We start from the raw sequence: 57,671 nt of genomic DNA on the forward strand, positions 1-57,671 counted from the left end.
GTCGTCATATAGATGTAATACTGCGTAAAAAGATACGTAATGAGCAGCGATTTGCGTCGCTTGATGAACTAAAGGCGCAAATTGCCTGCGATGAGTTAACGGCCCGCGAGTTCTTTGGGCTAACCGGGCAGGCCTGACCCTGACGGTGTTTATCAAACCGAAATAACGGAACCGAGAATCTGATGAGTGACTATAAATCGACCCTGAATTTGCCGGAAACAGGGTTCCCGATGCGCGGCGACCTCGCCAGGCGTGAACCGGGAATGCTGGCGCGTTGGACCGATGATGACCTGTACGGCATCATCCGTGCAGCCAAAAAAGGCAAAAAAACCTTCATTCTGCATGATGGCCCTCCTTATGCGAATGGCAGCATTCATATTGGTCACTCGGTTAATAAAATTCTGAAAGACATTATCGTTAAGTCCAAAGGGCTGGCGGGCTATGACTCTCCGTATGTGCCGGGCTGGGATTGCCACGGTCTGCCGATTGAGCTGAAAGTGGAGCAGGAGTACGGTAAGCCGGGGGAAAAATTCACCGCGGCTGAATTCCGCGCTAAATGCCGCGAATATGCGGCTACCCAGGTCGACGGCCAGCGTAAAGACTTTATCCGTCTGGGCGTGCTCGGCGACTGGTCGCATCCGTATCTGACCATGGACTTCAAAACTGAAGCCAACATCATCCGCGCGCTGGCTAAAATCATCGGCAACGGCCACCTGCATAAAGGCGCTAAACCAGTACACTGGTGTGCAGACTGCCGCTCCGCGCTGGCGGAAGCGGAAGTGGAGTATTATGACAAAACGTCTCCGTCCATCGATGTGGCATTCCACGCGGTGGATAAAGCGGCGGCGCTGGCCAAATTTGGCGTGGCCGATGTGAATGGCCCGGTTTCTCTGGTTATCTGGACCACCACCCCATGGACGCTGCCAGCCAACCGCGCAATCTCTTTGTCACCAGAGTTTGATTATGCGCTGGTGCAGGTTGAGGGGCAGGCGCTGATCGTCGCTAAAGACCTGGTCGACAGCGTGATGAAGCGCGCCGGCATCGCTGACTACACCATTCTGGCGGTGGCTAACGGCGGCGAACTGGAGATGTTACGCTTTAAGCATCCGTTCCTCGATTTTGACGTACCGGCGATCCTTGGCGATCACGTCACGCTGGATGCGGGTACCGGGGCGGTGCATACCGCGCCAGGCCACGGTCCGGACGACTATGTCATTGGGCAAAAATATGGGCTGGAAGTCGCTAACCCGGTTGGCCCGGACGGCGCTTATCTGCCGGGAACTTATCCGACTCTGGACGGCGTCAACGTCTTTAAAGCCAACGACATCGTCGTAGCGCTGTTGCGGGAAAAAGGCGCGCTGCTGCACGTAGAAAAGCTACAGCATAGCTATCCGTGCTGCTGGCGTCACAAAACGCCAATCATCTTCCGCGCCACGCCGCAGTGGTTTGTCAGCATGGATCAGAAAGGTCTGCGCGCGCAGTCGCTGAAAGAGATCAAAGGTGTCCAGTGGATCCCTGACTGGGGGCAGGCGCGTATCGAATCGATGGTCGCCAATCGTCCCGACTGGTGTATCTCCCGTCAGCGCACTTGGGGTGTCCCGATGTCGCTGTTCGTGCATAAAGAGACGCAAGAATTGCATCCGCGTACGCTGGAGCTGATGGAAGAAGTGGCTAAACGCGTGGAAGTCGATGGCATTCAGGCGTGGTGGGATCTCGACTCCCGCGACATCCTCGGCGCCGATGCTGATAACTACGAAAAGGTGCCGGATACCCTCGACGTGTGGTTTGACTCCGGGTCGACTCACTCCTCCGTCGTTGACGTGCGTCCTGAATTTGCCGGTCATGCCGCCGATATGTATCTGGAAGGTTCCGACCAGCATCGCGGCTGGTTTATGTCCTCGCTGATGATTTCCACCGCGATGAAAGGCAAAGCGCCGTACCGTCAGGTACTGACCCACGGGTTTACCGTCGATGGCCAGGGCCGCAAGATGTCCAAATCCATCGGTAACACCGTTTCTCCGCAGGATGTAATGAACAAACTGGGGGCCGATATTCTGCGTCTGTGGGTGGCTTCTACCGACTATACCGGTGAAATGGCGGTTTCTGACGAGATCCTCAAACGTGCCGCCGACAGCTATCGCCGTATCCGTAATACCGCGCGCTTCCTGCTGGCGAACCTGAATGGTTTCGATCCGGCAAAAGACATGATGAAACCGGAAGAGATGGTGGTGCTGGACCGCTGGGCGGTTGGCTGTGCGCAAGCGGCGCAGGATGATATCGTCAAATCCTATGAGTCTTATGATTTCCACGAAGTAGTGCAGCGCCTGATGCGCTTTTGCTCTGTCGAAATGGGGTCATTCTGGCTTGATATCATCAAAGACCGCCAGTACACCACCAAAGCGGACAGCGTCGCGCGCCGTAGCTGCCAGACTGCGTTGTACCATATTGCCGAGGCGCTGGTGCGCTGGATGGCGCCAATTATGTCCTTCACCGCCGACGAAATCTGGGGTTATCTGCCGGGCGAGCGTGAAAAATATGTCTTTACCGGTGAATGGTACACCGGTCTGTTCGGCCTGACTGCCGACGAAGCAATGAATGACGCTTTCTGGGACGCGCTGCTGAAAGTGCGCGGCGAAGTCAATAAGGTAATCGAACAGGCGCGTGCGGATAAGCAGGTGGGCGGCTCTCTGGAAGCGGCGGTCACGCTGTATGCCGATGCCGATCTTGCGGCGAAGCTGAACGCGCTGGGCGATGAATTGCGATTTGTCCTGTTGACCTCCGGGGCGAAAGTTGTCGATTATGCGCAGGCTCCGGCTGACGCCTGGCAGAGTGAACTGCTGAAGGGGTTGAAAGTTGTGCTGAGCAAAGCCGAAGGTGACAAATGCCCGCGTTGCTGGCATTACACCACGGATATCGGCAAGGTGGCGGAACACGCGGATATCTGCGGACGCTGTGTCAGCAACATCGCCGGTGACGGTGAAAAACGTAAATTTGCCTGATGAGTAAACCGATTGGTTCAACGGGGCTACGCTGGTTGTGGATCGTCGTAGCCGTGCTGATTATCGATTTAGGCAGTAAATACCTGATCCTCCAGAATTTTGCACTGGGGGATACGGTCTCGCTGTTTCCATCGCTTAATCTGCATTATGCGCGTAACTATGGCGCGGCTTTTAGCTTTCTCGCCGACAGCGGCGGCTGGCAGCGCTGGTTCTTTGCCGGTATCGCTATCGGTATCTGCGTGATCCTCGCGGTGCTGATGTATCGCGCTAAGGCGACGCAAAAGCTGAATAACATTGCCTATGCGCTGATTATTGGCGGAGCGCTGGGGAATTTATTCGACAGGCTCTGGCACGGTTTTGTCGTCGATATGATCGATTTCTACGTCGGGGAGTGGCATTTTGCCACCTTCAATCTTGCCGATACCGCCATTTGCATCGGCGCGGCGCTGATTGTGCTGGAAGGGTTCCTGCCGAAAAAGCAGGCGTAATAAAATGCCGGATGGCGGCGAAATGCCTTATCCGGCCGACAAAGTAGCGCGATCTTTGTTTGTCCGGTAACGTTAGCGCTACCGGGCAAACAGGCGGTAAAACAAGTGAGCAACCTGCATGTCTAAATCAGTACAGAGCAACAGTGCGGTGCTGGTGCACTTCACCTTAAAACTCGACGATGGCTCCACCGCAGAGTCAACCCGTAATAATGGTAAACCCGCGCTCTTCCGCCTGGGCGATACTTCGCTTTCTGAAGGTCTTGAGCAACACTTGCTGGGGCTGAAAGAGGGGGATAAAACCACCTTTTCGCTGGAGCCGGATGCGGCTTTTGGCGTACCGAGCCCGGATTTGATTCAATATTTCTCCCGCCGGGAATTTATCGACGCGGGTGAACCTGAGACTGGCGCGATTATGCTCTTTACCGCAATGGATGGCAGCGAAATGCCTGGTGTGATCCGTGAAGTGAACGGTGATTCGATCACCGTGGATTTCAACCATCCGCTGGCCGGGCGTACCGTTCATTTTGATGTTGAAGTGCTGGAGATCGATCCGGCGCTGGAGGAGTAAAATGCAGATTCTGTTGGCTAACCCGCGCGGATTTTGCGCAGGCGTTGACCGCGCTATCAGCATTGTCGAAAACGCGCTGACGCTTTACGGTGCGCCGATCTATGTGCGTCATGAAGTCGTCCACAACCGCTATGTGGTGGATAGTCTGCGTCAACGCGGCGCTGTTTTTATCGAGCAGATTAGCGAAGTACCGGACGGCGCAATCCTGATTTTTTCCGCCCACGGCGTCTCTCAGGCCGTGCGCAATGAGGCGAAAAACCGCGATCTGACGGTTTTTGACGCCACCTGCCCGCTGGTGACCAAAGTGCATATGGAGGTCGCCCGCGCCAGCCGCCGCGGTGAAGAGTCGATTCTGATTGGCCACGCCGGTCACCCGGAGGTCGAAGGCACCATGGGTCAGTACAGTAACCCGAAAGGGGGGATGTATCTGGTGGAATCACCGGATGATGTCTGGACGCTGGATGTGAAAAACGACGCGAAGCTGTCGTTTATGACCCAGACAACGCTCTCCGTTGATGATACTTCTGACGTGATTGACGCCCTGCGCGAACGCTTCCCGAAAATCGTCGGACCGCGTAAAGATGATATCTGTTATGCGACCACTAACCGTCAGGAAGCGGTCCGCGCGCTGGCTGAACAGGCCGACGTGGTGCTGGTCGTAGGGTCGAAAAACTCCTCTAACTCCAACCGTCTGGCCGAGCTGGCTCAGAGAATGGGTAAAGCGGCGTATCTGATTGATGATGCGGCCGATATTCAGGAGGCGTGGGTGAAAGAGGCGCAATGCGTGGGCGTAACCGCGGGCGCATCGGCGCCGGATATTCTGGTGCAGAACGTCATTTCGCGTTTGCAGGAACTGGGCGGCGGCGAAGCCGTGCCGCTGGAAGGCCGCGAAGAGAACATTGTTTTCGAAGTGCCGAAAGAGCTGCGGGTCGATGTCCGTGAAGTCGAATAGATTCTTTTTCGCCATAGTATGAGAAGATGCCAGACTGAATGTCTGGCATTTTTTTATGGAGAAACGATGCGCTTACCGATCATTCTGGATACCGATCCCGGCATTGACGATGCGGCGGCGATTGCCGCGGCGCTGTTTGCCCCAGAGCTGGATCTACAGCTGATGACCACCGTGGCGGGGAATGTCTCCGTGGAGAAAACGACCCGCAATGCCCTGCAGTTGCTGCATTTCTGGAACGCTGATATCCCGCTGGCCCAGGGGGCATCAATGCCGCTGGTTCGCCCGCTGCGCGATGCTGCTTCCGTTCACGGCGAGTCCGGGATGGAAGGCTATGCTTTCGTTGAGCATAATCGCCAGCCGCTGGCCAAACCGGCGTTTCAGGCCATGCGCGATACGCTGATGCATGCATCGGAGCCGATAACGCTGGTGGCGATTGGTCCGTTAACCAATATTGCGCTACTGCTGACTCAGTATCCCGAATGCCGTTTTAATATCCGCCGCCTGGTCATTATGGGCGGTTCCGCCGGGCGCGGTAACTTTACGCCGAGTGCGGAATTTAATATCGCTATCGACCCGGAAGCGGCGGCGAAAGTCTTTAACAGCGGGCTGGAAATCGTCATGTGTGGGCTGGATGTAACCAATCAGGCTGTGCTGGCTCCGGATTATCTCGCGACGCTGCCCGCGCTTAATCAGACCGGGAAAATGCTTCATGCGTTGTTTAGCCACTATCGTAGCGGCAGCATGCGCAGCGGCTTGCGTATGCATGATTTGTGCGCGATTGCCTGGCTGGTTCGCCCGCAGTTCTTTACCCTCAAACCGTGCTTTGTGGCGGTGGAAACTCAGGGAACATGGACATCCGGCATGACGGTTGTCGATATTGAAGGTAAGCTGGGGCAGCCAGCAAATGCGCGGGTAGCATTGGGGCTGGATGTCGCCGGGTTTCAGCGCTGGGCGGCAGAGGTGATTGCGCTGGCGCCTTAATATGGCGATGAAGCGGCTTTTCGGGAACTCAGGTATTCTGATTTGAGTCGACGACATTGCGCCATAGCGTGCCCGCTTCATTTGTCCACATAAGAAGTAATAGTGACGCGAATCGTTCCGATGCTTCGGACAGCGGACGGTTTTTTGCGCGGATCATACCAAGCGTGCGTCTGATAACCGGTTCGACAAGGGGAATGCTCACGACCTTGTTATTCGCGTTATGAGACATCGCCAGGCACGGTAGCGCCGATACGCCCAGGCCAGCCTCGACAAGACCGAGCGAGGTTGACAAATGTCTCACTTCATAAAACCAATCCAGCCTCCAGGGTTTATCCGCCAGGCATTTTTCTATTAGCTGTCTATTGACACTTGATCTTCTTACACCGATTAAGGTCTGGTTGACGAGTTCCTGCCATTCGACCAGTTTCCTGGTTGCCAGGGGATGATTTTGTCGACAGACCAGAACAAAAGGCTCATTCAGCAGCGGGATAAAATCGACGTCAGGGTATGTGACGAAGTTCATATTTATTCCAAAATCAACATTGCCTTTTCGTACTGAGTTCAGACATGTTTCTACACCTTGCTCATAAATTCGTACTTTGATGTTGGGATAGCGTTGATTGAATTGAATGATAGCACGCGGTAAAAAGTAAAACACGGCAGTAGGAATGCAGGATAGCGTGACGGTATCATGTAATTGAGATGTTAAATTGCTGAGGTTAAATATTGCCGCATCAAGGTTGGAAATCAAAGACTTTGCCTTTGGGAGAAGAGCTTTTCCGGCCTGAGTCAGCGCAATTTTTCGCGTCGTTCGTTCGAATAGCGCAATATTCAGATTACTCTCTATTTTTTTTATCTTTTTGGTTAATGCTGGTTGCGTGAGATTGAGTGACTCGGCAGCTTTACTAAATGAGCCTAGCTCTGCAATTGTGACAAAGGCTTTCATTCCAGATAGTTCATTTTTCATTTTTTCTCCATAAGGGGTAATAAATTTTCTCTAACCCGATGAAAAATGGTGATTAATCGGCAAAGTTTTTTTAATTAATGCTCAGCAGGAATAACTCCTATGGCAAAATTTTATCAACCAATAAATTTCTTGCAAGTAGAATGAATTTGTAAAATGCCTGAGATGATTTACATGTGGCGTTGATTAAGGAAATAAAAACTTAAAGAGCATAAAACTAATTAAATTCACAAGGCTGTTTTATTCAATTCTTCTATTTCTTATGGTGTGAGGAACATGCTATGAAGCGCATTCCCTGTGTATTAATGTGCGGAGAGACATCCACAGATGCCTTTCTTTTGGACGATGATTTACCTAAGGATCTTCAACAACGAGATGAGTTCTTGTTAGCCATAATGGGATCGGGTTATGCGCTGGAGATGAATGGCATTGGTGAAAGGAGTCCACAAAGCAGTAAAGTCACTATTATCAGTCAATCTCTTAGCGATAAAGCAGATATCGATTATCTGTCTGTTCAGGTTTCGGTTAACCAACTGCAAATCGACACCTTGCCAAACGACGGAAATATGCTGTGTGCTGCGGGGGATGTGAATGCGTTCCACAAGCATCCTTTAATCCTGAGTGCAGGTAAGGAATAAAAATGCAAAAGAATACGTTATGGAAATTACTTGTTATAATAGCAATACCGTTGCTCATAAGTTTATTTCCGGCACCCGCAGAGTTATCACAACTTGCCTGGATATTATCCGGTATATATCTGGCAGCCATTGTTGGTTTAGTTATTAAACCTTTTTCTGAACCTGTCGTGTTACTGATAGCTGTTGCTGCATCAATGGCGATTGTCGGTAATTTAGGGGACGGAACTGTAAAAGCCGTTAGCGTATTAAGTGGATATTCATCCGGTACAACCTGGTTAGTTTTTTCCGCATTTACACTAAGTGCGGCATTTGTCATTACCGGATTAGGTAAAAGAATTGCTTATATTCTTATTGGCAAGATTGGCAGTACGACTTTGGGGCTTGGCTATGTTACTGCTTTTCTTGACCTGATTCTGGCTCCAGCCACGCCTTCGAATACTGCTCGTGCTGGCGGTATAGTATTACCCATTATCAATAGTGTCGCCGTCGCTCTTGGATCAGAGCCTGAGCAGAGCGCAAAGCGAGTTGGCCATTATCTCATGTTGAATGTCTATATGGTTACTAAAACAACCAGTTATATGTTTTTCACCGCCATGGCCGGAAATATACTTGCGCTGAAAATGATCGAGGATATTTGCCACATAAAATTGAGCTGGGGAGGATGGGCGCTGGCTGCGGGATTACCTGGCGTCATCATGTTACTATTAACGCCACTGATTACCTACAAGCTTTATCCACCTGAACTGAAGATCGTAGATAATAAAAAGATCGCTAAAACAGGTATCGAATTGTTGGGGCCAATGACGTTACGCGAAAAGATGCTGTCTTGTATTTTTGTTCTCGCCCTGGCTGGCTGGGTATTTAGTAAGCCACTGGGGATCAACGCGTCAACCGTTGCAATCTGTGTCATGGCGTTGATGCTGGTGTTGAGAATCGTTACCTGGGATGACGTGATTAAAAATAAGGGAGGATGGAATACGCTCATATGGTACGGTGGCATCATTGGCTTAAGTTCACTGCTATCCAGGGTCGGTTTTTTCTTATGGCTGGCTGATTTATTAAAAAATAATATATCATTTAACGGTCACGGTAATTTAGCCTTTATTGTTATTATTGCATTAAGTATTTTGGTGCGTTATTTCTTTGCATCGGGAAGTGCTTATGTTGTAGCGATGATTCCAGTATTTGCTATGCTGGCGAATGTTTCAGGCGCACCGGTGATGCTAACAGCACTCGCCTTACTCTTCAGCAACTCTTATGGCGGTATGGTAACCCACTATGGCGGTGCGGCAGGGCCGGTTATTTTTGGCGCTGGCTACAATGATATCAAATCATGGTGGATTATCGGCGGAATATTAACGTTTCTTACCTTTCTTCTTCAAATTACATTTGGGGTATGGTGGTGGAGAATATTAATGAACTGGGGGATGATTTGAATGGTCATTGAAAAAATAGATACCCGTCATATTTCAAGTTGTCGGACAAAACGCTTGACCATGTTGAACAGCATTCGCGCTGGTGACGAAAAAGGGAGGTCAAAGGCCGATTCCTGCCCAGGCGTGAGGCGCTGCGGCTAATTGCTGAAGGCCGTCGGGCGTGTTTGGCGCGCAACGGCAGGAACGTTGCTCCGTTCGATAATCTGCACGAACAGGACCAGAGGAGGAAGTAAGCTCAGATTCATTTGTACTTCCAGAACAAATGAATCTGAGCTCAGGCCGAGATGCGAATCAGCAACATCAAGCTTTCGCCAAAACCGGCCAAAAACGAATGCCACGCAGATAAACGAGACAGCATAAAACCTCAGGCGTGTACTTAACTCACTGCCATAGCCCAATAAACAGGGGCTCGCCTGATGTTTAAGTGGGGTCAGAATGTTTACCATGATATATCCGTTCCGGTCTGCCGACTTTACCGTAGCTGATTTCAGCCTCAAGAAAATCGTTTTTAACCCCTTGTTCCAGGTAACGGCGGGCGGTGGTTTTACTGCTGCCGAGAATACGGGCCAGTGAGTCGGCGGTGTGGACTGTCTCCGGGTCAGCAAACAGCTGCAGAACTCGGTTGAAAGTGCTTTCGTCAATGCCGCGTAGCGGGGAACCGGCGGCTTCGGTATGTTCTTTGGCCTGAATATTGAAAAGAGCGTCAACGTGGGTCTGGCTGGCCTGTTCGCTGGAACGCAGGGAACTGCGGTAACGGGCAAAACGCTCAAGCGTATGCTGCAAGCGCTGATAGTGAACCGGCTTAATCAGATAATCAAAAACCCCCATCCGCAATGCTTCGCTGATGGTATCCATGTGGTTATCGGCGGTGATGAAAATGATACGCCCTTTATAATTAATCGAGACGGCGTGGCGGATCAAATCGAGGCCTTTGCCATCGGGTAAGAAATTATCCAGCAGGATCAACTGCGGTTGATAGAGACGGAGCTGTTTTTTTGCGCTTTCAAGTTTATCCGCGATACCAATGACTTCGAACTGAGGGAATTGTTTGATGGTATCCACCAGAATTTCCGCCAGCATAGGTTCGTCTTCAACGATGAGGGTTGTTATGCTATCCATGATGTTCATCTCGGGTCAGGGGGATATAGAGGGAAAAAATTGTGCCAAAGGGGATATTGTCATCAATGACGATATGGCCGCCAGCCTGCGCAACGTAGCTACGCACCAGCCATAATCCGATGCCGTGATCGCTGCTGTCGCTGCTGGTGACGCCGCGCTCAAAAATGCGATCGCGCAGCGCCTCGTCAATACCGCACCCTTGATCGGCGATTTCGATGATGACTTCACTGCCTTCACTGTTGATCAGGCACTCAATCTGTCTTGAACCTTCCGGCTGACGTAACGTGGCATTGTAAGCATTGTCCAGCAGATTCCCGACAATCGAGATCCACTCATTGTGCGAAAGTGATGGGGGTAACGTATCGACATAGCAGCCGGGGTCGAACACCAGTTCTAAGCCAAGTTCCTTAGCACGGTAGTATTTGCCAATCAGCAGCCCGGCAAGATGATTAACTTTAAAATTACGCGCAATAAAATCGAGGACTTTCTGGTGTCTCTCCGACTGTTGTTGAATCAGATCCAGCGCGTTATCGTAGCGTTTCAAAAACAGCAAACCGGCAATGGTGGATATCAGGTTGCGATGTTCATGCTGCACGGCGCGCAGGTTATCCGCATATTGCTGGACCTGACTAAGCTGTAGACTCAGGGTATTAATATCATCTTTGCTGCGAAAGCTAATCACCCAACCCTGAGGTTCATTATTGAGGGTCACGGCCATCCGGCTGGCGATGACTTTAATTTGATTAAAAGTAACGATTTCGTCTTTCTTATTTGTTTGCGGCGCATCATAGAAAAAGTTTTCCTGGGAAATCACGCTGCTGATGCATTTACCTATCAGACTTGTTTCCGCCTGGCTCAGGTTTAATAGCCGTCGTGCGGTTTGATTGATGGCGGTAATGTTGTAATGTGAGTCGATTGCAATCAGCCCTTCAAATACTGATTCAAACAGCACGCTCTGCTGGATAAGCAGTTGTGAAAGCTGTTGCGGCTCCATATTCAGCATCTGTTTTTTTATATGCAGGGAGAAGCGTCGGGCGCAATAAAGCAGCAGGAGAAGCATGATCGCCATGGGGATCATCAATGAACCGATCTGCAGACTCAACCAGTTTTCCAGCTGTTCAATGGTGTATCCCACAGAGACGATGCCAATCACTTTTCCGGTGCTGTCCTGGATCGGCGACTTACCGCGTAATGAAGAACCCAGCGAGCCTTTACGTACCGAAACATAGCTTTTGGCGTTAGACAGCGCTTCGTCGTTGTCGCCGCCTTTCATATATCTGCCGATTTCATCAGGATTAACGTGATAGAGACGCAGGCCGTTTACATCGCCGACGGTGATATAGGTGGCATCAGAAAAGGAGCGCATTGGGTCGATAAGTTTTTTAATTCGCGCCAGATCGTGCTTTTCCACCGCTTCAACCAGCTCAGGCATGGCGGATATTTGCATTGCCTGAATCAGCGCGCGCTGTCCGACCTGATAATGCAGGCGCTCTTTTGTAATACTGGTGAGATACCATGACATGGCCAGCATCACGATGGTTGAGGTAAACAGGATCAACAGAAAGATGCGGTTCTGGAATGAACGGCGGGCAAACCAGTGCGTGATTTTTCGGCTAATCATTGGGCGAATGGACATCAAATGGTCATGTTCTCCTTTTTAGTGGCTGACAACGCCGAATCGGCCCACAGTTTTGCTGATTTCGGAAGATATTTAGCTTGCAATACGATATTTTCGTATCCCCGGGATGCGGCACCGGCGTCAGACCCGGATCATCCGAACGCACGGAGCCGCACCCCGGACAGGTGCGCAGCACCGCCGCCTGGATACGTACCGAACTACATTGCCATCACGTACTTGAGCATCACGCCAGCGGCAATAGCCGAGCCAATCACTCCGGCCACATTCGGCCCCATTGCGTGCATCAGCAGAAAATTCTGCGCATCCGCTTCCAGCCCCACCTTGTTCGATACTCTCGCCGCCATTGGTACTGCGGAGACGCCGGCCGAGCCTATCAGTGGATTTATCGGATGCTTGCTGAACTTATTGAGTAATTTCGCCATCAAGACCCCAGCCGCGGTTCCGACGCAGAAGGCCATCACCCCCAGAACCAGAATACCCAGCGTCTGCGGTTGCAGGAACTTGTCCGCCACCAGCTTGGCGCCAACGGATAATCCGAGAAAAATAGTGACGATATTAATCAGTGCGTTCTGCACCGTATCGCTCAGACGTTCCACCACGCCGCTTTCGCGCATCAGATTGCCGAAGCAGAACATCCCCAGCAGCGGGGCGGCGTCCGGTAACAGCAGCGCCACCAGCAGTAACAGCACCACCGGGAAGAGGATCTTTTCCCGCTTGCTTACTGTGCGCAATTGCATCATGCGGATTTTCCGTTCCTTTGTCGTGGTCAGCGCCTTCATAATTGGCGGTTGGATCAGCGGCACCAGCGCCATATACGAATACGCTGCTACCGCGATAGCCCCGAGCAACTCCGGCGCCAGCTTGCTGGCGAGATAAATTGCGGTCGGGCCATCCGCGCCGCCGATAATGCCTATCGCCGCCGCCTGCGGCAGCGTGAAGTTGATAAAGCCAAGATAATTCAGCGTCAGCGCGCCGAGTACGGTGGCAAAGATACCGAACTGCGCCGCCGCCCCCAGCAGTAGGGTGCGCGGATTGGCCAGCAGCGGACCGAAATCGGTCATCGCCCCCACGCCCATAAAAATGACCAGCGGGGCGACGCCAGAGCCTATCGCCACCTGATAAAACAGCGCCAGCACGCCCGGCGTGTAGCCCATATCGGTCGCCAACGCTTCTGTTTGTTGTTGCACTGATGGTATGGCCAGTGCGAATGCCTCCTTAATGGCGTGGACATCCGGTATGCAGTTGAGCTTTGCGGCAATCACTGCTAGCTGTCCGGCATCGTGGTGCGCCAGCAGGTTTTCCAGGGCGGTTAGCGCCAGCCCGGCCTCCGGGATGTTGGACAACAGGCCGCCGAAGCCAATCGGCAGCAGCAGTAACGGCTCGAACTTTTTCGCGATGGCCAGCCACAGCAGCAGCAGACTCACCAGCAGCATGATGGCCTGCCCGAAGCCGAGGTGCATCAGCCCCATGCCCTGAATCAGGGCGTTCAGACTTTCCATGGTTCCTGTTCCTTACGCCAGCATCATCAGGGTGTCGCCCACGGAGACCGCATCGCCGGCTTTCACCGTAATACCGCGAACGATCCCGGCCTGCGGCGCGCGGATTTCGGTTTCCATTTTCATGGCTTCCAGAATCAGCAGTACGTCACCTTCCGCGACCGTCTGGCCTTCGTTGGCGATGACTTTCCAGATATTGCCCGCCAGCGGTGCCGTGACCGGTGCGCCGGTTCCTGTCGGCGCTGGCGCGTTGGTTGTCGGTACCGGCGCAGAAGGGGGACTGAGCTGGCTGATGTCGCCGCCGTCGCTGACCTTCACCACAAAGGCTTTCCCCTCTACTTCTACGGTATAGATGCCGGACGCTGCGGGCTTGTCGGCTTTCGCGGCAGGCTGCGCGGTTTCCGCCTGCGGTTCCGGCTCAAAGGCCGATGGATTGTTACGGTTCTCAAGGAACTTCAGGCCGATCTGCGGAAACAGGGCCACGGTGAGCACGTCGTCGATAGCATTCTCCGCCAGCACGATGCCCTGCATTTGCGCCTGTTGCTTCACATCCATTTCCAGCTGTACCAGCTCCGGTTTGAGCAGATCCGCCGGGCGACAGGTGATAGCCTCTGCGCCATCCAGTACCCTTGCCTGTAATGCGGCGTTAACCGGTACCGGGGTGTGGCCGTATTCCCCTTTCAGAATCCCCGCAGTCTCTTTGGCGATGGTTTTATAGCGCTCCCCGGTCAATACGTTGAGCACCGCCTGGGTACCGACAATCTGTGAGGTGGGGGTGACCAGCGGAATAAAACCGAGATCCTCGCGCACGCGGGGGATTTCCGCCAGCACGTCGTCCAGCCGGTCGGCGGCATTTTGTTGCTTTAGCTGGCTTTCCAGATTGGTGAGCATCCCGCCCGGCACCTGAGCGACCAGAATACGGCTGTCATAGCCTTTCAACTGGCCTTCAAAGGCGTGATATTTTTTGCGCACTTCGCGGAAGTATGCCGCAATGCTTTCCAGCTTGTTGATATCCAGTCCGGTGTCATACTGCGTTCCGGCAAGGGTGGCGACCAGGGCTTCAGTGGCCGGATGACCGTAGGTGGCGCTCATGGAGGAGATCGCCGTATCCACGCCGTCAACACCGGCTTCAATGGCCTTCAGCAGGGTCATTTCCGCTATTCCGGTGGTGGCGTGGCAGTGTAAATGCAGGCGCACATCGTGGCGTTTTTTGATTTCACTCACCAGTTCAAAGGCGGCGGACGGCGTCAGGATACCGGACATATCCTTGATGGCGATGGAGTCAACCCCGGCTTCCAGCAGCTGTTCGGTCAGATCCAGCCAGGTTTGCAGCGTGTGCACCGGGCTGGTGGTATAGGAAAGCGTTCCCTGAGCATGCGCGCCGTGGTTGTGCACCGCCTGCAGCGCCGTTTTCATATTGCGCGGATCGTTCATGGCGTCGAATACGCGGAACACATCCATGCCGTTTTTGACGGCACGTTCGACAAAACGCTCCACCACGTCATCAGCATAGTGGCGGTAGCCGAGCAGATTTTGCCCGCGCAGCAGCATCTGCAGCGGCGTTTTCGGCATGGCTTTTTTTAGCTCACGCAGGCGAACCCAGGGGTCTTCGCCCAGAAAGCGGATACAGGCGTCATAGGTGGCGCCGCCCCAGCATTCGAGTGAGCCGTAGCCCACATCATCAAGCTGAGCAGCGATAGGCAGCATATCGTCAAGACGCAGGCGGGTGGCGAAAAGGGACTGGTGGGCGTCGCGCAGGACGACATCGGTAATGGCAACGGTCATGGATTCCTCTGTGAATTAGGGGTTAAGGCGACGATGGTGGTGAATAGCGGCGACAATCACCGGCTTGAGGCGGGTGAAGTCGTCAGTGTCTGGCGCGGCAGATGTCGGGGCCGTTCCCTGGGCGTGAACCGGTTCGGGAAAGAAACGGTTCACGGCGATGGACATGCCCTGGATGGCGAAAATCAGCAGCAACAGAAACGTCAGCACAAAACCCATACCAAGAAACATCAGGGTGAAACCTTCACCCAGCAGAACTGCATTACTCATGAAATAGTCCAAAAATAAGGGCACGATGGCGTGTCTGAAGATGAATCCGTTGGTGCTTCTGGCTAAGGAGCAGGGTGGATTTCCCGGAGCCGCCCCTGGCTCAGGGCCCTGATTTGCACCACCGTGATTTATGCCCAGATAGCGCCATCGTGCGTATTGGTTACATCATCATGCCGAACACGATGCTGGCGATGACCAGTACAATACCGCCGCCCAAACGGGAGGATATTTGGGCATAAGAGATAAGATTCATACGGTTGCAGGCAGAGAGAACTTCCAGGTCGCCGGAACCGCCGCGGTTAGCCATACACAAACCGGCGGTAATTGCTGATTCAATCGGGAAGAAGCCAATCAGCCAGCCGCCGACAGCGGCCCCAACGACGGCACCGACGACAATCACCGCGGCAATGATGACGTTGGCGAAAGTAATGGCGTCAATAATTTCTTGCAGGTCGGTGTAGCATACGCCCACGCCAACCATCAGCACCCATAGCAGCTGTTTAGAGAAGAAGTCAGACAGACGTTTAGCGCCGGCTTTGATTTCCGGCGAGCAGAGGCCGGAGGCGTTCAGCGCGGCGACAATCAGTACCATCCAGGCGAAATAGTGGATGGACACGCCGCCAATACTCGGCAGAATTTTTTTGGCGAGAACGTAAGCCAGCAGGAAGCAGGTCGTGGAGAGCACCAGGCCGACAGCCGTTTCACGATGGGTGATTTCACCGGCTTTTTCGTCATCTTCCACTTTGAATGAGGCTTTACGCACCAGTTCGCCTTCACCGCTCATTGCCGGATATTTTTTGCCAATAATATTGAGCAGCGCGGCAAACACGATGGCAAAGATATTGGCGATAGTCAGAATGGCAATTGCCGTTGAGTAGTACTCTTCACGGGAACGACCGGTAATAGAGTGATAAATTTCAGACAGTGGAACCGCGCCTGCGCCGTTGCCGCCGCCCATGATCGGCAGCACGTACAGCATCATGATACGATCCACAGGAATGCCGAAGCACAGACCAATAAGCATACCGAATATTGATGCGCCGAGGATCCCCATTAAGATGGTCGGAATATAACCCAGCAGGGATTTAAGTAGCAGTTTGCGGTTAACCGACAGGATTGCGCCGGTTATCAACACTGCGATGAATAAGTTCAGGAAATTCGTTTTTTTCATCACATTGGTGATGGCATCAATTTCTTTTTGTGTGAAAATTCCGGCATACACAAAATATGCGGCAACCAGAAAGATCATCACCGGCGCACCGCCAATATATTTATTAAATATGGGTAAGCGTTTACCAATTTCACCGAAAATGGCGCCAATAATAAACATCACCGCGAAGCCACCGACAACGTCGGTCGGTAATGCGTTATAAAAATGTGAAAGAAGTAAAGTAATTAATGCTAACGCGTAAAGCGGAAGTGGCATACCGAAGATTTTAAATCCCAGTATATCGTTAACGCTCTTTTTCTCCGTCTCCGGAACCTGGCTCATGTTAGTCATAAGACGTCACCCTGTTATAATAAGGAATAATGCCGTTAGAAAAGTAATAATAGGACGGTGGCATAATAATAAATCCGTCCCCGGTGGATATGTGATTATCTTCACTGATTAGCGGTGTTTTTTATTAATTTAATTGTTTTTATTCTTCTGAATTAATTAACAACATAAAAGCCATAAAGCCAATTAAGGTACGAAAGAAAGTGTGACTTAAATAAAAGAACCACTCTGGGAACAGTGGCGAAATACAGTCCGTTTTTGGTCAATGAAGCGCTAAAAAATGAATCTGATATTAAAACGTGTCGCGGTACAAAAAGATCCGCAGCGGCGAGAGAGCATCGATCTCTTTCTTCATCAACATCAGCTCTCGTTAGAAGCCGATTGCGAAATTGTGATTGTTGCGGAGTATCAACGTCGCATTGTCGGGTGTGGCGCGATTGCCGGATGTGTTCTGAAGTGTATTGCCGTCGAACCGTCACTGCAGGGAGAAGGGGTGAGCCTGAAGCTGTTGACCGAACTGATGACTCAGGCGTATGAACTGGGGCGCAGCGAACTGTTTTTGTTCACCAAACCCTCCAATGCCGCGCTATTTTCCTGCGCTGGATTCTGGCCGATAGCCCAGGCAGGTGAGCAGGCCGTTTTAATGGAAAATAGCTGTGAGCGTCTGGCCCGTTATTGCCGTCAGCTTATGATGTATCGCCAGCCTGGGGAAAAAATTGGCGCTATTGTGATGAATGCCAATCCCTTCACCTTAGGACACCGCTGGCTGGTTGAGCAGGCCGCTCATCAGTGCGACTGGCTGCATCTGTTTGTGGTGAAGGAGGACGCTTCACTTTTCAGCTATCAGGATCGTTTCGCGCTCATTGAGCAGGGGATCGCCGGGATCGCCAACGTAACTTTGCATCCGGGATCGGCTTATTTGATTTCGAGAGCCACTTTCCCTGGTTATTTCCTCAAAGACAACGGCGCGGTTGACGATTGCCACAGCCAGATCGATCTACAACTCTTTCGCCAACATTTAGCTCCGGCGCTACAGATCACCCACCGCTTTGTCGGCAGCGAGCCACTGTGTCCCCTGACCCGTAATTACAACTTGCGCATGCGGCAACTGCTGGAAGCGCCCGGTGATACGCCTGCCATTAAGGTCGTCGAACTGCAGCGGGTTGAGAAGGATGGCGGACCGATTTCCGCTTCCCGCGTGCGCACGCTCTATCAGCAACGCAAGTGGTCAACGATCGCCTCACTGGTTCCGCCGGGAACACTCTCTTTTCTGAAGCATCTGGCGGAAAGCGAGCAGCAAACCGCCTGATTTTACCTCCATAACTAAGGATCTGCCTCTATGGAAATAATGATTGATGCCCTGGCCGGCACGCTGGAGTCCAGCGATGTCATGGTCAGGATCGGGCCTGCCGATGCGCCAGGTATTCAGCTTGAAATAGACAGCGTGGTGAAGCAGCAGTTTGGTGCCGCGATCGAACAGGTGGTCAGAGAGACGCTGGCGAAGCTTGGCGTCACCCGGGCAAATGTGATCGTCGATGATAAAGGCGCGCTCGAATGTGTACTGAAGGCGCGCGTCCAGGCCGCGGCGCTGCGTGCTGCGCAACAATCTCAACTGCAATGGAGCCAGTTATGAAACCTCGTCGCAGTATGCTGTTTATCCCGGGCGCCAACGCCGCAATGTTAAGCACCTCTTTTGTTTACGGCGCAGATGCGGTGATGTTTGACCTCGAAGATGCGGTGTCGCTACGTGAAAAAGATACCGCTCGCCTGCTGGTACACCATGCGTTGCAGCATCCGTTGTATCAGGACGTGGAAACCGTGGTGCGTATTAATCCGCTCAACACACCGTTTGGCCTCGCTGACCTTGAGGCCGTCGTGCGCGCGGGCGTGGATATGGTTCGTTTGCCGAAGACCGACAGTAAAGAAGATATCCATGAACTGGAAGCGCACGTCGAGCGCATTGAGCGTGAGTGTGGCCGGGAAGTCGGCAGTACCCGGTTAATGGCGGCGATTGAGTCGGCGTTGGGGGTGGTGAATGCGGTCGAGATCGCCCGTTCCAGTCCGCGTCTGGCGGCAATTGCGCTGGCGGCCTTCGACTACGTGATGGATATGGGCACCTGCCGGGGCGATGGCAGCGAGCTGTTTTACGCTCGCTGCGCGGTGCTGCATGCCGCCCGCGTCACCGGTATCGCGGCCTATGATGTGGTGTGGTCGGATATTAATAATGAAGAAGGTTTCCTTGCGGAAGCCAGCATGGCGAAAAACCTCGGTTTTAACGGCAAATCGCTGATCAACCCACGTCAGATTGAGCTGCTGCATCAGGTTTATGCCCCAACGCTTAAAGACGTCGAGCATGCGCGGGATGTTATCGCGGCGGCGGAAGAGGCGGAAGCGCGTGGTCTGGGCGTGGTATCGCTAAACGGCAAGATGATAGATGGGCCGATTATTGCTCATGCGCGCAAAGTTGTGGCGCTATCGGCGTCCGGCATTCGGGATTAAGGAGAAAATCATGAAAGAGACCGTGGCAATGCTTAATCAGCAGTACGTCATGCCGGAAGGATTAGCGCCCTATGTGGGCGTGACGGCGAAAAGTCCGTGGTTATCCAGTGAAAGTGAAAAACGGCATCGTAAAGTTTGTGACTCGCTGGAGGAAGCGATCCGCCGCTCCGGGCTGACAGACGGTATGACCATCTCCTTTCACCACGCTTTTCGCGGTGGCGATAAGGTGGTCAATATGGTGGTGGAGAAGCTGGCGGAGATGGGATTTCGCGATCTCACGCTGGCGTCCAGTTCGCTTATTGACGCACACTGGCCGCTGATTGAGCATATTAAAAACGGCGTAATTCGTCAGATTTACACCTCTGGCCTGCGCGGTAAGCTGGGCGAAGAGATCTCTGCGGGTCTGATGGAAAATCCGGTACAAATCCACTCTCACGGCGGGCGGGCGTATCTGGTACAGAGTGGAGAACTGAGTATTGATGTCGCGTTCCTCGGGGTGCCGTGCTGCGATGAGTTCGGGAACGCCAATGGTTTTAGCGGGAAATCACGTTGCGGATCGCTGGGTTACGCCAGGGTGGATGCCGAGGCTGCAAAATGCGTGGTGTTGCTGACCGAAAAATGGGTGGATTATCCGAACTATCCGGCCAGTATCGCTCAGGATCAGGTGGATTTGATTGCCCAGGTTGAGGAAGTGGGCGATCCGGCGAAAATCACCGCCGGGGCGATTCGCCTGACCAGCAATCCGCGCGAGTTATTGATTGCTCGCCAGACCGCAAAAATTATCGAACATTCCGGCTACTTCAAAGACGGCTTCTCTCTTCAGACCGGTACCGGCGGCGCATCTCTGGCGGTCACGCGTTTTCTGGAAGACAAAATGCGCCGTAATAACATTACTGCCAGCTTTGGCCTGGGTGGGATCACCGGCACGATGGTCGATCTGCATGAAAAAGGATTAATTAAAGCGTTATTGGATACCCAGTCTTTTGATGGCGATGCCGCACGTTCGTTGGCGAATAACCCGAATCATATCGAGATTTCCGCTAACCAGTACGCCAATCCCGGCGCGAAAGGCGCTTCCTGCGAACGCCTGAACGTGGTGGTGCTGAGCGCGCTGGAAATCGATACCGGGTTTAATGTGAACGTGATGACCGGCTCTAACGGCGTGCTGCGTGGGGCATCCGGCGGCCACAGCGATACCGCGGCCGGTGCTGACTTAACCATTATTACCGCGCCGCTGGTGCGCGGGCGCATTCCTTGCGTGGTGGAAAACGTCCTGACTCGCGTCACGCCGGGCGCCAGCGTCGACGTGCTGGTGACCGACCACGGTATCGCCGTAAATCCGGCGCGCCAGGATCTGATCGATAACCTGCGTAATGCCGGTATTCCGCTGATGACCATCGAAGCGCTACAGCAGCGCGCTGAGCTTTTGACCGGCAAACCGGCGCCGATCGCATTTACCGATCGCGTTGTTGCCGTGGTGCGCTATCGCGATGGGTCGGTGATTGATGTGATTCATCAGGTTAAAACCGCCCGCTAAACGCGTCGAGGAGATGAGGCATGAGCGAAGTGATGATGAGCCAGCATCGCCAGTCGCGTCGTCAAACAGTCACGGCAGAGGATATTGTTTCTCGCGTGGAGCGGGCGCTGCTGACTGAAGTTCGCCTGACGCCGAAGCCAGGGCTGGTGGATATTTGTAACACCGGCGCGCATCAGGATATGGATCTGGCCTCGTTTGAGGCCAGTACGGCGGTTGTCGCCCCGTGGATGGAGAAGTTTTTCATCATGGGTCACGATACCGCGAATATCGTGTCAGATCAGGTATTGATGATGCTGCGTCCAGTGGGTATGGCCTGCGAAACGGATATGCTGGAGGCGACTGGCGGGGTGAACACACATCGCGGCGCGATCTTCGCTTTTGGTCTGCTCAGCGCGGCGATTGGAAGACTGGTTGCCTGGAGGGAACCGGTTGAGCAACATCGGGTCTGCGATCAGGTCGCCAGATTCTGTCGTGGCCTGGTGGGGCGCGAGCTTTCCGCCTGTGAAGGAAAAAAGGTGAGTAAGGGGGAAGGGCATTTTCTGCGTTACGGACTGTCTGGTGCCAGAGGTGAGGCGGAAAGTGGCTTTCGTACCGTGCGCACTCAGGCGATGCCGGTATTTAATCGCGTGATGGCAGAGACCGGAGACACCAATCTGGCGCTGCTGCAGACTTTACTCCATCTGATGGCCTGGAATGACGATACCAATCTGGTTTCTCGCGGTGGCCTGGAGGGCCTTAACTTTGTCCAGCAGCAGGCGCAAAGACTGCTGTGGGAAGGTGGGGTACTGGCTGATGGCGGGCTTGAATCGTTGCGCCAACTGGATGATGAACTGATCGCTCGTCATCTTAGCCCCGGCGGTAGCGCCGATCTGCTGGCGGTCACCTGGTTCCTGTATGGTTTTCCTGCCGGTGAACTGTACCTGCACTGATTGCTCGCTTTTATACTGTTGATTGAGCCCGGATAGGCCTGTCTGCTGACCGATCCGGGCTTTTCAGACTCGACCAGACTCATCCTTTCCGGTTGCCAGCCCGCCGATTCCCGGCACAATCTTATAGTTTTTACTGATATCAGCGGCAGTTTGTCATAAATTTCTAATTATCGGCGTTTTTGAGTAGCGGCGCAGCGATGGGCTGGTTACTCTGAAAACAATTTACGTAGTATTAACAAAAGAGAATAGCTATGCATGATGCACAAATCCGCGTGGCCATCGCGGGGGCGGGCGGCCGGATGGGACGCCAGTTAATTCAGGCGGTACAGCAAATGGAAGGGGCGGTACTTGGCGCCGCGCTGGAGCGAGAAGGTTCCTCGCTGATCGGCAGCGATGCGGGAGAACTGGCGGGCACGGGTAAGTCAGGGGTCGTGGTGCAAAGCCACCTTGAGGCGGTCAAAGATGATTTCGACGTCCTCATCGATTTTACCCGTCCGGAAGGTACGCTGAACCATCTCGCTTTTTGCCGTGAGCACGGCAAAGGGATGGTTATTGGCACGACGGGTTTTGATGATGCCGGAAAGCAGGCGATTAGTGACGCGGCGCAGGAGATTGCCATCGTGTTTGCCGCCAACTTTAGCGTCGGCGTCAACGTGATGTTAAAGCTGCTGGAAAAGGCGGCGAAAGTGATGGGCGACTACACCGATATTGAGATTATCGAAGCGCACCATCGCCACAAAGTGGATGCGCCATCGGGCACTGCGCTGGCGATGGGTGAGGCGATTGCTGGCGCACTGAATAAAGATCTGAAAGCGTGCGCGGTATACAGTCGTGAAGGCTATACCGGTGAACGGGTACCCGGTACGATTGGCTTCGCCACCGTGCGCGCCGGGGATATCGTTGGCGAACATACGGCGATGTTTGCCGATATTGGCGAACGCATCGAAATCAGCCACAAAGCCTCCAGCAGAATGACTTTTGCTAATGGTGCCGTCCGCTCTGCATTATGGCTAAAAGGCAAGAAAAATGGTCTTTTCGATATGCGTGATGTGCTTGAGTTAAACAGTTTATAACGATTATTACCCATCGTGATGTGGTTATTGTGATCAATAAGTAATTGATTGCAAGGGGCAATATCTTGTTGCCCTTTTTATTTTTCGTCGTTTTTTATTGTATTTACAACGAAGTAAGAGAAATTTGATGTTTTATTCGTATTTTTTGTGGCTTCGTTGTGAATTTTGACCAGTTGGTCTGTTTTTTTACTCTCGCAGGATTGATTTCACAATCACCTGGCTCCGCAAGCGTTTTCCCTGGTCAGTTAGTTGATCTTTTTGCCCGTTAAAGCCGGTATTTCTGAATAGTCGCCTGAAATAAGGTTAAAAATATCCGCTTTAAGTTGACTTTTACCTGCCTTCTCTCCAGAATGCCGCCGTTTGCCAAAATTCTGCGGGCAACAGATTTGCATTGATTCAGATCTATATTATGAATTAATATGCAAATAAAGTGAGTGGATATTCTTTGGAGGGTGTTTTGATTAAGTCAGCGCTATTGGTTCTGGAAGACGGAACCCAGTTTCACGGTCGGGCCATAGGGGCAACAGGTTCGGCGGTTGGGGAAGTCGTTTTCAATACTTCAATGACCGGTTATCAAGAAATCCTCACTGATCCTTCCTATTCCCGCCAAATCGTTACTCTAACTTATCCCCATATCGGCAACGTCGGCACCAATGCCGCCGATGAAGAGTCTTCGCAGGTGCATGCGCAAGGCCTGGTGATTCGCGACCTGCCGCTGATTGCCAGTAACTTCCGCAATACCGAAGACCTCTCTTCTTATCTGAAGCGCCATAATATTGTGGCGATTGCCGATATCGATACCCGCAAGCTGACGCGCCTGCTGCGTGAAAAAGGCGCGCAGAACGGCTGCATTATCGCGGGTGATAACCCGGATGCGGCACTGGCGCTGGAAAAAGCGAAAGCGTTTCCGGGGCTGAACGGGATGGACCTGGCGAAGGAAGTAACCACCGCAGAAACCTATAACTGGACCCAGGGGAGCTGGACGCTGGAGGGTGATTTACCGGAAGCTAAAGCCGAAAGCGATCTGCCTTTCCACGTCGTGGCCTATGATTTCGGCGCCAAACGCAATATTTTGCGCATGCTGGTGGATCGCGGCTGCCGCCTGACGGTGGTTCCGGCGAAGACCTCCGCCGAAGAGGTGCTGAAGATGAACCCGGACGGTATCTTCCTCTCTAACGGCCCTGGCGATCCGGCGCCGTGCGATTACGCTATCGAGGCGATTCAGGCATTCCTCGAAACCGATATTCCGGTTTTCGGCATCTGCCTCGGCCATCAGTTGCTGGCGCTGGCCAGCGGCGCGAAAACCATCAAAATGAAGTTCGGCCACCACGGCGGTAACCATCCGGTTAAAGATATCGATAATAATACCGTGATGATTACGGCGCAGAACCACGGTTTTGCGGTGGATGAAGCTTCTATGCCTGCCAATCTGCGCGTGACGCACAAATCGCTGTTCGATGGCACTCTGCAAGGGATTCATCGCACCGATAAACCGGCGTTCAGCTTCCAGGGGCACCCGGAGGCGAGCCCAGGCCCGCATGATGCCGCGCCATTGTTCGACCACTTTATCGAGTTAATTGAGCTCTACCGTCAGTCCGCGAAATAATCAGAACCTGTTTATGTTCTGCTGTGCTCGGGAATACGGCGTTAAAAATTTGTTCAAAATGCTCATTTACGTTTTGTAAACTGCGCTTTCTCACAAATTTTTTCCTTGTCTGCCCATCGCTCGCGACGACCATAAACAGGTTCTTCGGAGAAGAAAGCAATGCCAAAACGTACAGACATAAAAAGTATCCTGATTCTGGGTGCGGGCCCGATTGTTATCGGCCAGGCGTGTGAGTTTGACTACTCCGGTGCCCAGGCGTGTAAGGCGCTGCGTGAAGAGGGGTATCGCGTAATACTCGTGAACTCTAACCCGGCGACCATCATGACCGACCCGGAAATGGCCGATGCGACCTACATCGAGCCGATTCACTGGGAAGTGGTGCGTAAAATTATTGAGAAAGAGCGCCCGGATGCGGTGCTGCCGACGATGGGCGGTCAGACGGCGCTGAACTGCGCGCTGGAGCTGGAGCGTCAGGGCGTGCTGGCTGAGTTCGGCGTGACCATGATTGGCGCCACCGCCGATGCGATTGATAAAGCTGAAGACCGCCGCCGTTTTGACGTGGCGATGAAGAAAATCGGCCTCGACACTGCCCGCTCCGGTATTGCGCATACGATGGAAGAGGCGCTGGCGGTTGCCGCTGACGTCGGTTATCCGTGCATTATCCGTCCCTCCTTTACGATGGGCGGCACCGGCGGCGGTATTGCCTACAACCGCGAAGAGTTTGAAGAGATCTGCGCCCGCGGGCTGGATCTTTCTCCGACCAACGAGCTGCTGATTGATGAGTCGCTGATTGGCTGGAAAGAGTACGAAATGGAAGTGGTGCGTGATAAGAATGACAACTGCATCATCGTCTGTTCCATTGAGAACTTTGACGCGATGGGCATTCACACGGGTGACTCCATCACCGTCGCGCCAGCCCAGACGCTGACGGACAAAGAGTACCAAATCATGCGTAACGCCTCGATGGCGGTACTGCGTGAAATCGGCGTGGAAACCGGCGGTTCCAACGTTCAGTTTGCGGTGAACCCGAAAAACGGTCGTCTGATTGTCATCGAAATGAACCCGCGCGTCTCCCGTTCCTCGGCGCTGGCGTCAAAAGCCACCGGCTTCCCGATTGCCAAAGTGGCGGCGAAACTGGCGGTGGGTTACACCCTCGACGAACTGATGAACGACATCACCGGTGGCCGCACTCCGGCATCGTTCGAACCGTCCATCGATTACGTTGTGACCAAAATTCCTCGCTTCAACTTTGAAAAATTCGCCGGCAGCAATGATCGTCTGACCACCCAGATGAAGTCGGTCGGCGAAGTGATGGCGATTGGCCGCACTCAGCAGGAGTCCTTACAGAAAGCGCTGCGCGGTCTGGAAGTCGGGGCGACCGGTTTCGACCCGAAAGTGAGCCTGGATGACCCGGAAGCGCTGACCAAAATTCGTCGCGAATTAAAAGACGCCGGCGCTGAGCGCATCTGGTACATCGCGGACGCTTTCCGCGCCGGTCTGTCCGTTGATGGCGTGTTCAACCTGACCAATATCGATCGCTGGTTCCTGGTACAGATTGAAGAGCTGGTACGCCTGGAAGAGAAAGTGGCTGCAGTCGGTATTACCGGCCTTGATGCGGACTTCCTGCGTCAGCTTAAGCGTAAAGGCTTTGCCGATGCGCGTCTGGCGAAGCTGGCGGGCGTGCGCGAAGCGGAAATCCGCAAACTGCGCGACCAGTACGATCTGCACCCGGTTTACAAGCGTGTGGATACCTGTGCGGCGGAATTCGCTACCGATACCGCCTACATGTACTCCACTTATGAAGATGAATGTGAAGCGAACCCATCCGTTGACCGGGATAAAATTATGGTCCTCGGCGGCGGCCCGAACCGTATCGGTCAGGGTATTGAGTTTGACTACTGCTGCGTACACGCCTCACTGGCGCTGCGCGAAGACGGCTACGAGACCATTATGGTCAACTGTAACCCGGAAACCGTTTCTACCGACTACGACACCTCTGACCGCCTCTACTTCGAACCGGTGACGCTGGAAGATGTGCTGGAAATCGTGCGTATCGAGAAGCCGAAAGGCGTTATCGTCCAGTACGGCGGCCAGACGCCGCTGAAGCTGGCGCGCGCGCTGGAAGCGGCTGGCGTGCCGGTTATCGGCACCAGCCCGGATGCGATTGACCGCGCGGAAGACCGTGAGCGCTTCCAGCATGCGGTTGACCGCCTGAAACTGAAACAACCGGCTAACGCCACCGTGACGGCGATTGAGCAGGCCGTTGAGAAGGCGAAAGAGATTGGCTACCCGCTGGTGGTGCGTCCGTCCTACGTTCTCGGTGGCCGGGCGATGGAAATTGTCTATGATGAAATCGACCTGCGTCGCTACTTCCAGACCGCCGTCAGCGTCTCCAACGATGCGCCTGTGCTGCTGGACCGTTTCCTTGACGATGCGGTGGAAGTGGATGTGGACGCCATCTGCGACGGCGAAATGGTGCTGATTGGCGGTATCATGGAGCATATCGAGCAGGCGGGCGTCCACTCCGGCGACTCCGCCTGTTCGCTGCCCGCCTACACCCTGAGCCAGGAGATTCAGGATGTGATGCGCGAGCAGGTGCAGAAGCTGGCGTTTGAGCTGCAGGTGCGCGGTCTGATGAACGTACAGTTCGCGGTCAAAAACAACGAAGTTTATCTGATTGAAGTCAACCCGCGTGCGGCGCGTACCGTGCCGTTCGTCTCCAAAGCCACCGGCGTGCCGCTGGCGAAAGTGGCGGCGCGCGTGATGGCGGGCAAATCGCTGGCCGAGCAGGGCGTGACGAAAGAAATTATCCCACCGTACTACTCGGTGAAAGAGGTGGTGCTGCCGTTTAACAAGTTCCCTGGCGTTGACCCGCTGTTAGGGCCGGAAATGCGCTCTACCGGTGAAGTGATGGGCGTAGGCCGCACCTTCGCGGAGGCGTTCGCTAAGGCGCAACTGGGCAGTAACTCAACGATGAAGAAATCGGGCCGTGCGCTGCTCTCCGTGCGCGAAGGCGACAAAGAGCGCGTGGTGGATCTGGCGGCGAAACTGCTGAAGTTTGGTTTTGAACTGGATGCAACTCACGGCACGGCGATTGTGCTGGGCGAAGCCGGTATCAACCCGCGTCTGGTGAACAAAGTGCATGAAGGTCGTCCGCATATTCAGGATCGCATCAAGAATGGCGAATACACCTACATTATCAACACCACCGCAGGTCGTCAGGCGATTGAAGACTCCAAGCTGATTCGCCGCAGTGCGCTACAGTACAAAGTACACTATGACACTACGCTGAACGGCGGGTTCGCCACCACGATGGCGCTGAATGCCAACGCAATGGAGAAGGTGACATCGGTACAGGAAATGCACGCGCAAATTAAAAAGTAAGGTAATTTGTTGATAAAAGCGCCTCCGGTGGTCGACGCCGGAGGCGCTTTTTTTGTTGCGGCAAGATCCTGCGCATTATCATGAGGCGTAAAGTGTCGCCATACGTTTGGGCACCGACAGGCGTGGAACGACCGAAACCTATGCCTGGATGCTCAACTGATAGATGAGCAGGATATCTAAACGCTATCTATGGGCTCGCTGGAATTGCTGCGAGGCCGATTCATTAAAGCAAGGCGTGGTCTATTTTGACAATAATCTTGCGCAGCGGGGCGCCCGTATCCATGGCGGACATTGGCCGGTGCAGCTCTCCGGGGAACAGAATCGCCAGTTCCTCGGGGTACAGATGAATCAGCGTTTCGCTGCTGATTTTCTGACAGAACCCAATATCATGCGTCGTATTAAACGGGCCATCTTCTACGATCTCCAGACCCTGATTACCGGCACCGATAATCTCCTCGCCTTTCAGTACAATATGAATATCTATGTACTGATGATGATATTCTGGGCGCTGTTCCACCAGCGGTTTCGTCCTGCCTTCAACGACGGTAAAAAACAGATTATCGCCATCAATGGTGTATTTCCCCGGTGGCAGTGTCTGTGGATCCTGCTGCAATACCGCCTGTAACGCTTTGCGGATAACCGGTGGGTAAACGTTATTTTTGGCGGCGGCGGTTAAGGTATCAATAATCATGCCGGGATCCCCTGTCGTTGATGATGGTTGAGTAGCGTGATGGAATGCGCCACGATGTCCGGGACATCGGGCGTGATATCGACGGCTAAAACATCGCTTTCGCTGGCGTCCGGCGTCTCCAGGGTGGCGAACTGGCTGCGCAACAAGGCCTCTGGCATAAAGTGGCCCTTACGCGTCTGCATACGCTGCAAAATGCAGTCATAGTCGCCGGTCAGCCACAGGAAGCGCAAATGGGGGTTGCCCTCGCGCAGCTGGTTGCGGTAGCGCTTTTTCAGCGCTGAGCACACCAGTACGCCGGACTCGTTCTTCTGTCCAAGGCTGAAAATCACATCGCCGATGCGCTCCAGCCACGGCTGGCGATCGTCATCATCAAGCGGCTGGCTGGCGGCCATTTTGACGATATTTTTCCGCGGATGCAGATCGTCACCATCGATAAATTTTGCGCCAAGCGCCTGGGCTAAGGCCTGACCGACGGTGGTTTTGCCGGTCCCGGAGACGCCCATTAAAATAATGCATTGCCCTGCCATAGTGAGTGAACTCCTTGTTCAGACGGCGACAAGCATGCCGCCATCGACGAACAGCAGGTGACCGTTAACGAAATCCGAGGCTTTGGATGATAAGAATACCGCTGCGCCAACCAGCTCCTGCGGGTCACCCCAGCGGGCGGCGGGGGTACGTTTGCATAGCCAGTCGGTGAAGGCTTGATCGTCAACCAGCGCCTTTGTCATCGCCGTTTTAAAGTAACCCGGCGCGATACCGTTGACCTGGATGTTGTAGCGCGCCAGCTCGACGCACATCCCGCGGGTTAACATCTTCACCGCGCCTTTCGCCGCAGCATATGGGGTGATCGTGTCGCGTCCCAGTTCGCTCTGCATCGAACAGATATTGACGATTTTTCCCTGCTGGCGGCTAATCATGCGTTTAGCAACGGCCTGGGAAACGAGAAATACGGCGGTTTGGTTTACCGAAATAACGTCATTCCATTCCTGTACCGGAAACTCGGTAAACGGATGACGGCGCTGAATTCCGGCATTATTAAATAAGACATCAATTGCGCCGGTTTCATTTTCAATTTGATTAATCGCGTTTTCTACGGAATCGGCATCGGTAACATTAAATACCGCAGCATGCGCGGTAGCACCTTCATCGCGTAATTTCATTACCGCATCATCAGCGCGCGATGCTGAAATATCGTTAATAATAATTTCCGCACCATATTGCGCAAGGCCCTGCGCCATGACAAAGCCAATCCCTTGTCCTGCGCCAGTAATTAAAATACGTTTGCCTTGTAAGCTGAAAAGATCTTTCATCTTGATGTCCTGATTAACGGCTGAATATAAATGATGTTGCGCCCGGTAATTCTGATTTGATAAAAAACGTAACCGGAATAACCTGTGCTCTATCTCACGGATTTTTGTTGGGTAAAACTGTGATGAAGATCACTCAAAACGGTGTTACCAAAAGGGGTTACGCTAAACGTGAAGCGGGATGGAAATTACCGTAGCTCAGCAGGTTAACACGGGAGCCGTAAGATTCTCTTTTTAACCAGTGACAGGCATAATGGCCTGATGCAGTGGATGTATTTGACGGGTCGATAAATGAAAGTACAACGCATTACGCTCAATGATATTGCAGCGCTGGCAGGCGTAACCAAGATGACCGTCAGCCGCTATTTACGTACGCCGGACAAGGTCAAGCCGGAAACGGCAGAGCGTATCGCCAGCGTTATTGCCGAAATCGGCTACGAACCGGACCCTGATAATCCGGCGATGATTAGCGTTGCCGTTCCGCGTATTGGCGTGCTTATTCCCTCCTTTCATAATCAAATTTTTGCCGATCTGCTGGCCGGGATTGAGTCGGTCACCGCTACCCACGGTTATCAGACGCTGGTGGTGAATTACGACTATGACCGTCAGCGTGAAGAGGAGCAGATTGCCGCTGTGTTAGCCTTTAACGTCAAAGGCCTGCTGCTAACCGAGTCGGTCCATACGTTGCGGGCGGATAAATACCTCAATGCGGCAAAGATTCCCGTGGCCGAGGTGATGGGGCTGACGGATAACGTCGGGCGCATTAATGTCGGCTTTGATAACTTCAACGCCGGATTCGATATGACCAATATGCTGCTGGCGAGCGGTAAGCGGCGGGTAATCTATTTTGGTTCGATGTCCGACGTGCGAGATGAGCAGCGCTATGCCGGTTACTGTCAGGCGATGACCAATGCTGGATTGCCGCAGGGACGTATCGCGCCGAACAAAGTGTCGTCGGTGTCGATAGGAACCGGGATGATGACCCTCGCTCGTCAGATGTACGCAGATATGGATGCGATTCTTTGTACCAATGACGATCTTGCCGTTGGCGTGTTACAGGAGTGCCTGGCTTCCGGTATCAATGTGCCGCAGGAACTGGCGATTGCCGGTTTTCATGGTCTGGAGATCGGGCAGATCGTCTCCCCGCGTCTTGCCAGCGTACTGACGCCACGCTTTGAAATGGGTAAAGTCGCAACGGAAATTTTAATTAAGAAAATCAAAGGACTGCCCACGATTGAGAAAGTCGATCTGCATTATCGCTTGTCGATGGGGGAAACGATTTAACTCTGCCTGACCGTTAATGGCGCGGTGTTAGCGGAACGTTAACGTATTTTCCGCTGTCATGCCGCTGCAGGCCGGTTTTGTCTTAGCGATCACGGAGCGCGTAACAGCTATTTTTAACACGATTCAGCGTGATGCAGATCGCAAAAAACCACATAGAAAATCCGTTTGATAGTGACTACCGTCGTACTGAAATATCAAACAGGTGATCTGATGAATAATGCTATTACCCGCGCCGTCCTTTTAGTGGCCCCCGTTATCGATACCCTACAGGCGCAGCTGGCCGCCGAGTTTCCATTGTATCGCCTGTATGAGCAGGACGATCCGATCGCTTTTCTGCGCGAACAGGGGGAGAATATTGCGGTCGTGGTCACCCGGGGTGATGTTGGCGTTCAGAACAGCGTTCTGGAGCTGCTGCCGCACGTTGGGTTGATTGCTATCTTCGGCGTGGGTACCGATGCCGTCGATTTGGAGTTCACCCGCACCCGGCAGATCGCCGTCTCTATTACTTCTGGCGTGTTGACCAACGATGTCGCCGACCTGGCGATGGGGCTTCTGCTGGCCGGTTCGCGTCAGTTGTGTCAGGGCGATCGTTTCGTGCGGGAAGGGCGCTGGCTGACCGGCGGGCTGCCGCTGGCGACTCAGGTGAGCGGCAAACGCATCGGCCTGCTGGGGATGGGCAATATCGGCCAGGCTATCGCTCGCCGCGCCCGCGGATTCGATATGGAGGTGCTTTATACGGATCGCAAAAAAGTGAAAGGACTCAGTTATCAGTGGTGCGCGGACCTGCACACGCTGGCCCATGAAAGCGACTTCCTGGTGATTGCCGCCTCGGGAGGCGAAGCTAATCGCGGGCTGATTGACGCTTCCGTGTTTAACGTCATGCCGAAACATGCCTGGCTGATTAATATTGCCCGCGGCTCGCTGGTGGACGAGAAAGCACTGATCCAGGCGTTACAAAACGGTGTTATCGCCGGAGCCGGTCTTGACGTCTTCGAAGATGAGCCAAATGTACCGGCAGAGCTGATTGCGCTCAATAATGTAGTACTACAGCCGCATGTTGCCAGCGCCACTCATGAGACGCGGCAGAAAATGAGCGATGTGGTTTATGCCAATGTGGCGGCTTATTTCGCCGGTACGGTATTGCCGAACGCAATTAATTAATTCTCACGTTTATTTCTCTGTCCCTACGCTCACTTTATTACAATGATAACCTCTGCATAGAGAGTGCGATATATGAACGATAAAATTCCCAGCACCCGCTGGCTGCGTATTATTACGCCGGTATTGATTGCTTGTATTATTTCGTTTATGGACCGGGTTAATATTAGTTTTGCGCTGCCCGGCGGAATGGAAACGGATTTAGGTATTACCAGTCAGATGGCTGGTGTCGCCAGCGGAATATTTTTTATTGGTTATTTATTTCTGCAAATACCCGGCGGCAGAATTGCGGTAAACGGCAGTGGCAAGACGTTTATTGCCTGGTCACTGATCGCCTGGGCGGTTGTGTCTATCGCCACCGGTTTTGTGACTCATGAATATCAATTGCTGGTGTTACGTTTTATTCTCGGGGTCTCTGAAGGCGGCATGCTGCCGGTGGTGCTGACGATGATCAGCAACTGGTTTCCGGAAAAAGAGCTTGGTCGGGCGAATGCTTTTGTGATGATGTTTGCCCCACTGGGCGGCATGCTGACCGCGCCAGTGTCGGGCGCCATTATTGCGGCGCTGGACTGGCGCTGGCTGTTTATCATCGAAGGGTTGCTGTCGGTAGTCGTGCTGGCGGTATGGTGGTTTATGATTAGCGACCGCCCGGAAGAAGCCCGCTGGTTGCCGGAAAGCGAGCGTCAATATCTTGTCACTACGCTTGCGGCTGAACGAGCGGTAAAACTGGCCGAAGCGCCAGTGAGCAATGCGCCGGTGAAAGACGTGTTCCGTAACCCTGGCCTGATGAAGCTGGTGATCCTCAACTTCTTTTACCAGACCGGTGATTATGGTTACACGCTATGGCTGCCGACGATCCTTAAAGGACTGACCGGCGGTAGTATGGCTAGCGTCGGATTCCTCGCCATACTGCCGTTCATCGCGACCCTGGCCGGGATCTACGCGATCTCGCTATTCAGCGATCGCAGTGGTAAACGTCGTCTGTGGGTTCGTTTCTCGCTCTACTGCTTCGCGGCGGCGCTGGTGGCCTCAGTCGTGCTGCGCGAGCATGTGGTGGCGGCTTATATTGCGCTGGTGGTCTGTGGTTTCTTCCTGAAGTCGGCAACCAGCCCATTCTGGTCGATGCCCGGACGTATCGCCTCGCCGGAAGTGGCCGGGAGCGCTCGTGGTGTGATTAATGGTCTGGGTAACCTTGGCGGTTTTTGCGGTCCATATCTGGTCGGCGTGATGATTTATCTTTATGGTCAGAACGTCGCGGTCTGTGCGTTGGCCGGGTCGTTGATCATTGCCGGAACCATCACTTTCTTGTTGCCGAAGAAGTGCGACCTTGATACCTCCGAGTCGGATATCGCGGTCAATAAACAGCCGCGGAATGCGTAAAATAACGCGGTATAGATCGCACTTATCGTTGTAAGCGTTTTGATTAACTGTCTACACTCTTGCTGATTACTACAGGAGCGAATGCAGGCTAATCAATGATTCTTATAATTTATGCGCACCCTTATCCGCAGCACTCGCATGCGAATAAGCGGATGCTTGAGCAGGCAGGGAGGCTTGACGGCGTAGAGATACGCTCCCTCTATCAACTGTACCCTGATTTTAATATCGACGTCGCCGCCGAACAGGCGGCGCTGGTTCGCGCCGATCTGGTTATCTGGCAGCATCCGATGCAGTGGTACAGCGTGCCGCCGTTGCTGAAACTGTGGATGGATAAAGTCCTGTCGCACGGCTGGGCATATGGTCACAACGGCAGCGCGCTGCGCGGTAAATCGCTGATGTGGGCGGTGACGACCGGCGGCGGTGAAAGCCACTTTGATACTGGCGCTTTTCCCGGTTTTGATGTTCTGGCCCAGCCGCTACAGGCGACCAGTCTGTACTGTGGCATGAAGTGGTTACCACCGTTCGCCATTCATTGCACGTTCGTCTGTGATGATGAAACCCTCCAGGCGCAGGCGCGCCATTATCGGCAACGTTTAATAGAATGGCAGGAGGCACATCAGAATGGATAGCCACACGCTTATACAGGCGCTGATCTATTTAGGTTCTGCCGCGCTGATTGTCCCGATTGCCGTGCGCTGTGGGCTGGGATCGGTGCTCGGCTATTTAATCGCCGGGTGTATTATCGGCCCGTGGGGGCTGCGGCTGGTCACGGATGCTGAGTCAATTCTGCACTTTGCTGAAATCGGCGTGGTGCTGATGCTGTTTGTCATTGGCCTGGAACTGGATCCTCAGCGCCTGTGGAAGCTGCGCGCTTCGGTGTTCGGCGGTGGGGCGTTGCAGATGGTGGTCTGCGGCACGCTGATTGGGCTGTTCTGTATGTCGCTTGGCCTGCGCTGGCAGGTGGCGGAGCTGATAGGTATGACTCTGGCGCTCTCCTCAACGGCGATTGCGATGCAGGTGATGAACGAGCGTAACCTGATGGTGACGCAACTGGGCCGTAGCGCTTTTGCGGTGCTGCTATTCCAGGATATTGCCGCTATTCCGCTGGTGGCGATGATCCCGCTGCTGGCGGCGAGCGGCGGCTCGACGACGCTGGGCGCGTTTGCCCTGTCGGCGCTGAAGGTCGTGGGGGCGCTGGCGCTGGTGGTGGTGCTCGGGCGCTACCTTACCCGACCGATGCTGCGCTTTGCCGCACGTTCCGGCCTGCGAGAAGTGTTCAGCGCCGTGGCCTTGTTTCTCGTATTTGGTTTCGGATTGCTGCTCGAAGAGGTTGGCCTGTCGATGGCGATGGGCGCGTTCCTTGCCGGGGTGCTGCTGGCGAGCTCGGAGTATCGTCACGCGCTGGAAAGCGATATCGAACCGTTTAAGGGCCTTTTGATGGGGCTCTTTTTTATCGGTGTCGGCATGTCTGTCGATTTTGGTACCCTGGCGACCCATCCGCTGCGCATTCTGATTTTACTGGTGGGTTTTCTGGTGATTAAATCCCTGATGCTGTGGCTCATTGCCAAACCGCTGAGCGTACCGCGCGCCCAGCGCCGCTGGTTTGCGGTACTGCTGGGACAGGGGAGTGAGTTTGCCTTTGTCGTGTTCAGCGCAGCGCAGATGGCCGATGTGCTGGACAGCGAATGGGCGAAGGCGTTAACGCTGGCCGTCGCACTGTCGATGGCGGCAACGCCGATTCTGCTGGTACTGCTGACGCGTCTGGAAAAATCTACGGGGGGCCAGCAGCGCGAAGCTGATGAAATTGATGAAGAGCAGCCGCGGGTGATTATCGCCGGATTTGGTCGTTATGGGCAGATCGTCGGTCGTGTGCTGCTCTCCAGCGGCGTAAAGATGGTTATCCTCGATCATGATCCTGACCATATCGATACCTTGCGCAAATTTGATATGAAAGTGTTTTACGGCGATGCCACGCGCGCTGATCTGCTGGAATCCGCCGGGGCGGAGAATGCGGAAGTGTTGATTAACGCTATCGATGATCCGCAGACCAGCCTGCAACTGGTGGAACTGGCAAAAGAGCACTTTCCGCATCTGCACATTATTTCCCGTGCCCGTGATGTTAACCATTACATCAAGTTGCGTCAGGCCGGGATAGAAGCACCGGAACGTGAAACCTTTGAAGCGGCGCTGAGATCCGGGCGCATGACCCTGGAGGCTCTGGGGCTGGGGGCATACGAGGCCAGGGAGCGCGCCGATCTGTTCCGCCGTTTTAATCTGCAAATGGTTGAGGAGATGGTGGTCATGGCGGAAAACGATTCGGCTTCCCGGGTGGCGGTGTTCAAGCGTACCAGCGAGATGCTGGCCGATATCATCAACGAAGATCGCAACCATTTGTCGCTGGTTCAGCGTCATGGCTGGCAGGGGACGGAAGAAGGAATACATACTGGCGATATTGCTGATGAGCCGCAGAATAAGCCGGTGTCATGAAATGAATTCAGGGTGTCACGTGAGTTTTACAAGTAATATTTTGTTTTCCATTTAAATCCGCTGCTGGCGGCTCACCAGGCTTACGTGGGCTTGCCAGCAAATCTAAAAATTTCCTTATTCTTTACTCTCTGTCCAGTCGACGAAGTATTACGCTTTCCGTATAGTGGCGGCAATTTTTTGTATTCGGGAATTAATCAATGATCAGTCTTATTGCGGCGTTAGCGGTCGATCGCGTTATCGGTATGGAAAACGCCATGCCGTGGAATGTGCCCGCCGATCTCGCCTGGTTTAAGCGCAACACGTTAAACAAACCGGTAGTGATGGGGCGTCTGACCTGGGAATCCATTGGTCGCCCTTTACCCGGGCGTAAAAATATTGTTATCAGCAGCCAGCCAGGCACCGACGAACGCGTACAGTGGGTAAAATCGGTTGATGAAGCCATTGCCGCCTGCGGCGATGTCGAAGAGATGATGGTGATTGGCGGCGGTCGTGTTTATGAACAGTTTCTGCCGAAAGCGCACAAGCTCTATCTGACGCATATTGACGCGGAAGTCGAGGGTGATACCCACTTCCCGGATTACGATCCGGATCAGTGGGAGTCCGTATTCAGTGAGTTCCACGACGCCGACGCGCAGAACTCTCATAGCTACTGTTTCGAGATTCTGGAACGTCGTTAATCGGTCGTGGTCATGCAGATTTGTCGGCCTGATAAGCAGCTATCTCAGATAATGATGTGGCGTGAATGCCGGATAGCGGCGTAAACGCCTTATCCAGCCGACAACATAAGACTCAGGCGTTTACCGCTTCGCCTTTGCCTGAATCAAGATGACGGTTCGACGGCTGCACAAAGTAGCGTTTATCTTCCCAGCGCAGGCAGGTGAGATCCCCGCCCCAGCAGCAGCCGGTATCCAGCGCATAGATCCCTTCCGGCGTGCCTTTTCCTTCCAGCGAAGCCCAATGACCGAAAGCAATGCTGTATTCGCTGGCCACCGGGCCAGGAATGGCAAACCACGGTTTTAGCGGCGCGGGGGCGTTTTCCGGCGCCTCTTTGGCGTACATATCCAGTTGCCCGTTCGGAAAACAGTAGCGCATGCGGGTAAAGGCGTTGGAAATAAAGCGCAGGCGCGCCAGGCCGCTGAGTTCATTGCTCCAGTTATTTGGCATATCGCCGTACATGGCGTCGAGGAAGAACGGGTAGGAGTCGCTGGACAGCACCGCTTCCACATCGCGAGCGCACTGTCTGGCGGTGGCCAGATCCCATTGCGGGGTAATCCCGGCATGGGTCATCACCAGCTTTTTCTCTTCATCGATTTGCATCATCGGCTGGCGACGCAGCCAGTTGAGCAACTCATCGGCATCAGGCGCTTCAAGCAGTGCTTTTAGCCGATCCTTCGGCTTATTGCGGCTGATACCGGCGAAAACCGCCAGCAGATGAAGATCGTGATTACCCAGGACGATGCGTACGCTATCGCCAAGCTGTTTCACGAAACGCAGCACTTCGAGAGAACCGGGACCGCGCGCGACCAGATCGCCGGTGAGCCACAGGGTATCAACCTCAGGATTAAACTCCACCTGCTCTAATAATGCGATCAATTCATCGTAACAACCGTGAACGTCGCCAATAAGGTATGTAGACATTGTTTTAATGGATGAGCGTTGGTACTGCGAGACGGAAAACAGGGATTTCAATGGCGAACGGCGTACCGTTCACATCGATCATTTCATAATGACCCTGCATGGTGCCCAGCGGCGTTTCGATAACCGCGCCGCTGGTGTATTGAAATTCGCCGCCAGCGGGAATATATGGCTGTTCGCCGACAACCCCTTCCCCCTGAACTTCGGTCTCACGACCATGACCGTTGGTGATAAGCCAGTAGCGGCCAAGAAGCTGAACCTGAGTCCGCCCCAGATTGCGAATGGTGACGGTATAAGCGAAGACGTAGCGCTCTTCTTCCGGGGAAGATTGCGATTCGATATAGACGCTTTGCACCTGCACACACATTCGGGGCGAATTAATCATGGTTAGCTCTCCTTGACAGGGGGATGATCGGATAACCAGTTAGCTAGCTGACAGTACTGCGCCACGGAAATATTCTCTGCGCGCATTGCCGGATCGATGCCCAGTTCGCTCAGAACCTCTATGCTGAACAGATTACCAAGGCTGTTGCGGATGGTTTTGCGCCGCTGGTTAAACGCCTCGGTCGTAATACGGCTCAGCACGCGTACTTCTTTTACCGGATGGGGCAATGTGCGGTAAGGCACCAGACGTACGACGGCGGAATCGACTTTAGGCGGCGGCGTAAAGGCGCTCGGCGGCACTTCAAGCACCGGGATTATCTGGCAGTAATACTGCGCCATTACGCTTAACCGACCATACGCCTTACTGTTCGGCCCGGCGACCAGACGATTGACCACCTCTTTTTGTAGCATAAAGTGCATATCGGCAATGGCATCAGTATAGCTGAACAGATGAAACATGAGCGGCGTTGAGATGTTATATGGCAGGTTGCCGAAAACGCGCAGCGGCTGGCCCAGGCTCCGGGACAGCTCGCCGAAGTTCATGGTCATGGCATCCTGCTGATAAATCGTCAGCTTTGGCCCGAGAAACGGGTGGGTTTGCAGACGGGCGGCCAGATCGCGGTCCAGCTCGATGACGGTCAACTGGTCGAGGCGTTCGCCGACCGGCTCGGTCAGCGCGGCGAGGCCGGGGCCGATTTCAACCATTGCCTGACCTTTTTGTGGATTGATGGCCGAGACAATGCTGTCGATCACGAAGCGATCGTTGAGAAAGTTTTGCCCGAAGCGTTTACGGGCTAAGTGGCCCTGATGGACTCGATTATTCATTGAGTATTAACAATCATTTTGATGGCGAGATTAAGCGCCGTGATAAAACTGCCGACTTCCGCTTTCCCCTGGCCCGCAAGTTCAAGCGCGGTACCGTGGTCAACGGAAGTGCGAATAAAAGGTAAACCGAGCGTAATATTCACGCCGCGGCCAAAGCCCTGGTATTTTAGCACGGGCAGGCCCTGATCGTGATACATCGCGAGTACCGCATCGGCATGGTCGAGATATTTTGCCTGAAACAGGGTATCCGCCGGTAACGGGCCGCTGAGGTTCATGCCCTTCGCGCGCATCTCTTCCAGCACCGGAATTATCGTATCGATCTCTTCCGTGCCCATATGGCCGCCTTCACCCGCATGCGGGTTCAGGCCGCAAACCAGTACGTGCGGGTCCTTGATGCCAAATTTGCTGCGCAAATCATGATCGAGGATGGTGATGATTTCGCGCAGCAGCTCGGGGGTGATCGCCTCGCTTACCGCTTTGAGCGGCAGATGGGTGGTCACCAACGCCACGCGAAGCGCTTCGGTTGCCAGCATCATGACCACTTTACTGGCCTGTGAACGCGCTTCGAAGAACTCAGTATGGCCGGTAAAGGGGATTCCCGCGTCGTTGATAATACCTTTATGCACCGGCCCGGTAATCAGCGCGGCGAATTCGCCGTTCAGGCAACCATCGCAGGCGCGAGCCAGCGTGTCGACCACATAACCGCCGTTTTTGACGTTGAGCACGCCCGGTTCAACCGGCGCATTGAGGGCGACGGGAAGCAGCGTCAGGGTACCTGCGCGTTGCGGTGTCGCCGGCTGCGTGGGTTCGTAAGGCAAAAGGGATAAAGAGAGACCGAGCAGCTTTGCTCTGTCAGACAACAGCGCGCCGTCGGCGCAAACGACCAGTTCGACCGGCCAGTCGCGCTGTGCAAGCTGCACCACGAGGTCGGGGCCAATCCCTGCGGGTTCGCCGGGAGTGATAACAACGCGATTCATACACTTCATCCTTCAGACGATCTCTTACTGGCTGCGCTTCGTCACCCCGGTCAAAGGCCGGGGCGATTCGCTTAGCCGCCTCGATACACCCTGAACGATGTTGTGTATGAGGCTTATGCGATTAGTTGTTCAGAATCTTAACGTAGGCGCTGGCGCGCTGTTCCTGCATCCAGGTGGCCGCTTCTTCAGAGAATTTGCGGTTCATCAGCATGCGGTAAGCGCGGTCTTTTTGCGCGGCATCGGTTTTGTCAACTTTGCGGGTATCCAGCAGCTGAATCAGGTGCCAGCCGAAAGAGGAGCGAACCGGGGCGCTGATCTGACCTTTGTTGAGATGCATCAGCGCATCGCGGAACGCCGGATCGAAGACATCCGGCGCCGCCCAGCCTAAATCACCGCCCTGGTTGGCGGAACCCGGATCTTCGGAAAACGCTTTCGCTGCCTGAGCGAAGGTGGTTTTACCGCTCTTAATGTCAGCCGCGATCTGCTCCAGCTTCTCGCGTGCCTGATCGTTGTTCATAATCGGCGACGGTTTCAGCAGGATATGTCGAGCGTGAACTTCGGTGACCGAGATGTTCTGGTTGCCGCCGCGCATATCGTTAACCTTCAGGATATGGAAGCCAACGCCGGAACGAATCGGGCCAACAATATCGCCTTTCTTCGCGGTACTCAGCGCCTGAGCAAAGATGCCTGGCAGCTCCTGAATACGCCCCCATCCCATCTGGCCGCCTTTCAGCGCCTGCTGGTCGGCAGAATAGGTAATAGCCAGTTTGCCGAAGTCTGCGCCGTTGCGCGCCTGCTCAACCACCGAGTTTGCCTGCGCCTGCGCAGCGGCAACCTGCTCGGAAGTTGGATTTTCCGGCAGCGGGATCAGGATGTGGCTAAGGTTCAGTTCAGTGCTGGCATCGTTCTGATCGCCAATCTGTTTGGCCAGCGTTTCCACTTCCTGCGGCAGAATGGTGATGCGACGACGAACTTCATTGTTACGCACTTCCGCAATCAACATCTCTTTGCGAATTTGATTACGATAGGTGTTGTAGTTGATCCCGTCATAGGCCAGACGGCTACGCATCTGATCCATGGTCATATTGTTTTGTTTGGCGATGTTGGCGATGGCCTGGTCGAGCTGATCGTCAGAGATCTTCACGCCCATTTTCTGGCCCATCTGCAGAATGATCTGGTCCATGATCAGCCGTTCGAGGATCTGATGACGTAAGGTTGCGTCATCCGGCAACTGCTGCCCGGCCTGGTGGGCGTTAAGTTTTACCGATTGCATCAAACCATCGACGTCGCTTTCCAGAACAACGCCATTATTGACGACAGCCGCTACTTTATCGATAACCTGTGGGGCAGCGAAACTGGTATTCGCGATCATGGCGATACCGAGAAGCAGCGTTTTCCAGTTCTTCATACTTTTTCCATTTCAATTAACCGCAATTGCGGATTACGTTGTAAACCAGCCACATCACAGGGAGCTCTGGTACGGTAAAATGTTCGAACGCAGCATTTGTTGGGTGCCGAGACCGTAGTTGGAACTCAGACCACGCAGCTCAATGTTAAAGCCGAAGGTATTATCGTATTTGCTTTCGCTGCTGTCGTTATCCCAGCCGTTGATCTTGCGTTCATAGCCGACGCGGATAGCGTAACAGCAGGAGCTATACTGCACCCCTAACATCTGGTTCGCTGATTTTCTGGTATTCGTGTCGTAGTAGTACGCGCCGACGACAGCCCAACGATCGACGATTGGCCAGCTGGCGGTGATACCTACCTGCGAAATCCCATCTTTATACTGCTTAGCGGTGGAATACGAAGGCAGTGTCGCCTGAATGTACTCCGGGCTTGCGTAACGGTAGTTAAGTTGTACTAAACGGTTTTCGTCGCGACGGTATTCCACGGTTCCGTTGCCGGTTGCGACGTTATCCAGACGCGTATCGTACTGAATGCCCCCGCGTAAACCCCAGTCATCGGTGATGCGCCAGTAGGTGTCGCCAGCCCATACCAGTGAACCTCGCGTGTCGTTGTTCTCCCAGTTGATGTTGTCGTCACCGGTTCGTGCCTCGGTGAAATAGTAGATTTGACCAACGGAAATATTAAAACGTTCAACGGCGGCGGAATCATAAACGCGCGATGTGACGCCGGTAGTCAGCTGATTGGCCGAAGCAATACGGTCGAGGCCGCTATAGGTGCGGTCGCGGAACAGGCCATTGTAGTCCGATTGCAGCAGCGTGGAGTCGTAGCTGCCGATCTTGCTCTGGTCACGATAGGGGATATACAGATACTGCACGCGCGGTTCAAGCGTCTGGGTATAGTTCTCTTGCATATCGCGCTCGAAAACCATTTTGCCATCGACTTTAAACTGCGGCATGACGCGGTTAACGGAATCTTTATAGTCAGTCCCGTTGGCTGCGTTATAAGTATCAAGGTTGCTCTGCTGATAATGCGTTGCCAGCAGTTTTGCCTCGGTATCGAGACTTCCCCAGCCGTTAGACAGCGGCAGATCGATGGTCGGTTCAAAGTGAACCCGGGTGGCTTCCGGCATATTGCTGTTTGAGTTAACAAAGTGCACCGCCTGGCCATAAAGATGGGTATCAAACGGGCCGACATCGTTCTGATAATAATTGACATCCAGCTGCGGTTCGGCGGAATAGGCGTTACTTGATTCCCGGTTAAAGACCTGGAACTGCTTCGTCGACACGGTGGCGTCAAAGTTCTGATTGGCGTAGCCCGCGCTCAGTTTTTGCGTGGCGTAGCCGTCGGTACTGGAACCGTATTTGGAGCTAAAATCGTTGAAGTAATCGGGATCGCTGACTTTGGTGTAGTCGGCATTCAGACGCCACACCTGGTCGATAACGCCGGAATGCTTCCAGTAGAACAACCAGCGGCGGCTGTTGCCGTCGTCCGGGTGATCGTTGCGATAAATGCTATCCGATGGCAGATAATCGAACTCCAGCAGGCCGGTGCCCGCCTCGGTGAGATAGCGGAACTCGTTTTCCCACATGACGCCGCCGCGCTTGCTCATGTAGTGCGGGGTCAACGTGGCATCGAAGTTAGGCGCGATATTCCAGTAGTAAGGAAGATAGAACTCCACGCCGTTTTTGGTACTGTATTTGGCGTTCGGGATCAGGAAGCCTGAGCGGCGTTTATCGCCTACCGGCAGTTGCAGGTAAGGGCTGTAAAAAATCGGCACCGAGCCGAGTTTAAACCGCGCGTTCCAGATTTCCGCCACCTGCTCCTGGCGGTCGTGGATAACTTCGCTGCCGACGACGCTCCAGGTGTCAGACCCTGGCAGGCAGGAGGTAAAGCTGCCGTTTTCTAATATCGTATAGCGGTTTTCGCCGCGCTGCTTCATCAGGTCAGCGCTGCCGCGGCCCTGACGACCCACCATTTGGTAATCGCCCTGCCAGACGTTAGTATCTTTGGTGTTCAGATTCGACCAGGCCTTCGGCCCTTTCAGGATCACCTGATTGTCGTCATAGTGAACATGGCCGAGGGCGTCAATCGTGCGTACGGGTTGCGCCTGGCCTGCGGCCTGCTGCTGATGAAGCTGAACCTCATCGGCCTGGAGACGGCTGTTCCCCTGATTAATATCAACGTTGCCGGTAAATACGGCATTATCAGGATAGTTGCCTTTCGCGTGATCGGCATTAATCGTCACCGGCAGGTCGTTGGGCTTCCCTTCAACCAAAGGACGTGTATAGGCAGGGACGCCAAGCATACACTGCGTGGCGAGATCGGCAGCGAAGCCTTGTTGGCTATACAAGGCGCTGGCAATCATGGTTGCCAGTAGGCTGGGAATACGTTTTTTCATACGTTGTATTTGTTGTTCCGTCATCATGTAGCAGCGGCTTGCAAACGGTCAGAGCCTAACGTACTCATCTTAATCGCGCTAGTGTTAATCCGGCCCGTTTTATTCCCGAGCGTTAGGCACCGTGTAGAATGACGAGTATGATAAAGCAAATTATAGGCTATGTCCCATAATTGACCGAGGCGTCAGCGCTTTGTAATGTGCGGTCAGATATAGCTTAACTGGCGGCTGAGAGATTGGGGAGTCTATGCAGTATTTGGGGAAAATAATTGGCGTTGCGGTGGCGTTGATGATGGGGGGCGGCTTCTGGGGCGTGGTGCTGGGCTTCTTAGTCGGGCATATGTTTGACCGTGCACGTAGTCGCCGTTTGAATGTGTTTGCCAACCAGCAGGAGCGCCAGTCGCTGTTTTTTTCCACCACTTTTGAAGTGATGGGGCATCTGACCAAATCGAAAGGGCGTGTCACTGAAGCGGATATTCATGTCGCCAGTCTGATGATGGATCGGATGAATCTGCATGGCGAAGCGCGTACCGCGGCACAGCAGGCATTTCGGGTCGGAAAATCAGATGATTATCCGCTGCGCGAGAAAATGCGTCAGCTGCGTAGCGTCTGTTTTGGGCGCTTTGATTTAATTCGGATGTTTCTGGAAATTCAGTTGCAAACCGCCTTCGCCGATGGCGAGTTGCATCCGAATGAGCGTGAAGTGCTGTTTGTTATTGCCGATGAGCTGGGGATTTCCCGCGCCCAGTTCGATCAGTTCCTGCGTATGATGCAGGGCGGCGCGCAGTTTGGCGGTGAGTCGCAGCAGCAATCGTATGGCCAGCGCGGCGGCCATGCCGGTTGGCAGCAGGCGCAGCGAGGGCCAACCCTTGAAGATGCCTGTAACGTATTAGGGGTAAAGCCCACTGATGACGCCGCGACCGTTAAGCGCGCCTATCGTAAACTGATGAACGAACACCATCCGGATAAACTGGTGGCGAAAGGCTTGCCGCCGGAGATGATGGAGATGGCCAAGCAGAAAGCGCAAGAGATCCAGAAAGCCTGGGAGCTTATTAAAGAGCAGCGCGGATTCTGAATTACCGCCCTCTCCCCGGCGCGGGAGACGGCGTTACGATGTGCCGACGGCGCGGCGGTACATCCGCCGCGGATGGCCGATTTTGCCGTATAGCATTTCCACATCCAGAAAGCCGATTTCCACGCAGTGTTCCAGATAGCGTCGGGCGGTGGTTTTACTTAACCCCGCCTCATTCACCACTTCATCAACCGAAAAGCAGCGATCTTCTCTGTCGGTAAACAGGTTTTGCACCCGCGCCAGGGTTTTTTCTTCAATGCCTTTGCTGCCGCTATCGGCGCGGAAGTTTTTCGCCTGCAACTGATACAGTGAATCAACGTTCTGCTGGTCGACAATCTTCCATTCGCGCTGTTGATCGTAGAACTGCACGAACCGTTCAAGCGACTGGCTCAGACGCTTCCATGACACCGGCTTGAGGATGTAGTCGAAAGCACCGTTGCGGATTGCCAGACTGCAGGTTTCCATGTCACTGGCGGCGGTAATAAAAATCACCGAACAGTTAGCCTGGGCCAGAATGGGGTCGTTCATCAGGGTGACGCCTTTTCCGTCCGGCAGGTAGTTATCAAGCAGTAGCAGCTGCGGCGGCCTGGCGTTGAGTATCTGCCGCGCCTGGGCGAGGGATGCCGCCATTCCCGTGAGTCGCATGCGCGGGTGTTTGTGGATAAGCTCGGCGTGCAGCCGCGCCAGTTCGCTTTCATCTTCGATGATCAGTACATCGACCAGGTCATGATGCATAGTGCGTCTCTTGTTGCGGAAGGGCTGGCCCGTTGGCGGGAATAAACAGCGTGAAAATCGCGCCGCGCGGCGTGTTATCGGCCACTTCAATCGTGCCGCCAGCCTGGGTGACATAGTGCTCAATAAGATAAAGACCAATACCATGATCGCCACGGGTTTTGGTTGTGATGCCGCGTTCAAAAATGCGCTCGCGGATTTCCGGGCGAATACCGATCCCGCGGTCAGCCACCTCAATGATCAATTCCCGGGCATTAAGCTGAATCAGGATCTCGACCGCTTCGTGCGGCGTCGCAGCGCGCTGGGTGGCCTCAATGGCGTTATCCAGCAAATTACCGATGATAGAGATAAGTTCAGACTCCATCAATGACGGCAGCGGGCGGTCAATACGGCAGGCGGGGTCAAAGCTGAGTTCCACCCCTTTCTCCCGTGCGCGGGCGGCTTTACCCAATAGCAGGCCGCACAGCGTCGGGGAATGAAAACGCGATGAGATAAAGTCCAGCAGTTCCTGGGCGTGTTCCGACTGGGCCTGAATATAGCGAATCGCCTCATCATAGTGGCCCATATGCAGTAGACCGGAAAGCGTCGTCATACGGTTTAGCTGCTCGTGACGCATAATACGCAAGTTATCGACATAGCGTTTTACCTGGCTGAGCTGGGCGCTAAGGGAGTTAATTTCATCGCGATCGCGGAAGGTAATCACCCAACCCTGTAGCGCATTTTCCAGCATGATGCGTACCCGGCTGGCGAGGACGGTAAGCTGGTTAAATCGGCACAACTCATCGTGAGTATCGTTTTCGAGCATCTCATCGCCGGTGAAAAACGGCTGTGGGGTAATGACGCTATCGATTGATTTACCGCGCAGTTGGTGCGCGGGCTGGGTCAGCCCGAGCAGGCTGCGGGCAGCGTGGTTAATCACTTCAATGCGCCGATTATGATCGATCGCAATCACGCCTTCGTATATCGATTCCATCATTGCTTTTTGCTGGCGAACCAGCAGGCCGATTTCGCGTGGTTCCAGCGAAAAAATCTGTTTTTTGATGCTGCGGGTGAAGTACCAGGAGAATACAAACAGTGCGATCAGCAGTATCAATGCGGCGATAAAGAGATTGAGCGCTTTTTCCAGCGTAATGCTGTCGAGATAGCTGGTGAGGTAGCCGACGGAAACAATCCCGATAACCTGGCCTGCGTCATTGAAAACGGGCGCTTTGCTGCGCAGGGAAACCCCCAGCCCGCCTTTACGGATGGTGGTGATGCTTTTCCCCTCCAGTACGGCCCGGTTATCGCCGCCAACCAGCCGGGTGCCAACCCATTCCGGATGGACCGAATGAAACAGATGCAGGCCATGCTTGTCGCCAATCACAATAAAACTGGCGTCGCTGCGGCTGGCGATATGTTGCATAAACGGTTTGATGGCTTGAGCGTCTTCACGCGCCACCCACTGACGTAAATCCGGCATCAGGGCGATTTCTTCTGCCTGTATTTTCGCCCGGGCGCTCATTTCCTGATAAAGCTGATGGCTGGCGTCGAAATAATAATAAACGCCGAACAGTGAGAACAGCACTGAGAAAAAGGCGACCAACGAAATGAATAACTTAAATTGAAATGAAACTTTCATAAGTATTATGCACAATATCAGAGTGGCGGCAGGCGATCATCTTTTGCAATGCCAACAGGGTTCTTGAGGGAAACTTTTGAGCGTCCACGCAGGGCAGGTGCTTGGTACCAGCATTATCCGCTGGCGGTGATTTATCAAGGTGAATTCGGCCACGGATTTAAAAACCATAAAAACCACGCCAATAAATCAGCGCGATATCACACCAATAATAAAAACCATAAAAACCATAGTGACCATAAAAACTTCGTTTTTAATCTGTTGATCCTCACATTAAGTCTGTGCGTGGCGCTCTAATCTGCAAAGGAATAATAATCAGAGGGCTTAATCATGAGCACCACAGACAACGCATTCCCTGCAACCATCGATCCTATTAATACGCCGAAAGCACCGCTAAAACAGCGCTGGTGGCACATTCTTGATAACTGGAAAGTCGGTATTATCCCCTTGCCGCTGTTTTTGCTGGCCGGCGGCCTGATCGCGATAGATTGTCTGGGCGGCAAGCTACCGAGCGATATTGTGGTTATGGTGGCGACACTGGCTTTTTTCGGTTTTGCCTGCGGCGAATTTGGTAAACGCCTGCCGGTGCTGGGGAAGCTCGGGGCGGCGGCCATCTGCGCGACCTTTATTCCTTCGGCGCTGGTGCATTACGGACTGCTGCCGGATGTGGTAGTGGAATCAACCACCAAATTCTATAAATCGACCAACATTCTCTATCTCTATATTTGCTGCATTATCGTCGGCAGCATTATGAGCATGAACCGTACCACGCTGATTCAGGGTTTTTTGCGGATTTTCTTGCCGATGCTGTGTGGGGAAATCGTTGGCATGCTGGTGGGGGTCGGCGTCGGTACCGTGCTGGGTCTGGAGCCGTTTCAGGTATTCTTCTTTATTGTGTTGCCAATTATGGCCGGTGGCGTAGGGGAAGGCGCGATACCACTGTCAATTGGCTACGCCGCGCTGATGCATATGGAACAGGGCGTTGCTTTAGGTCGGATTCTGCCGATGGTGATGCTGGGGAGTCTGACCGCGATTGTTATATCCGGCGGCTTGAATCAGTTGGGTAAACGCTTCCCGCATTTAACCGGTGAAGGGCAACTGATGCCAAACCGCCGCAACGAGATACAGGGTGAAAAGGCTGCCGAGGGCAAAATGGATGTGACGACGCTGGCGTCCGGCGCGCTGTTGGCGGTACTGCTGTACATGCTGGGTATGCTGGGGCAGAAGATGATCGGCTTGCCAGCGCCGGTGGGAATGCTGTTCCTCGCGGTGCTGCTCAAACTGGCGAACGGCGTCTCTCCGCGTCTGCAGGAGGGGTCGCAGATGGTGTATAAGTTCTTCCGCACGGCGGTGACTTACCCGATTCTGTTTGCTGTCGGCGTGGCGATCACCCCGTGGCAGGAGCTGGTTAACGCATTTACCGTGACCAATCTGCTGGTGATTATCAGTACCGTGTCGGCGCTGGTGGCGACGGGGTTCCTGGTAGGGAAAAAGATTGGCATGTACCCGATTGACGTGGCGATTGTCTCCTGCTGCCAGAGCGGTCAGGGCGGTACCGGCGATGTGGCGATTCTGACGTCCGGCAACCGCATGAATCTGATGCCGTTTGCCCAGATTGCCACGCGAATCGGCGGCGCGATTAATGTTTCGCTGGGATTGCTTTTTCTTAGTCATTTCCTGGCATGATTTAACTTTTTTGTAACGATTAAGTCTGTTATTTATCGCAAAATGACGCAGAAAATTTCTGCGTCCTGTCTCCAAAATGCGGTGCATTTAGCGATACAATCAGCGCCGAAATTGGTGAGAGCGACGGTCGCCTGAGCGCTGTCTTTTATTGATGAGGAGAGAAACAAATGTCGGTGGATAGTCCCGCCTGTGAGGGCGTAAGCATGGAGGCGCTGCTGGCGGCGAGAGAGCAGCGTGCGGCTCGCCAGGCCGACTGGCTGGCCCATTATCAACAGCCGGTCATTTCGTTGACCCTGGTAACGCCTGGCGCGGTAAAAGACAGCATTCGCTATCGCAATATGATGGGCGTGGCGCTGCAGGCCTGTGACCAGATGTTATGGACACACCGCTGGCACACCCTGGACCGTCAGGTGCTATGGCTGCCGACCGGGCCGGAAGCGCTGTGGTGCGTTGAACATAACGCGAGTGAAATCAAAGCGTTTTGTACCGATCTGGAGCAGAGTCATCCGCTGGGCCGTCTGTGGGATATTGATGTGATCTGCCCGAAAAATGGCCTGGTTGGCCGGCAGTCGATGGGAGAAGATAAGCGCCGTTGCTTGCTGTGTGAAGAACCGGCGCACGCCTGCGCCCGTAGTCGTCGTCACGAAACCGGGCAGGTTGTTGCCCGCGTTGAACAGATGATTGATGCGTGGTTTGCCCGCGATTAACGCGAGCTTCCTGTTAGGTACTATAAGCGTCCCGGGTGCGCCGCTGGCGGCACGACCGGGACGGAGATCGTCGACCGGTCAGAAATCGATCGGCGCGCGGAACGTCATCGCGTTACCGTAAGCGGGATGGGTAATGGTCAGCGTTTCGGCGTGCAGTAACAGACGCGGTGCCATGGCCAGCGCTTCCGGCGGAGCATAAAAGCGATCGCCGAGAATCGGATGGCCCAGCGCCAGCATATGCACCCGCAACTGGTGCGAACGCCCGGTAATGGGCTTCAGGCGCACGCGGGCAGTGTTATCTTCCGTGAATTCCAGCACTTCATACTCGGTTTGCGCCGCTTTGCCGGTTTCGTAACACACTTTCTGCTTTGGCCGGTTCGGCCAGTCGCAAATCAGCGGCAAATCCACCAGACCTTGCGCTTTTTCCGGATGCCCCCACACGCGGGCGACGTACTGCTTTTTCGGCTCTCGTTCGCGGAACTGGCGCTTGAGTTCGCGCTCTGCCGCTTTGGTCAGGGCGACCACAATCACGCCGCTGGTGGCCATATCCAGCCGGTGCACCGATTCGGCCTGCGGGAAGTCGCGCTGAATGCGCGTCATCACGCTGTCCTTGTGCTCCTCCAGCCGACCCGGCACGGACAGCAAGCCGCTGGGCTTGTTGACCACCATAATGTGCTCATCCTGGTAGAGGATAATCAGCCAGGGATCCTGCGGCGGATTGTAGTTTTCCATCGCCATATTCGCGTTCCGTTACTGGTGAGTGACCACGATTAAGCGCAGCGCATCAAGACGCCAGCCTGCTTGTCCCAGGGCGTCCATCACCTGCTGACGGTTGTTCGCGATAGCCGCCAGTTCATCATCGCGGATGTTCGGGTTAACGGCGCGCAGCGCTTCCAGACGCGACAGTTCAGCGCTCAGCTTGTCGTCCGCCTCGCTACGCGCGGCATCGATCAGCGCCTGGGCCGCTTTTGCCGCCTGGCCCTCGCCCTGTAGCAAAATTGCGTGCACATCCTGCTGGACGGCGTTGACCAGTTTACTCCCGGTGTGACGGTTAACGGCGCTCAACTGGCGGTTAAAGCTTTCAAACTCGACTTGACCGGCGAGGTTATTGCCGTTTTTATCAAGCAGCATGCGCACCGGCGTCGGCGGCAGGAAGCGGTTAAGCTGCAGATGTTTCGGCGCCTGCGCTTCCACGACGTAAATCAGTTCCAGCAGCAGTGTTCCTACCGGTAGTGCTTTGTTTTTCAGCAGCGAGATGGTGCTGCTGCCGGTATCCCCGGAGAGGATCAGATCCAGACCGTTGATAATCAGCGGGTGTTCCCAGGTGATGAACTGCGCATCTTCACGGGACAGGGCGACATCACGTTCGAAAGTAATGGTGCAGCCATCTTCCGGCAGGCCCGGAAAATCCGGGACCAGCATATGATCGGACGGGGTCAGCACAATCAGGTTTTCGCCGCGATCGTCCTGGTTGATACCGACGATATCAAACAGGTTCATGGAGAAGGCGATCAGGCTGGTGTCGTCGTCCTGTTCTTCGATTCTTTCCGCAAGCCGCTGGGCTTTTTCACCGCCGTTGGAGTGGATCTCCAGCAGACGGTCACGGCCCTGTTCCAGTTGCGCTTTCAGCGCTTCGTGCTGCTGGCGGCAGGTTTTGATTAGCTCATCGAAACCGTCGTTGTTTTCCGGCGCGGCGAGATAGTTAATCAGCTCGTTATGCACGCTATCGTAGACGGTGCGACCGGTCGGGCAGGTATGTTCGAAGGCGTCGAGTCCCTCGTGATACCAGCGCACCAGCACCGACTGGGCGGTTTTTTCCAGATACGGCACGTGGATCTGAATATCGTGGGCCTGGCCGATACGGTCAAGACGGCCGATACGCTGCTCCAGCAGATCCGGGTTGAACGGCAGATCGAACATCACCAGATTGCTGGCGAACTGGAAGTTACGCCCTTCGGAGCCGATTTCAGAACACAGCAGCACCTGAGCCCCGGTATCTTCTTCGGCAAACCAGGCGGCGGCGCGGTCACGCTCGATGATGGACATCCCTTCATGGAACACCGCCGCACGAATACCTTCGCGCTCACGCAGCACCTGCTCCAGCTGTAGCGCAGTGGCCGCTTTGGCGCAGATCACCAGCACTTTCTGCGAGCGATGACTGGTGAGATAGCCCATCAGCCATTCGACGCGCGGGTCGAAGTTCCACCAGGTACCCGTATCGCCTTCAAATTCCTGGTATATCTGCTCCGGGTAGAGCATATCGCGGGCACGTTCCTCTGCGGTTTTGCGTGCGGCCATGATGCCGGAAACCTTGATGGCCGTCTGGTACTGGGTCGGCAACGGCAGACGAATCGTATGCAGTTCGCGTTTCGGAAAGCCTTTGACGCCGTTACGGGTGTTGCGGAACAGCACGCGACTGGTGCCGTGGCGGTCCATCAGCATGGATACCAGTTCCTGACGCGCGGTCTGCGCGTCATCACGGTCGCTATTGGCGGCCTGCAATAACGGTTCAATATCCTGCTCGCCGATCAGGTCGCTAAGCGCGTTCAGCTCGGCGTCGTTCAGCTTCTTACCAGCCAGTAGCAGGGCGACGGCATCGGCAACCGGACGGTAGTTTTGCTGTTCTTCAACAAACTGGGCGAAATCGTGGAAACGGTTGGGATCGAGCAGGCGCAAACGGGCAAAGTGGCTCTCCATCCCCAGTTGTTCCGGGGTGGCGGTGAGCAGCAGAATGCCCGGCACGCGTTCCGCCAGTTGTTCGATGGCCTGGTATTCACGGCTCGGCGACTCTTCGCTCCACACCAGGTGGTGCGCTTCATCGACCACCATCAGATCCCATTCGGCGTCACACAGATGTTCCAGACGCTGTTTACTGCGGCGCACAAAATCCAGCGAGCAGATAACCAGTTGTTCGGTTTCGAACGGGTTAATGGCGTCGTGCTGGGCTTCGGCGTAGCGCTCGTCATCAAACAGGGAAAAGCGCAGGTTAAAACGACGCAGCATTTCCACCAGCCACTGGTGTTGCAGGGTTTCCGGTACCACGATCAGTACGCGTTCGGCAGCGCCGGAGAGCAACTGCTGATGGAGGATCATCCCGGCTTCAATGGTTTTTCCTAAACCGACTTCATCCGCCAGCAGGACGCGGGGCGCGTGGCGGCGACCGACGTCGTGGGCGATATTCAGCTGATGTGGGATCAGGCTGGTACGCTGGCCGCGCAGACCGCTCCAGGGCATGCGATACTGTTCGCTCTGAAATTTGCGCGCGCGATAGCGCAGGGCGAAACGGTCCATACGGTCGATTTGCCCGGCAAACAGACGATCCTGGGGTTTGCTGAAGACCAGCTTGCTGTCGAGCAGGACTTCCCGCAGGCTGATGTTGGTTTCCTGGGTATCGAGACGGGTTCCGGTATAGGTCAGCAGGCCATTCTCTTCTTTAACTTCGTCAATCTGGAGTTGCCAGCCTTCATGACTGGTGACGGTATCGCCCGGGTTAAACATTACGCGGGTGATGGGGGAGTCGTTGCGTGCGTACAGACGGTTTTCGCCGATGGCGGGGAAAAGCAGGGTAACCATGCGCGCATCCAGGGCAACGACCGTCCCTAATCCCAGTTCGCTCTCTGTATCGCTAATCCAGCGTTGACCAAGTGTAAAAGGCATATATGTTCGGCTCTTTAGTTCTTTAATTGCAGGCAATAGTTGCTTATCTCCGAAAGAATCGAAGATGCGTTAAAATTGGGTCCGGGAATGGAAAGGGCGCTATATTACTGGATGGCGGAACGTTCGTCACCACCTCCTCGCCCTTCATTTTTCGGCTTTTGTGCCAGCGGCGTGCGTAAGGCAATATCAAAATAGGCCCAGTTGCCCGGTCACAATTGTAGCAAAATCATCGTCGACAAAGGGAAGAATTCCTTCGGCGACCGGCTGTAATTGCTTTGACAAATAGTGCTCATAATCCAGCGGTGATTGTTGATAATCCACCGGCTCAGGGCCGTTGAGGGTCCAGACGTATTTAATGCTGCCGCGTTGCTGGTACTGCTGCGGCCTGCCCAGCCTGACGTTTTGCTCATCCGCGAGCCTTGCGGCGCGGACATGGGGCGGCACGTTACGCTGATACTCCACCAGCGGACGGCGCAGGCGTTTACGATAGACCAGCCGATCGTCAAACTCGCCGCTCATTAGCTTATCGATGGTCTCGCGCACATAGTCGCGATAGGGCTGATGGCGGAAGATGCGCAGATAGAGCTCCTGCTGAAACTGCTGGGCCAGCGGCGTCCAGTCGGTACGCACCGTTTCCAGCCCTTTAAACACCATTCGCTGTTCGTTTTCTTCCTGAATCATCCCGGCATAGCGCTTTTTACTGCCGGTGTCGGCGCCGCGAATGGTGGGCATTAAAAAGCGACAGAAGTGGGTTTCAAACTCCAGCTCCAGGGTGCTGGTGAGCTCCTCTTTGCCCAGCGCCGTCGCCCACCATTCGTTGACGAAGGCCACCAGCGAGCGGCCGATGTTGCAGGCCTCCTCTTCGCTATGGGCTCGTTTGAGCCACACGAAGGTGGAGTCGGTATCGCCATAGATAACGTCATAGCCCCGGGATTCAATCAGCGCTTTGGTCTGGCGCATAATCGCGTGTCCGCGCATAGTGATGGATGAGGCCAGACGCGGATCGAAAAAACGGCAGGCGCTGGTGCCGAGCACGCCGTAGAAGGCATTCATGATTATTTTCAGCGCCTGCGCCAGCGGTTTGTTTTTATGTTGTTTGGCCTCGTCGCGCCCGTGCCAGATTTGCCCGACAATCCCCGGCAGGCAGTGCTTTTCTCGCGAGAAACGGGCGCCAAGGAAGCCTTCGGTGCTGTGCGCGTCATCGGGCTGCGCCAGCCCTTCAACCAGCCCCACCGGGTCAATCAGAAAGGTGCGGATAATCGACGGGTACAGGCTCTTATAGTCCAGTACCAGCACCGAGTCGTACAGGCCGGGGCGTGAGTCCATCACGTAGCCGCCGGGACTGGCCTGCGGCGGCACTTCGCCGAGGTTCGGCGCGACGTAGCCCAGCCGGTGCATACGCGGGAAATAGAGATGGCTGAAGGCCGCTACCGAGCCGCCGTGACGATCCGCCGGCAGGCCGTTGACCGTAGCGCGTTCCAGCAAAAACGGCATGATCTCGGTTTTATGGAAGATGCGGGTGACCAGCTCGCAGTCCTGCAGGTTGTAGGTAGCCAGCGCTGGTTTATCCTGGTGAAAACGGCGGTCGATTTCATCCATCCGATCCCAGGGATTATCAATGGCTTTGCCCTCGCCGAGCAGTTCGCGGGCGACCGACTCCAGCGCAAAAGAGGAGAAGTTCCAGAATGCCGATTTAAGCGCTTCAATGCCGTCGATAATCAGGCGGCCGTTGGCCTGGGCGAAGAAGACGCCGTTTTTAAAACCGTGCTCGCGCCACTCCAGTTCACTGTTGCCGCGGCCGAGTATTAGCGGGATACGGTAACGCTCGGCGTGCTTTTGTAAAACGCGTAAATCGAACTGCACCACGTTCCAGCCGATCAGCACATCAGGATCGTGAACGGCAAACCAGGCGTTTAGCTTTTCCAGCAGTTGCGGGCGGCTGGCGACGTAGTGCAGATCGAAATCGACCGCAGGCGCTGAGGCGGGTTCAGGACCAAGCATATAGACAACTCGCTGACCACATCCTTCAAGACCGATGCAGTAGAGTTCGCCGTTACGGCTGGTTTCAATATCCAGCGAAACCCATTTCAGCGGCGGGCGGTAGTGGGGATTGGGCTTCATCCGGGCGTTGACCAGTTGCCGACCGCGCGCGTCGCCTTCTACCCATACAGGCGCGTTAATAAAGCGTTCCATCAGGTAACGCTCCGGCGGGCGAATATCGCCTTCGTATACCGTGACGCCGTTTTCGCGCAGCTTCTTTTCCAGCCGCATAAGCTGGCGATGCGCACGGCAGTAGAGGCCAAAAACGGGCTGGCGGTGAAAATCTTTCAGGGCGAGAGGCGCAAGGCGCAGGCCGTTTTCCCCCTGCAGCAGGCGCTCAACCTGCGCGCGCTGGGATTCAGGGATAAACGCGACGGATTCCTGCGGCGGCAGCATAACCTCCAGCGGGCCATTATCGGTCGCCAGCCAGAACGTCAGTTCGGTGCCCTGCGGGGTATCTCGCCAGTGACGGGTGAGTAAAAAACCTTCTCGTGGCTGCGTCACGCCGTGCTCTCATCAATAAAAACCAGGCCTGATTATAACCTGGTTTATGGCGTGATGCTGGGGTTTTATACAGGTGTGGCGCGCGCTATCTCCCGGAGGCGGCGCTGCGCACCTGTCCGGGCTACCAGTCCCGCAGACGGCTGTGCACCTGTTGCCCGGCTAAGCGCAGCGCGAGCCGGGAATGCTGTGCCGCTACTGCCCGTAATAGGCTTTCGCGCCATGTTTGCGCAGGTAGTGTTTATCCAGCAGCGTCTGCTGCATATCCGGCAACTGCGGCGCCAGCTGGCGGCAGAAAATGCCCATATAGGCGATCTCTTCCAGCACGATGGCGTTATGTACTGCATCCTCGGCGTTTTTCCCCCAGGCAAACGGCCCGTGGGAGTGCACCAGCACGCCGGGCATTTGCGCCGGATCGAGGCCTTTTTCACGGAACGTTTCGACGATCACCGCCCCGGTCTCCCACTCGTATTCACCGTTGATTTCATCGTCGGTCATCAGGCGAGTACAGGGGACTGCGCCATAGAAATAGTCGGCGTGGGTGGTGCCGGTCGCGGGAATCGACAACCCGGCCTGCGCCCAGATGGTGGCATGACGGGAATGGGTGTGGACGATGCCGCCCAACGTCGGGAATGCCTGATACAGCAGACGATGCGTTGGCGTATCAGAAGAGGGTTTCTTATTGCCTTCAACCACTTCGCCCGTTTCCAGGCTCACCACAACCATATCCTCGGCGGTCATTATGCTGTAGTCGACGCCGGAGGGTTTGATCACCAGCACGCCCCGTTCACGGTCAACGGCGCTGACGTTGCCCCAGGTCAGCGTGACAAGGTTGTGCTTTGGCAGGGCCAGATTAGCTTCCAGTACCTGGCGTTTGAGATCTTCTAACATAATGTGCTCCGAAATAGCAGGCAAGTCAGATTTCCTTCACCCCGGCCTCTCCCAAAAGGAGAGGGCGAAAATCGGCAGGATGATCGGGTTTTTCTCCCGGGCTTACATCGCGCGATCGGTTCTCTCTCCCCGTTGAGGGGGAGAGGGTGAGGGGACAGCCGCTTAGCGTTTTGAACCGTAATAAACGTCGTTCCAGCGCAGCGCATCCTTGAAGGACGGCAGGCGCGTTTCGTTATCAATCACCGTCAACTCGATATCCTGGAGTTCGGCAAACTGGCGCATATCGTCGAGCGTCAGCGCCTGGCTGAAGACGGTGTGATGCGCGCCACCGGCAATAATCCAGGCCTCGGAGGCGGTGCGCAGATCCGGATGCGCTTTCCACAGGGCATTGGCCACCGGCAGCTTCGGTAGCTCGTGCGGAGTTTTTACCGCTTCAATGGTATTCACCAGCAGACGATAGCGATCGCCGAGATCGATCAGACTGGCAACGATCGCCGGACCGCTCCGGGTGTTGAAAATGATACGCGCCGGATCGGCCTTACCGCCGATGCCCAGCGGCTGGACGTCGAGAATCGGTTTCTCGGCGGTGGCGATGGTCGGGCAAACTTCCAGCATATGCGAGCCCAGCGCCAGATCGTTGCCGTTCTCGAAGTGGTAGGTGTAATCCTCCATAAAGGAGGTGCCGCCCTGCAGACCGGTTGCCATCACCTTCATGATGCGAAGCAGAGCGGCGGTTTTCCAGTCGCCTTCGCCGGCAAAGCCATAACCCTGCTGCATCAGGCGCTGTACGGCGAGCCCTGGAAGCTGTTTCAGGCCGTGTAAATCTTCAAACGTGGTGGTGAAGGCGTGAAATCCACCTTGTTCAAGGAAACGCTTCATTCCCAGTTCAATCCGCGCGGCATCAAGGAGGTTCTGCCGCTTTTCGCCGTGGATTTGTACCGCAGGCGTCAGGCGATAGCTGCTTTCGTACTCATCAACCAGC

48 protein-coding genes and 1 pseudogene (2 of these 49 only partly in view) are annotated in these 57,671 nt (G+C 54.5%); 25 read left to right on the top strand and 24 right to left on the bottom strand.

Annotated features, from left to right (window positions below):
- The 6 genes from ribF to rihC all read left to right on the top strand — a co-directional run.
- Positions 1–137, top strand: the end of a protein-coding gene (gene ribF / locus ABK821_RS02795; RefSeq protein WP_138361878.1) for a bifunctional riboflavin kinase/FAD synthetase. 802 nt of this gene lie to the left of the window's left edge; the window shows 137 of its 939 coding nt (coding positions 803–939); its start codon lies beyond the left edge, outside the window; the stop codon is at positions 135–137.
- A gap of 45 nt (positions 138–182) precedes the next feature.
- On the top strand, positions 183–2,999 hold the full coding sequence (gene ileS, locus ABK821_RS02800) for an isoleucine--tRNA ligase (RefSeq protein WP_138361879.1): 2,817 nt from the start codon (positions 183–185) through the stop codon (positions 2,997–2,999).
- Positions 2,999–3,487, top strand: coding sequence for a signal peptidase II (lspA, locus tag ABK821_RS02805; protein WP_138361880.1), 489 nt, complete (start codon positions 2,999–3,001; stop codon positions 3,485–3,487). The genes ileS and lspA overlap by 1 nt, the downstream gene beginning before the upstream one ends.
- 118 nt (positions 3,488–3,605) lie before the next feature.
- Positions 3,606–4,055: an FKBP-type peptidyl-prolyl cis-trans isomerase gene (gene fkpB / locus ABK821_RS02810; protein ID WP_138361881.1), complete on the top strand. Its 450-nt coding sequence runs from the start codon at positions 3,606–3,608 to the stop codon at positions 4,053–4,055.
- A gap of 1 nt (position 4,056) precedes the next feature.
- Complete coding sequence (ispH, locus tag ABK821_RS02815; protein ID WP_138361882.1) at positions 4,057–5,007, top strand: 4-hydroxy-3-methylbut-2-enyl diphosphate reductase; 951 nt, start codon at positions 4,057–4,059, stop codon at positions 5,005–5,007.
- Positions 5,008–5,073: 66 nt separating this feature from the next.
- Complete coding sequence (gene rihC, locus ABK821_RS02820; RefSeq protein ID WP_308561922.1) at positions 5,074–5,988, top strand: ribonucleoside hydrolase RihC; 915 nt, start codon at positions 5,074–5,076, stop codon at positions 5,986–5,988.
- 28 nt (positions 5,989–6,016) lie between these two features.
- Here rihC and ABK821_RS02825 read toward each other — a convergent pair whose 3' ends face one another.
- Entirely contained in the window at positions 6,017–6,955 is a 939-nt protein-coding gene (locus ABK821_RS02825; protein WP_138361884.1) for a LysR family transcriptional regulator, read from the bottom strand.
- A 278-nt stretch (positions 6,956–7,233) separates the two neighbouring features.
- On the opposite strand from ABK821_RS02825, the pseudogene ABK821_RS02830 reads away from it, so the two are divergent.
- Positions 7,234–7,536, top strand: a pseudogene (locus ABK821_RS02830) (PrpF domain-containing protein); the annotation flags it as partial.
- Positions 7,537–7,592: 56 nt separating this feature from the next.
- Entirely contained in the window at positions 7,593–9,026 is a 1,434-nt protein-coding gene (locus ABK821_RS02835) for an anion permease (protein ID WP_343177943.1), read from the top strand.
- A gap of 137 nt (positions 9,027–9,163) precedes the next feature.
- On the opposite strand, the gene ABK821_RS02840 is transcribed toward ABK821_RS02835, so the two are convergent.
- The 7 genes from ABK821_RS02840 to citS form a co-directional block, all read right to left on the bottom strand.
- A complete protein-coding gene (locus tag ABK821_RS02840) occupies positions 9,164–9,472 on the bottom strand; it encodes a hypothetical protein (protein ID WP_343177942.1) in 309 nt (102 codons plus the stop codon).
- Positions 9,447–10,145 carry a response regulator gene (locus tag ABK821_RS02845; RefSeq protein WP_138361888.1) on the bottom strand — a complete coding sequence of 233 codons (699 nt, stop codon included), beginning with the start codon at positions 10,143–10,145 and terminating at the stop codon, positions 9,447–9,449. Before ABK821_RS02845 ends, ABK821_RS02840 begins: the two co-directional genes overlap by 26 nt.
- Complete coding sequence (locus tag ABK821_RS02850; RefSeq protein ID WP_138362054.1) at positions 10,138–11,766, bottom strand: sensor histidine kinase; 1,629 nt, start codon at positions 11,764–11,766, stop codon at positions 10,138–10,140. Before ABK821_RS02850 ends, ABK821_RS02845 begins: the two co-directional genes overlap by 8 nt.
- A gap of 215 nt (positions 11,767–11,981) precedes the next feature.
- On the bottom strand, positions 11,982–13,283 hold the full coding sequence (locus tag ABK821_RS02855) for an oxaloacetate decarboxylase subunit beta (RefSeq protein ID WP_138361889.1): 1,302 nt from the start codon (positions 13,281–13,283) through the stop codon (positions 11,982–11,984).
- 12 nt (positions 13,284–13,295) lie between these two features.
- Positions 13,296–15,065, bottom strand: coding sequence for a sodium-extruding oxaloacetate decarboxylase subunit alpha (oadA, locus tag ABK821_RS02860; RefSeq protein ID WP_343177941.1), 1,770 nt, complete (start codon positions 15,063–15,065; stop codon positions 13,296–13,298).
- Positions 15,066–15,080: 15 nt separating this feature from the next.
- Positions 15,081–15,332 (bottom strand): oxaloacetate decarboxylase subunit gamma, encoded by a 252-nt coding sequence (locus ABK821_RS02865; protein WP_138361891.1) that lies wholly within the window; start codon positions 15,330–15,332, stop codon positions 15,081–15,083.
- Positions 15,333–15,492: 160 nt separating this feature from the next.
- The gene (gene citS, locus ABK821_RS02870; RefSeq protein WP_138361892.1) at positions 15,493–16,833 is read right to left on the bottom strand and encodes a citrate/sodium symporter CitS; all 1,341 of its coding nucleotides are present in this window, start codon (positions 16,831–16,833) and stop codon (positions 15,493–15,495) included.
- 277 nt (positions 16,834–17,110) lie between these two features.
- On the opposite strand from citS, the gene citC reads away from it, so the two are divergent.
- The 8 genes from citC (at position 17,111) to carB (ending at position 27,858) form a co-directional block, all read left to right on the top strand.
- The gene (gene citC / locus ABK821_RS02875; protein WP_138361893.1) at positions 17,111–18,139 is read left to right on the top strand and encodes a [citrate (pro-3S)-lyase] ligase; all 1,029 of its coding nucleotides are present in this window, start codon (positions 17,111–17,113) and stop codon (positions 18,137–18,139) included.
- A gap of 30 nt (positions 18,140–18,169) precedes the next feature.
- Positions 18,170–18,463: a citrate lyase acyl carrier protein gene (gene citD / locus ABK821_RS02880; protein WP_138361894.1), complete on the top strand. Its 294-nt coding sequence runs from the start codon at positions 18,170–18,172 to the stop codon at positions 18,461–18,463.
- Positions 18,460–19,329, top strand: a complete 870-nt coding sequence (citE, locus tag ABK821_RS02885) for a citrate (pro-3S)-lyase subunit beta (RefSeq protein ID WP_138361895.1) — start codon at positions 18,460–18,462, stop codon at positions 19,327–19,329. The genes citD and citE overlap by 4 nt, the downstream gene beginning before the upstream one ends.
- Before the next feature lie 10 nt (positions 19,330–19,339).
- Entirely contained in the window at positions 19,340–20,866 is a 1,527-nt protein-coding gene (gene citF / locus ABK821_RS02890) for a citrate lyase subunit alpha (RefSeq protein WP_138361896.1), read from the top strand.
- A gap of 35 nt (positions 20,867–20,901) precedes the next feature.
- The gene (gene citG, locus ABK821_RS02895; protein WP_374043498.1) at positions 20,902–21,795 is read left to right on the top strand and encodes a triphosphoribosyl-dephospho-CoA synthase CitG; all 894 of its coding nucleotides are present in this window, start codon (positions 20,902–20,904) and stop codon (positions 21,793–21,795) included.
- A gap of 251 nt (positions 21,796–22,046) precedes the next feature.
- Positions 22,047–22,868, top strand: coding sequence for a 4-hydroxy-tetrahydrodipicolinate reductase (gene dapB, locus ABK821_RS02900; RefSeq protein ID WP_142503033.1), 822 nt, complete (start codon positions 22,047–22,049; stop codon positions 22,866–22,868).
- A 457-nt stretch (positions 22,869–23,325) separates the two neighbouring features.
- Entirely contained in the window at positions 23,326–24,474 is a 1,149-nt protein-coding gene (gene carA / locus ABK821_RS02905) for a glutamine-hydrolyzing carbamoyl-phosphate synthase small subunit (RefSeq protein WP_138361899.1), read from the top strand.
- Between the two features lie 159 nt (positions 24,475–24,633).
- Positions 24,634–27,858: a carbamoyl-phosphate synthase large subunit gene (gene carB / locus ABK821_RS02910; protein ID WP_138361900.1), complete on the top strand. Its 3,225-nt coding sequence runs from the start codon at positions 24,634–24,636 to the stop codon at positions 27,856–27,858.
- Between the two features lie 223 nt (positions 27,859–28,081).
- On the opposite strand, the gene ABK821_RS02915 is transcribed toward carB, so the two are convergent.
- From ABK821_RS02915 to idnO, 3 genes are read right to left on the bottom strand one after another with little or no spacing between them, the layout of a single operon-like run.
- Positions 28,082–28,549, bottom strand: a complete 468-nt coding sequence (locus ABK821_RS02915) for a YhcH/YjgK/YiaL family protein (RefSeq protein WP_343177940.1) — start codon at positions 28,547–28,549, stop codon at positions 28,082–28,084.
- Positions 28,546–29,076 (bottom strand): gluconokinase, encoded by a 531-nt coding sequence (locus ABK821_RS02920; protein WP_138361902.1) that lies wholly within the window; start codon positions 29,074–29,076, stop codon positions 28,546–28,548. Before ABK821_RS02920 ends, ABK821_RS02915 begins: the two co-directional genes overlap by 4 nt.
- An 18-nt stretch (positions 29,077–29,094) precedes the next feature.
- Positions 29,095–29,859 carry a gluconate 5-dehydrogenase gene (gene idnO / locus ABK821_RS02925; RefSeq protein WP_138361903.1) on the bottom strand — a complete coding sequence of 255 codons (765 nt, stop codon included), beginning with the start codon at positions 29,857–29,859 and terminating at the stop codon, positions 29,095–29,097.
- Positions 29,860–30,147: 288 nt separating this feature from the next.
- Here idnO and ABK821_RS02930 point away from each other — a divergent pair, with 288 nt between their 5' ends.
- The 6 genes from ABK821_RS02930 (at position 30,148) to folA (ending at position 36,842) form a co-directional block, all read left to right on the top strand.
- Positions 30,148–31,140 (top strand): LacI family DNA-binding transcriptional regulator, encoded by a 993-nt coding sequence (locus tag ABK821_RS02930; RefSeq protein ID WP_138361904.1) that lies wholly within the window; start codon positions 30,148–30,150, stop codon positions 31,138–31,140.
- A 210-nt stretch (positions 31,141–31,350) separates the two neighbouring features.
- Positions 31,351–32,301, top strand: coding sequence for a 2-hydroxyacid dehydrogenase (locus tag ABK821_RS02935; protein WP_138361905.1), 951 nt, complete (start codon positions 31,351–31,353; stop codon positions 32,299–32,301).
- 72 nt (positions 32,302–32,373) lie between these two features.
- Positions 32,374–33,678 carry an MFS transporter gene (locus ABK821_RS02940; RefSeq protein ID WP_138361906.1) on the top strand — a complete coding sequence of 435 codons (1,305 nt, stop codon included), beginning with the start codon at positions 32,374–32,376 and terminating at the stop codon, positions 33,676–33,678.
- Between the two features lie 95 nt (positions 33,679–33,773).
- Positions 33,774–34,307 (top strand): glutathione-regulated potassium-efflux system oxidoreductase KefF, encoded by a 534-nt coding sequence (gene kefF, locus ABK821_RS02945; protein ID WP_138361907.1) that lies wholly within the window; start codon positions 33,774–33,776, stop codon positions 34,305–34,307.
- Positions 34,300–36,165, top strand: coding sequence for a glutathione-regulated potassium-efflux system protein KefC (gene kefC, locus ABK821_RS02950; protein ID WP_343177939.1), 1,866 nt, complete (start codon positions 34,300–34,302; stop codon positions 36,163–36,165). Before kefF ends, kefC begins: the two co-directional genes overlap by 8 nt.
- A 197-nt stretch (positions 36,166–36,362) precedes the next feature.
- Positions 36,363–36,842, top strand: a complete 480-nt coding sequence (folA, locus tag ABK821_RS02955; RefSeq protein WP_138361909.1) for a type 3 dihydrofolate reductase — start codon at positions 36,363–36,365, stop codon at positions 36,840–36,842.
- A gap of 112 nt (positions 36,843–36,954) precedes the next feature.
- On the opposite strand, the gene apaH is transcribed toward folA, so the two are convergent.
- From apaH to lptD, 6 genes are all read right to left on the bottom strand, one after another.
- Positions 36,955–37,803 (bottom strand): bis(5'-nucleosyl)-tetraphosphatase (symmetrical) ApaH, encoded by an 849-nt coding sequence (gene apaH, locus ABK821_RS02960; RefSeq protein WP_138361910.1) that lies wholly within the window; start codon positions 37,801–37,803, stop codon positions 36,955–36,957.
- 4 nt (positions 37,804–37,807) lie between these two features.
- Positions 37,808–38,185, bottom strand: a complete 378-nt coding sequence (gene apaG, locus ABK821_RS02965) for a Co2+/Mg2+ efflux protein ApaG (RefSeq protein WP_138361911.1) — start codon at positions 38,183–38,185, stop codon at positions 37,808–37,810.
- A 2-nt stretch (positions 38,186–38,187) separates the two neighbouring features.
- Positions 38,188–39,009 (bottom strand): 16S rRNA (adenine(1518)-N(6)/adenine(1519)-N(6))-dimethyltransferase RsmA, encoded by an 822-nt coding sequence (gene rsmA, locus ABK821_RS02970; RefSeq protein WP_138361912.1) that lies wholly within the window; start codon positions 39,007–39,009, stop codon positions 38,188–38,190.
- On the bottom strand, positions 39,006–39,986 hold the full coding sequence (gene pdxA / locus ABK821_RS02975; RefSeq protein ID WP_138361913.1) for a 4-hydroxythreonine-4-phosphate dehydrogenase PdxA: 981 nt from the start codon (positions 39,984–39,986) through the stop codon (positions 39,006–39,008). Before pdxA ends, rsmA begins: the two co-directional genes overlap by 4 nt.
- 121 nt (positions 39,987–40,107) lie before the next feature.
- The gene (surA, locus tag ABK821_RS02980) at positions 40,108–41,394 is read right to left on the bottom strand and encodes a peptidylprolyl isomerase SurA (RefSeq protein WP_308561899.1); all 1,287 of its coding nucleotides are present in this window, start codon (positions 41,392–41,394) and stop codon (positions 40,108–40,110) included.
- A 54-nt stretch (positions 41,395–41,448) separates the two neighbouring features.
- A complete protein-coding gene (gene lptD / locus ABK821_RS02985; RefSeq protein WP_142503028.1) occupies positions 41,449–43,791 on the bottom strand; it encodes an LPS assembly protein LptD in 2,343 nt (780 codons plus the stop codon).
- A gap of 244 nt (positions 43,792–44,035) precedes the next feature.
- On the opposite strand from lptD, the gene djlA reads away from it, so the two are divergent.
- On the top strand, positions 44,036–44,863 hold the full coding sequence (gene djlA, locus ABK821_RS02990; RefSeq protein WP_138361916.1) for a co-chaperone DjlA: 828 nt from the start codon (positions 44,036–44,038) through the stop codon (positions 44,861–44,863).
- Positions 44,864–44,896: 33 nt separating this feature from the next.
- On the opposite strand, the gene ABK821_RS02995 is transcribed toward djlA, so the two are convergent.
- Together ABK821_RS02995 and ABK821_RS03000 are read right to left on the bottom strand one after the other, a co-directional pair.
- Complete coding sequence (locus tag ABK821_RS02995; RefSeq protein ID WP_142503027.1) at positions 44,897–45,595, bottom strand: response regulator; 699 nt, start codon at positions 45,593–45,595, stop codon at positions 44,897–44,899.
- On the bottom strand, positions 45,585–47,210 hold the full coding sequence (locus tag ABK821_RS03000; RefSeq protein WP_343177938.1) for a sensor histidine kinase: 1,626 nt from the start codon (positions 47,208–47,210) through the stop codon (positions 45,585–45,587). Before ABK821_RS03000 ends, ABK821_RS02995 begins: the two co-directional genes overlap by 11 nt.
- 327 nt (positions 47,211–47,537) lie before the next feature.
- On the opposite strand from ABK821_RS03000, the gene ABK821_RS03005 reads away from it, so the two are divergent.
- Both ABK821_RS03005 and citX read left to right on the top strand, forming a co-directional pair.
- The gene (locus ABK821_RS03005; protein ID WP_138361919.1) at positions 47,538–48,893 is read left to right on the top strand and encodes a 2-hydroxycarboxylate transporter family protein; all 1,356 of its coding nucleotides are present in this window, start codon (positions 47,538–47,540) and stop codon (positions 48,891–48,893) included.
- 167 nt (positions 48,894–49,060) lie between these two features.
- The gene (citX, locus tag ABK821_RS03010; protein ID WP_138361920.1) at positions 49,061–49,600 is read left to right on the top strand and encodes a citrate lyase holo-[acyl-carrier protein] synthase; all 540 of its coding nucleotides are present in this window, start codon (positions 49,061–49,063) and stop codon (positions 49,598–49,600) included.
- Positions 49,601–49,678: 78 nt separating this feature from the next.
- On the opposite strand, the gene rluA is transcribed toward citX, so the two are convergent.
- From rluA to araA, 5 genes are all read right to left on the bottom strand, one after another.
- Complete coding sequence (gene rluA / locus ABK821_RS03015) at positions 49,679–50,338, bottom strand: bifunctional tRNA pseudouridine(32) synthase/23S rRNA pseudouridine(746) synthase RluA (protein WP_138361921.1); 660 nt, start codon at positions 50,336–50,338, stop codon at positions 49,679–49,681.
- 12 nt (positions 50,339–50,350) lie between these two features.
- Positions 50,351–53,257, bottom strand: a complete 2,907-nt coding sequence (rapA, locus tag ABK821_RS03020; RefSeq protein ID WP_343177937.1) for an RNA polymerase-associated protein RapA — start codon at positions 53,255–53,257, stop codon at positions 50,351–50,353.
- A 186-nt stretch (positions 53,258–53,443) separates the two neighbouring features.
- A complete protein-coding gene (polB, locus tag ABK821_RS03025) occupies positions 53,444–55,801 on the bottom strand; it encodes a DNA polymerase II (protein WP_343177936.1) in 2,358 nt (785 codons plus the stop codon).
- A 192-nt stretch (positions 55,802–55,993) separates the two neighbouring features.
- Positions 55,994–56,689 carry an L-ribulose-5-phosphate 4-epimerase gene (araD, locus tag ABK821_RS03030; RefSeq protein ID WP_343177935.1) on the bottom strand — a complete coding sequence of 232 codons (696 nt, stop codon included), beginning with the start codon at positions 56,687–56,689 and terminating at the stop codon, positions 55,994–55,996.
- A 162-nt stretch (positions 56,690–56,851) separates the two neighbouring features.
- Positions 56,852–57,671, bottom strand: the 3' portion of a protein-coding gene (gene araA, locus ABK821_RS03035) for an L-arabinose isomerase (protein WP_138361925.1). The gene runs 683 nt beyond the window's last position; 820 of the gene's 1,503 nt are visible here — the last part of the coding sequence; its start codon lies beyond the right edge, outside the window; it ends in the stop codon at positions 56,852–56,854.

Source organism: Klebsiella sp. KE9456 (assembly GCF_043832615.1).
GTDB classification, from domain to species: domain Bacteria; phylum Pseudomonadota; class Gammaproteobacteria; order Enterobacterales; family Enterobacteriaceae; genus Klebsiella; species Klebsiella indica.

What these genes read in the sequence shown, in the direction of transcription:
- ileS (WP_138361879.1), top strand. Translation starts at nt 183, where the DNA reads ATGAGTGACTATAAATCGACCCTGAATTTGCCGGAAACAGGGTTCCCG.
- lspA (WP_138361880.1), top strand. Translation starts at nt 2,999, where the DNA reads ATGAGTAAACCGATTGGTTCAACGGGGCTACGCTGGTTGTGGATCGTC.
- fkpB (WP_138361881.1), top strand. Translation starts at nt 3,606, where the DNA reads ATGTCTAAATCAGTACAGAGCAACAGTGCGGTGCTGGTGCACTTCACC.
- ispH (WP_138361882.1), top strand. Translation starts at nt 4,057, where the DNA reads ATGCAGATTCTGTTGGCTAACCCGCGCGGATTTTGCGCAGGCGTTGAC.
- rihC (WP_308561922.1), top strand. Translation starts at nt 5,074, where the DNA reads ATGCGCTTACCGATCATTCTGGATACCGATCCCGGCATTGACGATGCG.
- ABK821_RS02825 (WP_138361884.1), bottom strand. Translation starts at nt 6,955, where the DNA reads ATGAAAAATGAACTATCTGGAATGAAAGCCTTTGTCACAATTGCAGAG.
- ABK821_RS02835 (WP_343177943.1), top strand. Translation starts at nt 7,593, where the DNA reads ATGCAAAAGAATACGTTATGGAAATTACTTGTTATAATAGCAATACCG.
- ABK821_RS02840 (WP_343177942.1), bottom strand. Translation starts at nt 9,472, where the DNA reads ATGGTAAACATTCTGACCCCACTTAAACATCAGGCGAGCCCCTGTTTA.
- ABK821_RS02845 (WP_138361888.1), bottom strand. Translation starts at nt 10,145, where the DNA reads ATGGATAGCATAACAACCCTCATCGTTGAAGACGAACCTATGCTGGCG.
- ABK821_RS02850 (WP_138362054.1), bottom strand. Translation starts at nt 11,766, where the DNA reads ATGATTAGCCGAAAAATCACGCACTGGTTTGCCCGCCGTTCATTCCAG.
- ABK821_RS02855 (WP_138361889.1), bottom strand. Translation starts at nt 13,283, where the DNA reads ATGGAAAGTCTGAACGCCCTGATTCAGGGCATGGGGCTGATGCACCTC.
- oadA (WP_343177941.1), bottom strand. Translation starts at nt 15,065, where the DNA reads ATGACCGTTGCCATTACCGATGTCGTCCTGCGCGACGCCCACCAGTCC.
- ABK821_RS02865 (WP_138361891.1), bottom strand. Translation starts at nt 15,332, where the DNA reads ATGAGTAATGCAGTTCTGCTGGGTGAAGGTTTCACCCTGATGTTTCTT.
- citS (WP_138361892.1), bottom strand. Translation starts at nt 16,833, where the DNA reads ATGACTAACATGAGCCAGGTTCCGGAGACGGAGAAAAAGAGCGTTAAC.
- citC (WP_138361893.1), top strand. Translation starts at nt 17,111, where the DNA reads ATGAATCTGATATTAAAACGTGTCGCGGTACAAAAAGATCCGCAGCGG.
- citD (WP_138361894.1), top strand. Translation starts at nt 18,170, where the DNA reads ATGGAAATAATGATTGATGCCCTGGCCGGCACGCTGGAGTCCAGCGAT.
- citE (WP_138361895.1), top strand. Translation starts at nt 18,460, where the DNA reads ATGAAACCTCGTCGCAGTATGCTGTTTATCCCGGGCGCCAACGCCGCA.
- citF (WP_138361896.1), top strand. Translation starts at nt 19,340, where the DNA reads ATGAAAGAGACCGTGGCAATGCTTAATCAGCAGTACGTCATGCCGGAA.
- citG (WP_374043498.1), top strand. Translation starts at nt 20,902, where the DNA reads ATGAGCCAGCATCGCCAGTCGCGTCGTCAAACAGTCACGGCAGAGGAT.
- dapB (WP_142503033.1), top strand. Translation starts at nt 22,047, where the DNA reads ATGCATGATGCACAAATCCGCGTGGCCATCGCGGGGGCGGGCGGCCGG.
- carB (WP_138361900.1), top strand. Translation starts at nt 24,634, where the DNA reads ATGCCAAAACGTACAGACATAAAAAGTATCCTGATTCTGGGTGCGGGC.
- ABK821_RS02915 (WP_343177940.1), bottom strand. Translation starts at nt 28,549, where the DNA reads ATGATTATTGATACCTTAACCGCCGCCGCCAAAAATAACGTTTACCCA.
- ABK821_RS02920 (WP_138361902.1), bottom strand. Translation starts at nt 29,076, where the DNA reads ATGGCAGGGCAATGCATTATTTTAATGGGCGTCTCCGGGACCGGCAAA.
- idnO (WP_138361903.1), bottom strand. Translation starts at nt 29,859, where the DNA reads ATGAAAGATCTTTTCAGCTTACAAGGCAAACGTATTTTAATTACTGGC.
- ABK821_RS02930 (WP_138361904.1), top strand. Translation starts at nt 30,148, where the DNA reads ATGAAAGTACAACGCATTACGCTCAATGATATTGCAGCGCTGGCAGGC.
- ABK821_RS02935 (WP_138361905.1), top strand. Translation starts at nt 31,351, where the DNA reads ATGAATAATGCTATTACCCGCGCCGTCCTTTTAGTGGCCCCCGTTATC.
- ABK821_RS02940 (WP_138361906.1), top strand. Translation starts at nt 32,374, where the DNA reads ATGAACGATAAAATTCCCAGCACCCGCTGGCTGCGTATTATTACGCCG.
- kefF (WP_138361907.1), top strand. Translation starts at nt 33,774, where the DNA reads ATGATTCTTATAATTTATGCGCACCCTTATCCGCAGCACTCGCATGCG.
- kefC (WP_343177939.1), top strand. Translation starts at nt 34,300, where the DNA reads ATGGATAGCCACACGCTTATACAGGCGCTGATCTATTTAGGTTCTGCC.
- folA (WP_138361909.1), top strand. Translation starts at nt 36,363, where the DNA reads ATGATCAGTCTTATTGCGGCGTTAGCGGTCGATCGCGTTATCGGTATG.
- apaH (WP_138361910.1), bottom strand. Translation starts at nt 37,803, where the DNA reads ATGTCTACATACCTTATTGGCGACGTTCACGGTTGTTACGATGAATTG.
- apaG (WP_138361911.1), bottom strand. Translation starts at nt 38,185, where the DNA reads ATGATTAATTCGCCCCGAATGTGTGTGCAGGTGCAAAGCGTCTATATC.
- rsmA (WP_138361912.1), bottom strand. Translation starts at nt 39,009, where the DNA reads ATGAATAATCGAGTCCATCAGGGCCACTTAGCCCGTAAACGCTTCGGG.
- pdxA (WP_138361913.1), bottom strand. Translation starts at nt 39,986, where the DNA reads ATGAATCGCGTTGTTATCACTCCCGGCGAACCCGCAGGGATTGGCCCC.
- surA (WP_308561899.1), bottom strand. Translation starts at nt 41,394, where the DNA reads ATGAAGAACTGGAAAACGCTGCTTCTCGGTATCGCCATGATCGCGAAT.
- lptD (WP_142503028.1), bottom strand. Translation starts at nt 43,791, where the DNA reads ATGAAAAAACGTATTCCCAGCCTACTGGCAACCATGATTGCCAGCGCC.
- djlA (WP_138361916.1), top strand. Translation starts at nt 44,036, where the DNA reads ATGCAGTATTTGGGGAAAATAATTGGCGTTGCGGTGGCGTTGATGATG.
- ABK821_RS02995 (WP_142503027.1), bottom strand. Translation starts at nt 45,595, where the DNA reads ATGCATCATGACCTGGTCGATGTACTGATCATCGAAGATGAAAGCGAA.
- ABK821_RS03000 (WP_343177938.1), bottom strand. Translation starts at nt 47,210, where the DNA reads ATGAAAGTTTCATTTCAATTTAAGTTATTCATTTCGTTGGTCGCCTTT.
- ABK821_RS03005 (WP_138361919.1), top strand. Translation starts at nt 47,538, where the DNA reads ATGAGCACCACAGACAACGCATTCCCTGCAACCATCGATCCTATTAAT.
- citX (WP_138361920.1), top strand. Translation starts at nt 49,061, where the DNA reads ATGTCGGTGGATAGTCCCGCCTGTGAGGGCGTAAGCATGGAGGCGCTG.
- rluA (WP_138361921.1), bottom strand. Translation starts at nt 50,338, where the DNA reads ATGGCGATGGAAAACTACAATCCGCCGCAGGATCCCTGGCTGATTATC.
- rapA (WP_343177937.1), bottom strand. Translation starts at nt 53,257, where the DNA reads ATGCCTTTTACACTTGGTCAACGCTGGATTAGCGATACAGAGAGCGAA.
- araD (WP_343177935.1), bottom strand. Translation starts at nt 56,689, where the DNA reads ATGTTAGAAGATCTCAAACGCCAGGTACTGGAAGCTAATCTGGCCCTG.